General features: G+C 69.8%; 48 protein-coding genes, 1 pseudogene and 1 riboswitch (1 of these 50 running past the window's edge). Of the genes and pseudogenes, 24 read left to right on the forward strand and 25 right to left on the reverse strand.

Features of this window, described 5'->3' with window-relative positions; translation table 11 throughout:
- Positions 1-65 precede the first annotated feature (65 nt).
- Positions 66-1,448 carry an alpha-amylase gene (locus AN216_RS19170; RefSeq protein ID WP_070197940.1) on the reverse strand — a complete coding sequence of 461 codons (1,383 nt, stop codon included), beginning with the start codon at positions 1,446-1,448 and terminating at the stop codon, positions 66-68.
- A gap of 206 nt (positions 1,449-1,654) precedes the next feature.
- Entirely contained in the window at positions 1,655-2,362 is a 708-nt protein-coding gene (locus tag AN216_RS19175; RefSeq protein ID WP_338059265.1) for a L,D-transpeptidase family protein, read from the reverse strand.
- 350 nt (positions 2,363-2,712) lie between these two features.
- On the opposite strand from AN216_RS19175, the gene AN216_RS19180 reads away from it, so the two are divergent.
- On the forward strand, positions 2,713-4,728 hold the full coding sequence (locus AN216_RS19180; RefSeq protein WP_070197984.1) for an ABC transporter transmembrane domain-containing protein: 2,016 nt from the start codon (positions 2,713-2,715) through the stop codon (positions 4,726-4,728).
- The gene (locus AN216_RS19185) at positions 4,725-6,506 is read left to right on the forward strand and encodes an ABC transporter ATP-binding protein (RefSeq protein WP_070197941.1); all 1,782 of its coding nucleotides are present in this window, start codon (positions 4,725-4,727) and stop codon (positions 6,504-6,506) included. Before AN216_RS19180 ends, AN216_RS19185 begins: the two co-directional genes overlap by 4 nt.
- A gap of 141 nt (positions 6,507-6,647) precedes the next feature.
- Here the strand turns inward: AN216_RS19185 and AN216_RS19190 are convergent, their stop codons facing one another.
- On the reverse strand, positions 6,648-7,439 hold the full coding sequence (locus AN216_RS19190; protein WP_070197942.1) for a metal-dependent hydrolase: 792 nt from the start codon (positions 7,437-7,439) through the stop codon (positions 6,648-6,650).
- 140 nt (positions 7,440-7,579) lie between these two features.
- On the opposite strand from AN216_RS19190, the gene AN216_RS19195 reads away from it, so the two are divergent.
- Together AN216_RS19195 and tesB are read left to right on the forward strand one after the other, a co-directional pair.
- Entirely contained in the window at positions 7,580-10,117 is a 2,538-nt protein-coding gene (locus tag AN216_RS19195) for a DEAD/DEAH box helicase (RefSeq protein WP_070197943.1), read from the forward strand.
- Between the two features lie 54 nt (positions 10,118-10,171).
- Positions 10,172-11,056 (forward strand): acyl-CoA thioesterase II, encoded by an 885-nt coding sequence (gene tesB, locus AN216_RS19200; RefSeq protein WP_107402039.1) that lies wholly within the window; start codon positions 10,172-10,174, stop codon positions 11,054-11,056.
- On the opposite strand, the pseudogene AN216_RS31100 reads toward tesB, so the two are convergent.
- Together AN216_RS31100 and AN216_RS19205 are read right to left on the reverse strand one after the other, a co-directional pair.
- Positions 11,025-11,937: pseudogene (locus tag AN216_RS31100) on the reverse strand (DUF6397 family protein). The gene tesB and the pseudogene AN216_RS31100 overlap by 32 nt on opposite strands.
- A gap of 271 nt (positions 11,938-12,208) precedes the next feature.
- Positions 12,209-12,601: a roadblock/LC7 domain-containing protein gene (locus AN216_RS19205; RefSeq protein WP_070197945.1), complete on the reverse strand. Its 393-nt coding sequence runs from the start codon at positions 12,599-12,601 to the stop codon at positions 12,209-12,211.
- A gap of 294 nt (positions 12,602-12,895) precedes the next feature.
- Here AN216_RS19205 and AN216_RS19210 point away from each other — a divergent pair, with 294 nt between their 5' ends.
- Positions 12,896-13,759, forward strand: coding sequence for a hypothetical protein (locus AN216_RS19210; RefSeq protein WP_070197946.1), 864 nt, complete (start codon positions 12,896-12,898; stop codon positions 13,757-13,759).
- Positions 13,760-13,844: 85 nt separating this feature from the next.
- On the opposite strand, the gene AN216_RS19215 is transcribed toward AN216_RS19210, so the two are convergent.
- Positions 13,845-14,027: a hypothetical protein gene (locus AN216_RS19215; protein WP_070197947.1), complete on the reverse strand. Its 183-nt coding sequence runs from the start codon at positions 14,025-14,027 to the stop codon at positions 13,845-13,847.
- A gap of 371 nt (positions 14,028-14,398) precedes the next feature.
- Between AN216_RS19215 and AN216_RS19220 the strand changes: the two genes are divergently transcribed.
- A complete protein-coding gene (locus AN216_RS19220) occupies positions 14,399-17,239 on the forward strand; it encodes a DEAD/DEAH box helicase (protein WP_420855772.1) in 2,841 nt (946 codons plus the stop codon).
- Entirely contained in the window at positions 17,236-18,567 is a 1,332-nt protein-coding gene (locus tag AN216_RS19225) for an SWIM zinc finger family protein (protein ID WP_244502533.1), read from the forward strand. The genes AN216_RS19220 and AN216_RS19225 overlap by 4 nt, the downstream gene beginning before the upstream one ends.
- A gap of 158 nt (positions 18,568-18,725) precedes the next feature.
- On the opposite strand, the gene AN216_RS19230 is transcribed toward AN216_RS19225, so the two are convergent.
- Both AN216_RS19230 and AN216_RS19235 read right to left on the reverse strand, forming a co-directional pair.
- Positions 18,726-19,526, reverse strand: a complete 801-nt coding sequence (locus AN216_RS19230) for an SGNH/GDSL hydrolase family protein (RefSeq protein ID WP_070197949.1) — start codon at positions 19,524-19,526, stop codon at positions 18,726-18,728.
- 156 nt (positions 19,527-19,682) lie between these two features.
- Positions 19,683-20,261: a septum formation family protein gene (locus AN216_RS19235; protein ID WP_212732728.1), complete on the reverse strand. Its 579-nt coding sequence runs from the start codon at positions 20,259-20,261 to the stop codon at positions 19,683-19,685.
- Positions 20,262-21,002: 741 nt separating this feature from the next.
- Between AN216_RS19235 and AN216_RS19240 the strand changes: the two genes are divergently transcribed.
- The 4 genes from AN216_RS19240 (at position 21,003) to AN216_RS19255 (ending at position 24,200) form a co-directional block, all read left to right on the forward strand.
- A complete protein-coding gene (locus AN216_RS19240) occupies positions 21,003-21,473 on the forward strand; it encodes an ATP-binding protein (RefSeq protein WP_079166758.1) in 471 nt (156 codons plus the stop codon).
- A 336-nt stretch (positions 21,474-21,809) separates the two neighbouring features.
- On the forward strand, positions 21,810-22,610 hold the full coding sequence (locus tag AN216_RS19245) for a basic amino acid ABC transporter substrate-binding protein (protein ID WP_070197987.1): 801 nt from the start codon (positions 21,810-21,812) through the stop codon (positions 22,608-22,610).
- Positions 22,600-23,391 carry an amino acid ABC transporter permease gene (locus tag AN216_RS19250; RefSeq protein WP_070197951.1) on the forward strand — a complete coding sequence of 264 codons (792 nt, stop codon included), beginning with the start codon at positions 22,600-22,602 and terminating at the stop codon, positions 23,389-23,391. Before AN216_RS19245 ends, AN216_RS19250 begins: the two co-directional genes overlap by 11 nt.
- A gap of 5 nt (positions 23,392-23,396) precedes the next feature.
- A complete protein-coding gene (locus tag AN216_RS19255; RefSeq protein ID WP_107402040.1) occupies positions 23,397-24,200 on the forward strand; it encodes an amino acid ABC transporter ATP-binding protein in 804 nt (267 codons plus the stop codon).
- Between the two features lie 134 nt (positions 24,201-24,334).
- Here the strand turns inward: AN216_RS19255 and xylA are convergent, their stop codons facing one another.
- The gene (gene xylA, locus AN216_RS19260) at positions 24,335-25,507 is read right to left on the reverse strand and encodes a xylose isomerase (protein ID WP_070197952.1); all 1,173 of its coding nucleotides are present in this window, start codon (positions 25,505-25,507) and stop codon (positions 24,335-24,337) included.
- Positions 25,508-25,589: 82 nt separating this feature from the next.
- On the opposite strand from xylA, the gene xylB reads away from it, so the two are divergent.
- From xylB to AN216_RS19280, 3 genes are all read left to right on the forward strand, one after another.
- Positions 25,590-27,068, forward strand: coding sequence for a xylulokinase (gene xylB / locus AN216_RS19265; protein WP_070197953.1), 1,479 nt, complete (start codon positions 25,590-25,592; stop codon positions 27,066-27,068).
- A gap of 75 nt (positions 27,069-27,143) precedes the next feature.
- Positions 27,144-28,400: an ROK family protein gene (locus AN216_RS19270; protein ID WP_070197954.1), complete on the forward strand. Its 1,257-nt coding sequence runs from the start codon at positions 27,144-27,146 to the stop codon at positions 28,398-28,400.
- 312 nt (positions 28,401-28,712) lie between these two features.
- Positions 28,713-30,164 carry an acyl-CoA synthetase gene (locus AN216_RS19280; RefSeq protein WP_070197956.1) on the forward strand — a complete coding sequence of 484 codons (1,452 nt, stop codon included), beginning with the start codon at positions 28,713-28,715 and terminating at the stop codon, positions 30,162-30,164.
- A gap of 54 nt (positions 30,165-30,218) precedes the next feature.
- Here AN216_RS19280 and AN216_RS19285 read toward each other — a convergent pair whose 3' ends face one another.
- The 3 genes from AN216_RS19285 to AN216_RS19295 form a co-directional block, all read right to left on the reverse strand.
- Positions 30,219-31,034, reverse strand: a complete 816-nt coding sequence (locus AN216_RS19285) for a SigB/SigF/SigG family RNA polymerase sigma factor (RefSeq protein WP_070197957.1) — start codon at positions 31,032-31,034, stop codon at positions 30,219-30,221.
- A gap of 223 nt (positions 31,035-31,257) precedes the next feature.
- Entirely contained in the window at positions 31,258-31,992 is a 735-nt protein-coding gene (locus AN216_RS19290; protein ID WP_070197958.1) for an ANTAR domain-containing protein, read from the reverse strand.
- Between the two features lie 265 nt (positions 31,993-32,257).
- Positions 32,258-34,504, reverse strand: a complete 2,247-nt coding sequence (locus AN216_RS19295) for a phosphoinositide-specific phospholipase C-related protein (RefSeq protein WP_338059266.1) — start codon at positions 34,502-34,504, stop codon at positions 32,258-32,260.
- Positions 34,505-34,884: 380 nt separating this feature from the next.
- Between AN216_RS19295 and AN216_RS19300 the strand changes: the two genes are divergently transcribed.
- From AN216_RS19300 to AN216_RS19315, 4 genes are all read left to right on the forward strand, one after another.
- Positions 34,885-36,483 (forward strand): right-handed parallel beta-helix repeat-containing protein, encoded by a 1,599-nt coding sequence (locus tag AN216_RS19300; RefSeq protein WP_139140956.1) that lies wholly within the window; start codon positions 34,885-34,887, stop codon positions 36,481-36,483.
- Positions 36,484-36,750: 267 nt separating this feature from the next.
- A complete protein-coding gene (locus AN216_RS19305) occupies positions 36,751-38,580 on the forward strand; it encodes a glycoside hydrolase family 35 protein (protein ID WP_070197960.1) in 1,830 nt (609 codons plus the stop codon).
- Positions 38,581-38,664: 84 nt separating this feature from the next.
- The gene (locus AN216_RS19310; RefSeq protein ID WP_070197961.1) at positions 38,665-38,982 is read left to right on the forward strand and encodes a DUF2795 domain-containing protein; all 318 of its coding nucleotides are present in this window, start codon (positions 38,665-38,667) and stop codon (positions 38,980-38,982) included.
- Positions 38,983-39,320: 338 nt separating this feature from the next.
- Complete coding sequence (locus AN216_RS19315; protein ID WP_070197962.1) at positions 39,321-39,971, forward strand: class I SAM-dependent methyltransferase; 651 nt, start codon at positions 39,321-39,323, stop codon at positions 39,969-39,971.
- A 63-nt stretch (positions 39,972-40,034) separates the two neighbouring features.
- Here AN216_RS19315 and AN216_RS19320 read toward each other — a convergent pair whose 3' ends face one another.
- Together AN216_RS19320 and AN216_RS29355 are read right to left on the reverse strand one after the other, a co-directional pair.
- Entirely contained in the window at positions 40,035-40,826 is a 792-nt protein-coding gene (locus AN216_RS19320) for a class I SAM-dependent methyltransferase (RefSeq protein ID WP_070197963.1), read from the reverse strand.
- Between the two features lie 183 nt (positions 40,827-41,009).
- Positions 41,010-41,366 carry an iron chelate uptake ABC transporter family permease subunit gene (locus tag AN216_RS29355; protein WP_170843169.1) on the reverse strand — a complete coding sequence of 119 codons (357 nt, stop codon included), beginning with the start codon at positions 41,364-41,366 and terminating at the stop codon, positions 41,010-41,012.
- Positions 41,367-41,600: 234 nt separating this feature from the next.
- Here AN216_RS29355 and AN216_RS29360 point away from each other — a divergent pair, with 234 nt between their 5' ends.
- Both AN216_RS29360 and AN216_RS19335 read left to right on the forward strand, forming a co-directional pair.
- The gene (locus AN216_RS29360) at positions 41,601-41,786 is read left to right on the forward strand and encodes a hypothetical protein (RefSeq protein ID WP_070197965.1); all 186 of its coding nucleotides are present in this window, start codon (positions 41,601-41,603) and stop codon (positions 41,784-41,786) included.
- Positions 41,787-42,082: 296 nt separating this feature from the next.
- Positions 42,083-42,976 carry a GH25 family lysozyme gene (locus AN216_RS19335; RefSeq protein ID WP_070197966.1) on the forward strand — a complete coding sequence of 298 codons (894 nt, stop codon included), beginning with the start codon at positions 42,083-42,085 and terminating at the stop codon, positions 42,974-42,976.
- 193 nt (positions 42,977-43,169) lie between these two features.
- Here AN216_RS19335 and AN216_RS19340 read toward each other — a convergent pair whose 3' ends face one another.
- Positions 43,170-43,358 (reverse strand): transposase, encoded by a 189-nt coding sequence (locus tag AN216_RS19340; RefSeq protein WP_070197967.1) that lies wholly within the window; start codon positions 43,356-43,358, stop codon positions 43,170-43,172.
- Positions 43,359-43,427: 69 nt separating this feature from the next.
- Here AN216_RS19340 and AN216_RS28725 point away from each other — a divergent pair, with 69 nt between their 5' ends.
- Positions 43,428-44,051 carry a hypothetical protein gene (locus tag AN216_RS28725; protein ID WP_139140957.1) on the forward strand — a complete coding sequence of 208 codons (624 nt, stop codon included), beginning with the start codon at positions 43,428-43,430 and terminating at the stop codon, positions 44,049-44,051.
- Between the two features lie 1,527 nt (positions 44,052-45,578).
- On the opposite strand, the gene AN216_RS19345 is transcribed toward AN216_RS28725, so the two are convergent.
- The gene (locus AN216_RS19345) at positions 45,579-46,985 is read right to left on the reverse strand and encodes a peptidase C39 family protein (RefSeq protein ID WP_107402042.1); all 1,407 of its coding nucleotides are present in this window, start codon (positions 46,983-46,985) and stop codon (positions 45,579-45,581) included.
- A gap of 184 nt (positions 46,986-47,169) precedes the next feature.
- Between AN216_RS19345 and AN216_RS19350 the strand changes: the two genes are divergently transcribed.
- Positions 47,170-47,787, forward strand: coding sequence for a uridine kinase family protein (locus AN216_RS19350; protein ID WP_070197969.1), 618 nt, complete (start codon positions 47,170-47,172; stop codon positions 47,785-47,787).
- 428 nt (positions 47,788-48,215) lie between these two features.
- Entirely contained in the window at positions 48,216-50,177 is a 1,962-nt protein-coding gene (locus AN216_RS19355) for an AAA family ATPase (protein ID WP_070197990.1), read from the forward strand.
- Positions 50,178-50,206: 29 nt separating this feature from the next.
- Here AN216_RS19355 and AN216_RS19360 read toward each other — a convergent pair whose 3' ends face one another.
- The 8 genes from AN216_RS19360 to ribD all read right to left on the reverse strand — a co-directional run bounded on the left by AN216_RS19360 (position 50,207) and on the right by ribD (position 56,425).
- Entirely contained in the window at positions 50,207-50,674 is a 468-nt protein-coding gene (locus tag AN216_RS19360; protein ID WP_070197970.1) for a PH domain-containing protein, read from the reverse strand.
- Positions 50,662-51,510 (reverse strand): ATP phosphoribosyltransferase, encoded by an 849-nt coding sequence (hisG, locus tag AN216_RS19365; RefSeq protein WP_070197971.1) that lies wholly within the window; start codon positions 51,508-51,510, stop codon positions 50,662-50,664. Before hisG ends, AN216_RS19360 begins: the two co-directional genes overlap by 13 nt.
- A 149-nt stretch (positions 51,511-51,659) precedes the next feature.
- A complete protein-coding gene (locus AN216_RS19370; protein WP_070197972.1) occupies positions 51,660-51,932 on the reverse strand; it encodes a phosphoribosyl-ATP diphosphatase in 273 nt (90 codons plus the stop codon).
- 48 nt (positions 51,933-51,980) lie between these two features.
- The gene (gene ribH / locus AN216_RS19375) at positions 51,981-52,472 is read right to left on the reverse strand and encodes a 6,7-dimethyl-8-ribityllumazine synthase (RefSeq protein ID WP_070197973.1); all 492 of its coding nucleotides are present in this window, start codon (positions 52,470-52,472) and stop codon (positions 51,981-51,983) included.
- An 86-nt stretch (positions 52,473-52,558) separates the two neighbouring features.
- The gene (locus tag AN216_RS19380) at positions 52,559-53,935 is read right to left on the reverse strand and encodes a bifunctional 3,4-dihydroxy-2-butanone-4-phosphate synthase/GTP cyclohydrolase II (protein WP_079166761.1); all 1,377 of its coding nucleotides are present in this window, start codon (positions 53,933-53,935) and stop codon (positions 52,559-52,561) included.
- Positions 53,932-54,600: a nicotinamide mononucleotide transporter family protein gene (locus AN216_RS19385; protein WP_070197974.1), complete on the reverse strand. Its 669-nt coding sequence runs from the start codon at positions 54,598-54,600 to the stop codon at positions 53,932-53,934. Before AN216_RS19385 ends, AN216_RS19380 begins: the two co-directional genes overlap by 4 nt.
- On the reverse strand, positions 54,597-55,250 hold the full coding sequence (locus tag AN216_RS19390) for a riboflavin synthase (RefSeq protein WP_070197975.1): 654 nt from the start codon (positions 55,248-55,250) through the stop codon (positions 54,597-54,599). Before AN216_RS19390 ends, AN216_RS19385 begins: the two co-directional genes overlap by 4 nt.
- A gap of 53 nt (positions 55,251-55,303) precedes the next feature.
- Positions 55,304-56,425, reverse strand: coding sequence for a bifunctional diaminohydroxyphosphoribosylaminopyrimidine deaminase/5-amino-6-(5-phosphoribosylamino)uracil reductase RibD (gene ribD / locus AN216_RS19395; RefSeq protein ID WP_070197992.1), 1,122 nt, complete (start codon positions 56,423-56,425; stop codon positions 55,304-55,306).
- A 173-nt stretch (positions 56,426-56,598) separates the two neighbouring features.
- Positions 56,599-56,729: riboswitch (FMN riboswitch) on the reverse strand.
- Between the two features lie 300 nt (positions 56,730-57,029).
- Here ribD and AN216_RS19400 point away from each other — a divergent pair.
- Complete coding sequence (locus AN216_RS19400) at positions 57,030-57,428, forward strand: PGPGW domain-containing protein (RefSeq protein WP_070197976.1); 399 nt, start codon at positions 57,030-57,032, stop codon at positions 57,426-57,428.
- Positions 57,429-57,450: 22 nt separating this feature from the next.
- Here the strand turns inward: AN216_RS19400 and AN216_RS19405 are convergent, their stop codons facing one another.
- On the reverse strand, positions 57,451-57,671 hold the final stretch of the coding sequence (locus AN216_RS19405; RefSeq protein WP_070197977.1) for a carbon-nitrogen hydrolase family protein. The gene runs 571 nt beyond the window's last position; the window shows 221 of its 792 coding nt (coding positions 572-792); the start codon falls outside the window, past its right edge; it ends in the stop codon at positions 57,451-57,453.

Here is a 57,671-nt window from a genome sequence, read left to right on the forward strand (position 1 = left end):
GCGCGCTGCCCGCCCGGCGGCTCGGGCGGGCAGCGCTGGGGCGCGCCAGTGGCGCACCTCGGAGGTTACTGCGTGGCGCCGGTGTGCAGGGCGAGCGCGCCCTTCGCCGGGAGGGTGGCCTCAACCGACCCGTCCTCCGCCACGGTCACCGTGTTGTCCGCGCAGTCGTCCGGCGCTGCCTGGGCGACGTTGCAGTAGGTACCCGCCGGCAGGGAGCTGCTGAAGGACTTCTGCAGTTCTCCGTCGCCCGCGTTCAGGGCGACGAAACCCTTGTCCCCACGACTGAAGGAGAGCGCGCCGCCCTCCGCCCACCAGTCCGTCAGCTCGGCGTCGCCCACGGCGTTACGGAAGCCGACCATGCCGGTGATCTTGGGATTGGCGTACATCCTCGTGAATCCCTCGTCGCCACTCGGCGGCCCGGCGTCCTCCTCGGAGAACTCGTAGCCGGAGTAGACGTTCGGGGAGCCGTAGGGGTGGGCCAGCATGAAGGCGTTGGCCAGGGTGTAGAGGTCCCCGTCCTTGTAGGACAGCGTCGAGCCGTTGCGTTCGGTGTCCCAGTTGTCGACGAACGTACGGGCCTTGCCGCTCTCCAGCTTGCCCTCGGCGATGCTCTTCAGTTGTCCGAGGTCCCCGCTCTGGAAGGCGCTCTTCAGGTGGGTGCCGTAGCGGAACTCGTCGACGTCCCCCAAGCCGACGTACTGTTCCGGCGTGATGGGCTCACCAGCGCCGTGGATGACCTCCGAGACCCAGAACCCGGGGTCGGACATCTTGCTCTTGATTCCCTCGAGATCGCCGGGCGTCATGTGCTTCGCCGCGTCGATGCGGAACCCGTCGACACCCATGCCGCGCAGTGTGTCGAGGTACTCGGCGATGGTGGACTGCACCGCGTCACTGCCGGTGTCGAGGTCGGCGAGTCCGACCAGTTCGCAGTTCTGCACCTCCTCGGCGTTCTTGTAGTCCTTGATGTCCTCGCGGCACCCGTGGAAGTCGCCGTCCTGGTAGTAGCCCGGGTAGTTGTACTTGGTGTACTCGGTGCCGCCGGTTCCCGTGCCGGAGCCGGCGGACATGTGGTTGATGACCGCGTCCGCGATCACCTTCACGCCCGCCTCGTGGCAGGCGTTGACCATGGCCTCGAAGTCCTGGGCGTTCCCCAGTCGACCGGCGATCTCGTAGCTGACCGGCTGGTAGGTGGTCCACCACTGGTCACCGGCGATGTGCTCAGTCGCGGGCGAGACCTCGACGTACCCGTAGCCTGAGGGCCCCAGACTGTCCGTGCACGCCTGGCCGACCTTGGCGTACGGGGTCTGGAAGAGGGTTGCGGTGACGGTCTTCTCGCCGGGCGGTTCCGCCTGTGACTGCCAGGGGGCGACGACGTACAGACCGCCGGTGGCCAACACTCCGGCCATCGCTCCGCCCAGCAGACGCTTCCTGTTCCTACGGCTTCGCATACTGCGGCTCCTTCGTCCTGGGACACAGCAGTGCCCTGGGAGGCAGCCACGCGCCAGGCCACCGGGGGGATTTGGGAGTGAGCTTGCGTCAACAGCGGGAGCACGTCAAGACTCGGCGCAAGAGTTTCCGATACCTTGCAGAAAGGAGTTTCATACGCTCGACTCCCGCCCCTTTTGCTCCCTGACCCACGTCCAGGCCGCGGACTTCACTTCCGAAGCGTGTCCCGGTCACCCATCACGACCACCGGGCGCCGGTCCGGGTCGAGGGTGCGTAGCAGTCGCTTCATCCCGGCGCTGGAGATGCTCACACAGCCAGAGGTGCCGCTGCCGTGGTCCACGTGCAGCCAGATGCCACCGCCCTTGGACTGACCGCGCGGTCGAGTGGGATCGAGTGGCGAGGTCCCCCGCACCCGGTTGTAGTCGATGGCGATGACCCGGTCGAAGTCGTGCCTGGTCTTCTTCGGCCAGTACGTCGGCGGGGTGAAGGACTCGGACTGGGTGTACGGAAGTCCACTGCCCGGGTCGGGCAGTACGCCTCCCGCATCCGTGAGGGTGAACACGCCCGTCGGACTCCGCTTGTCGCCCTCTCGGTGATCGGGTGTCCAGCCGCGCCGGCCGTTGTGACCTCGCCATTCGAACTGGCGCCGGAAGCGGTCACCGTCCTTGGTGTACAGCGCGACCGTCGACCGGGCGGAGTCCCTCCCCTGGCCGTACACGGCCACCACCTGCCGGGCGGCCTGGGGAATCCTCGCGTGCATCCGGTCACCCACCCCCGGGACACGCGGGTACGACCTGGACGCTTCCGGACCCTTGTCGGAACTCCCGGGCGAGGAGGGCCCGTTCCCCACGGGGTCCGGGCTCGGGACCTCGCTCCCGCCGACACAGCCACCCAACAGCACTGACAGCGCGGTCACGGCCGCTCCCGAGACCACGATGCGGCGCGTACGACCGCCCGCACGACTCGCACCGGACCGGCCCCTGTTCACCGAGCCATCATCTCACTCGACGCTCGCCTACGCGGGGGCATGCCGGAAAACCTGTTGCGGTCCGGCGGGAATTGTCGAAAGGCTGCCTACCTAGTCCTTTTCGCTCCACATCCACCACATCCGAGGGTCCCGACGGGCCCGACCGCGGCGGCCGGTACACCGGCTCGTCGCCGCCCTCTGCTCGCCGCTCCCCAGATCTCCCGCCAGGGCCCGGAAGGCTGACCTCGCCCGTGCGGGTGCCACCGCTGTGTTTCGTTTCGATGCCGCCCAAGGACGTCATGCTGATTCGTGAACTGCCGTACGCCGACCCGGGGGTACCCGATGCCCGATCCGGCCGTCACTTCCTCTTGTGGTTGGGGAGGATGCAGTGGGCGGGACAGGCGAAGTCCCTGGCCTGGGGGCTGCTGCACATGGGTGGCATCGCGGCGGTCCCCCTGGTGATGGGCATGGCGATCCAGGCAGTGGTGACGGGTTCTGGGGCCCGACTCGCGGTGGCCGGTGGCCTGTTGGCCCTGGTCGGTGTGGCCTCGACGGTGGGTGACACGATGTTGCACCGCACCGCCGTAAGCAACTGGATCACCGCGGCGGCGCGCGTACAGCAGCTGCTGGCCCGTCGTACCGCCGAGTTGGGCGCCACCCTCACCCAACGGGTGGCCGCCGGCGAAGTGGTGGCGGTGTCCACCGGCGACATCGAGAAGATCGGCTGGTGCGTCGAATCGGTCTCCCGGTTCAGCGCGGGACTGCTCGTCGCTCTGGGCGTCGGTATCGGACTGGTCATCTATGAGCCGCAGCTCGGACTGTTGGTCGCGGCCGGGCTGCTGGTCCTGCTGCTCACCATCCTCCCGCTCCTGCCACGGGCTACCAGACGGGCCGACGTCCAACGGGAGGAGGCAGGCCGGGCGACCGAACTGGCCGCGGACACGGTGGCCGGGCTGCGCGTGCTGCGGGGCATCGGTGGCGAGGAACTGTTCCTCGAGCGCTACCGCCGGGCTTCCCAGAGGGTGCGCAGGGCAGCCGTGCGCACCGCCCGCATGTGGGCGGCGATCGAGGCCGTACAGGTGGCTCTGCCGGGGTTGTTGCTGCTCGGGGTCGTCTGGCACGGCACACGGCTGGCGTTGGACGGGCGGATCGCGGTCGGCGAGTTGGTCACCGTCTACGGTGCGGTCACCTTCCTGCTCGTCCCGCTGCGGATGTTCCAGGAGTTCGCGATGGCGTACTCCTTCTCCAGGCCCTCAGCCGCCCGTGCGGCTCGGGTGCTCGCCCTGCGACGTACGGAGGAGGCGCACCCCACCCGCCCGTCCGGCGGGCCACCGGACGGGGACGCTCTCCGCACGCGTGACGACGCGTGGTCCGAGGACCAGGACCAGGAGGACATCGTCGAACCGAACGCGGATCTCTTCGACCCGGAAACCGGACTGTGTGTTACCGCGGGTGGCCTCACGGCGGTGGTGTGCGGCGATCCGGATGTGGCGGGGCGGCTCGCCGCGCGGCTGGGCGGCCACGTCCCCGAACCAGCTTCGGAAGCGGAATCCGAGCCAGGCGGAGACCCGTACGATGCCGAGGCTGGTTCCGAGGACGGCTCTGCCGGGGACTCGAAGGATGGCAGTGCCGGCGCTGCCGTGCGCGACGCTGACGAGGGTAAGGCGCCCCATCCGGTGCTCCGTCAGCCGTCAGTGCGGCTCGGGGACACGCCGTTGGACGAACTGCCGCTGGACACCGCGCGCGGCACGGTACTCGTACAGGACAAGGACCCTGTGCTCCTCTCCGGCACGCTCCGGGAGCTGTTGGACGTCCCCCGCTCGGGTCGCGTCTCGGCTCGGGAGGCCCTGGAGGCGGCCCGGTGCGGCGATGTGCTGGAGGCGCTGGTGCGCAGTTCGCCGGAGAGCGGCGGTGATCCGATGGCCGCGAGTATCACGGAACGGGGCCGGTCGTTGTCCGGTGGCCAACGACAGCGGCTCGCGTTGGCGCGCTCCCTTGTCACCGATCCTCGGGTGCTCGTGCTCGATGATCCGACGAGCGCGGTGGACGCGCACACCGAGGCCCGTATCGCCGAGAGCCTGCGCCGGATCAGGACGGGGCGCACCACGGTGGTGTTCTGCTCCAGCCCGCTCATGCTCGACCGGGCCGACGAGGTTCGGCTGATCAGCGAGGGCAAAGCCGTCGCCTCCGGAAGCCACCAGGAGTTGCTGCGGGACAACCAGGCTTACCGCCGCATCGTCACCCGCGAGACACACGACGGATCCACCGAAGAGGCCGAAGCAGCAGCAGAGGCCGAAGGGACCGTGACGGCATGATCGGCGTACCACCTCCTGGGTACGACCCTTCCGGACCGCAGTCGACCACCACGCTTCCGGTCGGCGGTTCGATGACCGTGCGCGCCTACGTGCGTGAGCTGGTTCGGCGACACCGGCGCGCCTTCACGGTGCTGGTGGTGGTGAACACACTGGCCGTGACCGCGTCCATGGTCGGCCCGTATCTCCTCGGTGGGCTGGTGGAAGACCTCGCGGCGGGGCAGCGGGATCTTCCGCTGGGATGGACCGTGACCGTGTTCGCCTTCGCCCTGGTGGTGCAGACCTATTTCGTACGCCAGGTGCGTATCCGCGGTGCGGTGCTGGGCGAGCACATGCTGGCTGACCTACGCGAGGACTTCCTCGTACGCTCCGTCCAACTGCCGCCCGGCATCCTGGAGCGGGCGGGCACGGGCGACCTGCTGTCCCGTATCACGACCGACATCGACCGGCTCGCCGACGCCATGCGGGAAGCGGTCCCCCAACTCGCCATCGGGGTGGTGTGGGTCGGGCTGTTGCTCGGCGCGCTGACCATCACCGCGCCGCCGCTCGCGCTGGCCGCGCTCATCGCGCTGCCCGTGCTGATGGTCGGCTGCCGTTGGTACTTCCGCCGAGCGCCGGGGGCCTACCGCGCGGAGGCCGCCGGCTACGCCGCGGTGGCGGCGGCACTGGCTGAGACCGTGGACGCCGGACGCACGGTCGAGTCCCACCGCCTGGGTGCGCGGCGGGTCGCGCTGTCCGACCGACGGGTGGGGGAATGGACGGCCTGGGAGCGGTACACGCTCTGGCTCCGCACCATCCTGTTTCCGACGGTCAACCTCAGCAACGTCCTGATCCTCGGCGGGGTGCTCGTGCTCGGTGGCGTGTTCGTGCTGCAGGGATGGATCACGGTGGGGCAGTTGACGACGGGCGCCCTGCTGGCGCAGATGCTCTTCGAACCGGTCGGACTGATCCTGCGCTGGTACGACGAACTCCAGGTTGCTCAGGTGTCGTTGGCACGTCTTGTGGGTGTGCGCGAGATCGAGCCGGAGGACGGAGAGGATCATGTCGCTCCGGATGGTCGCGACATGCGGGCGGACACGGTGCGCTTCGGCTATCACGAGTCCGTGGACGTGCTGCACGGCGTATCGCTGGCGGTGCCCTCGGGGACCAGGATCGCGCTGGTCGGGCCGTCCGGAGCGGGCAAGTCCACCCTCGGCCGCCTGCTGGCCGGCATCTACGCTCCGCGTTCCGGCGACATCACGTTGGGCGGCGCGGAGTTGACCCGAATGCCGGCGGAACGCGTTCGGTCCCATGTCACCCTCGTCAATCAAGAGCACCACGTGTTCGTCGGTTCGCTCCGCGACAACCTGCTCCTGGCACGTACGGACGCGGATGACCACGAACTCTGGTCGGCTCTCCGGGCGGTGGGAGGCGAGGGCTGGGCCCGGGGGCTGAGTGACGGCCTGGACAGCGAGGTGGGCTCCGGCGGACAGGCCGTCACGCCCGCGCAGGCCCAACAGGTGGCGCTGGCCCGGCTCGTACTCGCTGATCCGCACACGCTCGTGCTGGACGAGGCGACATCACTGCTCGACCCACGGGCGGCACGTCATCTGGAACGCTCACTCGCCCAGGTGCTCGAGGGCAGGACGGTGATCGCGATCGCGCACCGGCTGCACACCGCCCACGACGCCGATGTCATCGCGGTCGTTGAGGAGGGCCGGATCAGCGAACTCGGGAGCCACGAGGCCCTGGTGCGCGAGGGCGGTCCGTATGCCGCGCTGTGGCGCTCATGGCACGGCTGAGCGGGCGGAACCCCGACCAGCCTCCGCTCACGCTACCGGCACATCGATCGATGAGCAGGCGGGCGCCAGCGCGTACTAGCCGCGCCATCATCCGAGGACGCGTAGGACCGCGCCCCGGCCTCACGACGGCGCCCGTGTGGCTCAAATGACCCCCAGAGCACTCACGCCGCCTATCCCGCCCAGCACCATGAACAGGGGCATCAGCACCTTGACCTCGACCCAGGACCCGGCCCGGAAGCGCATGAAGCGCGGGGTGCCCAAGGGATACCAACGCCTGCCGGCTATCCGTATCGGCCACAACACCGGACAGCCGGATATGGTCAACGCGTCACCGAGGTTGTGCACCATGGCCCCCAAGACGACCGGCAGGCCCAGCCACATGTACTCCTGCCCTGGGCCGGTGAACAGCCAATTCGCCCCGTTGCCCGAGCGGTCCAGCAGGTCGGCCAGCAGCCACGCGGAGACCGCGCCGAGCAGCCAGACCAGTATGTCGCTGGAAACCCGCGCCATGCGCCACAGCAGTCCCTCCACCGCGAGCACGGCGTGGATGAAAAGTATGACCAGCACTGCCCAACGGTCCCCCAGGACGGCGAGGGCGGAGAACCCGGTGCCGATCAGAACGGCCCAGATCCAGGTGTGAGTGAGAGTCCTGTGTCCGCCGGATCGGCGGCGCTCGCCGCGCCCCCGGGTCGCGTTGAAGACGGTCTCCGAGAGCTTGTCGATCACCCCGCACAGCGCTTTGGACAGCGGCCCGAAGGCCCTCGATATCGTGGCCGACTTCTGATCCAGGTCCGGAGCCAGAGCTGCCCCCGCACAGATCAGCGTGCCGACGAGAAGCACTGGCCATGGCATGCGGTGACCGAGCGCGTCAGCGACTGCGCCCGCCCCGAGCCAGGCAGCCGCCCCGGACAGGGAATGCGCCGGTCCCATCATCGTTGATCCCGCCCCTTTGTCCTTCTTCTACGTGTTGTCCTACCGGGCAAACGGTCCGCCGAACGGCCGGCGACTCAGGGTAGCGCTCCGATGATCACCTCGCGCCACCGGTTCCCGCATACAAGCGGAAGCGAGGCAAGATGGAGGGCGTGACAGCCACCTTGATCGATCAGATTCCATCGAACGCCGATCCGGACCCCCTCTTCGAGGCGTTCGCCGCCTGGACGCAGGATCGAGGCATCACCCTGTATCCGGCCCAGGAAGAGGCACTGATCGAGGTGGTGTCCGGCTCGAACGTGATCCTTTCGACGCCTACCGGCTCCGGAAAGAGCCTCGTCGCCGCGGGGGCTCACTTCGCCGCCCTCGCCCGCGACGAGGTCACCTTCTACACCGCTCCGATCAAGGCGCTGGTCTCGGAGAAGTTCTTCGACCTGTGCAAGCTCTTCGGTACGGAGAACGTCGGGATGCTGACCGGAGACGCCTCGGTCAACGCGGACGCCCCGGTCATCTGCTGCACTGCTGAGGTGTTGGCCTCCATCGCGCTGCGGGACGGCGCCGACGCGGACATCGGCCAAGTCGTGATGGACGAGTTCCACTTCTACGCGGAACCGGACCGCGGCTGGGCCTGGCAGATTCCCCTGCTGGAACTCCCGCGTGCTCAGTTCATTCTGATGTCGGCCACACTGGGCGACGTCAGCAGGTTCGAACGGGATCTGACCCGCCGGACGGGTCGGGACACGGCCGTGGTGCGGTCGGCGTCCCGACCGGTACCCCTGTCCTACGAATACCGCACCACGGGACTGACCGAGACACTGACCGAGCTCCTCGAGACCCACCAGGCTCCGGTGTACATCGTGCACTTCACCCAGGCGCAGGCGGTGGAGCGGGCACAGGCCCTGATGAGCATCAACATGTGCACCCGAACCGAGAAGGACGAGATCTCCGAACTCATCGGCGGCTTCCGGTTCAGCACGAAGTTCGGTCGGAACCTCTCGCGTTACGTGCGGCACGGCATCGGGGTGCACCACGCCGGGATGCTGCCCAAGTATCGGCGACTGGTGGAACGCCTGGCACAGGCCGGGCTGCTCAAGGTCATCTGTGGCACGGACACCCTGGGTGTCGGAGTCAACGTGCCCATTCGCACCGTGCTGTTCACGGCGTTGAGCAAGTACGACGGTAGTCGGGTGCGGATCCTGCGGGCCCGGGAGTTCCACCAGATCGCCGGCCGGGCGGGTCGAGCCGGTTACGACACGTCCGGACTGGTCGTCGCGCAGGCCCCGGAACACGTCGTGGAGAACGAGAAGGCCCTGGCGAAAGCTGGTGACGATCCGAAGAAGCGGCGCAAGATCGTTCGCAAGAAGGCGCCCGAGGGCTTCGTCAACTGGAGCCAGCAGACGTTCGAGAAGCTGATCGCCTCCGATCCCGAACCGCTCAACTCCCGCTTCCGTGTCACCCACGCCATGCTGCTCTCCGTCATCGCGCGGCCGGGTGACACCTTCACCGCCATGCGTCGTCTGCTGGAGGACAACCACGAGGATCGGCGTGCCCAACTGCGGCACATCCGCCGGGCCATCGCCATCTACCGTTCGTTGCTGGACGGCGGGGTGGTGGAGCAGCTGAGTCCCGGCTCCCCGGACTTCGACGGCGGGGATCGTATCCGTCTGACCGTGGACCTCCAGCAGGACTTCGCCCTCAACCAGCCGTTGTCCACCTTCGCGCTCGCGGCCTTCGAGCTGCTGGAACCGGAGTCGCCGTCCTACGCGCTCGACATGGTTTCCGTGGTCGAGTCCACGCTGGACGACCCTCGCCAGATCCTCGCGGCGCAGACCAACAAGGCCAAGGGTGAGGCGGTCGCCCAGATGAAAGCGGACGGGATGGAGTACGAGGAACGGATGGAGCGGCTGATGGACATCAGCTATCCACAGCCGTTGGAAGAGCTGCTCTCGCACGCCTACGACCTGTACCGCAAGTCCCACCCCTGGGTGGGTGATCACCCGCTCTCCCCCAAGTCCGTGATCCGGGACATGTACGAACGAGCGATGACCTTCTCCGAGTTCGTGTCCTTCTACGAACTCGCCCGCACCGAGGGCATCGTGTTGCGGTACCTGGCCAGCGCCTACAAAGCTCTGCAACACACGGTCCCGGATGACCTGAAGTCCGAGGACTTCCAGGACATCATCGAGTGGCTGGGCGAGATGGTACGGCAGGTCGACTCGAGCCTGCTCGATGAGTGGGAGCAGTTGGCGAACCCGGCGGACGAGACAGCTGAGGAGGCGCTGGAGCGAGCCGACGAGGTCAAACCCGTCACCGCCAACAACCGGGCGTTCCGCGTGCTGGTACGCAACGCGCTGTTCCGTCGGGTCGAGCTCGCCGCCCTGGACAAGGTCGAGGAGTTGGGCGAGCTCGACGGAGAGGACGGTTGGGACGCGGCAGCCTGGGCCGCCGCACTGGATGCGTACTGGGAGGAGTACGACGACCTGGGAACCGGGCCAGACGCTCGTGGTCCGGGCCTGCTGCGGATCGAGGAGGTGCCGGAGGAGAGGCTGTGGCGTGTCCGGCAGACTTTCGCCGACCCGAGCGGTGATCATGACTGGGGGATCTCCGCCGAGGTCGACCTCGTCGCCTCCGACTCCGAAGGTCGGGCCGTTCTGAAGGTGACAGATGTCGGTCAGCTCTGAGCGAGCCGCACCGCCATATCCCGTCTCTCCCGCGTCCTTGAAGGAGTACTGACTTTGAACGAGGCCACTCCCGCGGAACGACTCGTGGATCTGCTCGGGTTGGAACGCATCGAACTCGACATCTTCCGTGGCCAGAGCCCGGACGAGTCGCTGCAGCGGGTGTTCGGCGGGCAGGTGGCCGGGCAGGCCTTGGTCGCCGCCGGTCGCACCACCGAGGGGGACCGGCCGGTGCACTCGCTGCACGCCTACTTCCTGCGCCCGGGGAAGCCGGGAATCCCCATCGTCTACCAGGTGGAACGGGTACGCGACGGACGCTCCTTCACCACTCGGCGAGTCGTCGCCGTCCAACAGGGTCGGACGATCTTCCATCTCACTGCCTCCTTTCATCAACCGGAGACCGGCATTGAGCACCAACTGGCCATGCCCGCGGTGCCGGACCCGGAAGACCTGCCGAAGCTGGCCGACGAGATCCGAGCTCGGCTGGGTGTTCTCCCCGAGCCGCTGGAGCGGATGGCACGTCGCCAGGCATTCGACATTCGGTACGTGGATCGGCTGCGCTGGGACGTCCAGGAGCTCCAGGGCGCCGAGCCGCGCAGCGGGGTCTGGATGCGTGCGATCGGCTCGCTGGGCGACGACCCTCTCGTGCACACCTGTGCGCTGACCTACGCCAGTGACATGACTCTGCTCGACGCCGTACGCATCCCCGTGGAACCACTGTGGGGACAGCGTGGCTTCGACATGGCCTCCCTCGATCACGCCATGTGGTTCCATCGGCCGTTTCGTGCCGATGAGTGGTTTCTCTACGAACAGGAGTCGCCTATCGCCACCGGAGCCCGTGGTTTGGCCAGGGGTCAGATCTACGACCGGTCAGGGCAACTCATCGTGTCCGTCATGCAAGAGGGCCTCTTCAGACACCTCGGCCCACGTCGCAACGCATAACGGCGGCCCCTCTCCCCCGAGGCCGGCACCCCGGTCCGCCCACCATCCGCCCGGGGGTCGGGCCCGATCCCCCGGGCCTTCGGGCAGGGCGGGCATGAGGGGCATGGGGGGCATGAGGGGCATGAGGGGCATGGCGGGACCGCCCCACGCGGGCCGTGACCGCCTCGCGAGCGTCCTCCAAGTCCGCGGACAGCAGCAAGCGATGCCACAGCATCTCCTCCCCCGCGTGAGCCACGCTCAGCTCAGCGATGGCGTCACGCATCGCACGCGACGTCGAACGTCCATCGGCGAAGTCCGGTCGGAGCCAGATCAGACGGGCCCGCTCACGAGAATCCGGCACCGCCTGCAGGAGCGTGTCAGCGTCGAGCACCGCTGCTCGTGCCGCCGCACGTGCCCACGGCCCCGGGGCCAATCGACCGAGCTGCGCGATGCGCCTGCTCCGCCAGTGTCGTGGACGGAAATCCGCGCCCTCGCTCAGGACCGCGCGCAGGGGCGCCGGCAACGGACCGCTGAGCAGATCCGGTCGCCGCACGCGGAACAACTCCAGCTCATGCGCCAGGTAACTCCACGTCACCACGCGGTGGCGGTTGATCCGAAATCGCACGGGGCGGAAGCAGCCTCCACGCGCCAGCCGATGGAACCTGGCTGGCCCGGGCACCTCCGACCGCGCTGACCTCTCGCAACCGCCGTCGCAGGTCATCCGGGAATCCCGGGGAACTCTTGACGGCTTCCAGGGCCGCGACGGGCACCCTGCGCTGCTGTCCACCCCCGGCAATCGTGGGCACCTCCAAGAGCTGCACGGCCAGGGCGAACTCCTGAGGCCGCAGCCTCAACTCCTGGGCAGCCTGCCGAGCGGAGACGGTCTCCGGCACATCAATCATCCCCTCGAACTCACCGCATCACTGTGAGTAGTCAAGCTATGCCGGGTCGAGCCCCCCTCCAAGCCCCTGTGGATAACGGCGTCCGGCAGTAGGTGAGTGGGAGAGGGAGTGCGTCGGGGCCCTAGTCCGGCAAGGCGGAGGAGGGAGCGGCCCGAGGCTGGCGCCCGATGACCACGTAGTCGGACGCCGGGCATGAGCGTGCGCCCTGCACAGGGTGCCGCTCACCCACTGCCGGACGCTCCAACCTTTCCGGCAGCTGCCGAGCCCTTCCTCAGGGCGTGTTCCGCGAGCCCACACCCAGGTGTTCGCCGACCCGATTGACCAGCAGCGTCATCTCGTACGCCACCTGTCCGATGTCTGCTTCCGCGTTCGCGAGCACACACAGGCAGCTGCCTTCCCCAGCCGCCGTGACGAAGAGGACACCCTGGTCGAACTCGATCATCGTCTGCCGCACCCGACCCACTCGGAAGTGCTCACCGGAGCCCTTGGCCAGGCTGTGCAGGCCGGAGGAGACAGCCGCCAGGTGCTCGGCGTCCGGCCGGTCCAGCTCCTGGTTCTTCGCCGTCACCAGTCCGTCATTGGAAAGGACCAGCGCGTGCCGGACGGATGAGACCCGCTGTATGAGGTCGTCCAACAACCAGTCGAGCCCAGAGCTCAGTGCCATCTCCCCGTACCCCCTTCTCCGCAGCAGCTGCCGTGCCACCCTTACCCATGACAGTACGGTCGGCAACCTCTTCCCGGGGCCAAAGCGGAACTACGACCCTGGCACAGCCATTCCGCGCATGACAGGAGAGTAACGGACACTACGGGTGTGTCGGGCGGGGCAGTTGGGAAACCGAGCCAAGGCCAAGTCGCCCAGCCATCCACGAGGGCCGCGACCCGAGGGCACGCCCTACCCCGCCGGTGACCCCGGAGTTAGAGTGCTGCGAACCCTGTGCCCAGAAGGGATCGATCCCGCGTGACCACCAACGACGTCGAGACCAACGATGGCCAGCGCGCCGAAACGGAAGACGCGCTCTTCGTACTGACGGCCGTGCTCCTCACTCCCGCGCAGTTCCCGAGCGTGCTGGGGGACGACTATCCGGAAGCCTGCGACGCGCTGGGGCTTGCCCCCCGCCCCGACGGGTACGGCCTGGTGCTGGGGCAGGATCAGGACGGCGCCCGATGGACGGTGGTCACCGAGGACGTCACGCTCGTCGCCTGCGCCGTCGCCGCCTGGGACTGCGGGATGGAGTACGACCTCTCGCCGAACGAGCGCACCGTGACCGGGACTCTCCCCGGCTGGCCGCTCGCTGTGGCGGTCTCCACGCCTGGTGTCCCACCACCTCACGACCCGCCACCGGAAACCGACCCGTGGGGAGAGCCACTCCACGTCCTCACACCTCCGAACGCCGAGGTCTGGGGCCCTGAGCAGCGCCGATTGGGTGCGGACGAGATCGCTCTGCAATGGGCGAGCTGGCGGGCTCAGGTGGAAACCGACGACGTGACCCTCGTCCAGCCCGATCCCGAGCCAGCAGACCCCGAGGCGGCCGGCCCCGATGCCGCTCTCGTCGACAGCCCCGTACGCAAGGTGCTGCGGGAGCTGGCTGGCTACCTGGACGCCCCTCCGCCACCGGGCAGAATCCGCTCCGCCTTCGCCTCCGAGGACTCCCGCACGCTCCGCATCGACGGGCCTGGCTGGAGCGTCGTCGCACGCACCGATGACATAGCGTTCGTGCTCCTGGACGACGAGCCGGGTGAGGTGTTGCCGGTGGGCCGCGGCCCTCAGCTGCCCATGCTTCTACGCTCGCTCGACGACATCGCCGTACGCCCGGCCGCCTGAGTCACCACACGCTCCACCCACTCGTGCCAGGCCGGCCGCAGACCCAGCTGACCGGCACCCCGGCAGGTGACGGACAGCGCACAGGTCAGCGCCCCAACTCCTTGCGCCGGACTCTGCGCAACCGCGCGCGCTGGCTGGGGTCGAGAGTGAGGTACGCCGCCACGGGAACGCCGACGATCACCAGTAGAGCGATCCAGAACGTCGTCAGATACCACAGGAGCAGGCCAACGGCCACGCCTCCCAATGCGACCTTTCCGCTGTTCGTCATCTGGGCTCCTCCTCCGCGACGGCGGGTGTCACCGTTCTTCTTCATTCAACGCCTTCCGCGCTCGTCGCGTTCCTACCCGTTGTCCGGCATGTTTCTCCCGGCTGTTCCGGTCAGGTACTCTCGCCAGCCCACACCGTCTAATCAAATTTGAGGAGTGGAGGAGCGCCGTGCCCCGCCCGTCCGCACCCAGCACGCCACACACATGTCCTGAGCTGGTCCACTGTGCCGCGGTCTTCCTGCCCGGTGAGCAACCCAGCGCCAGTCGTGTCGCCTTCTGGCGTCCGGACGGGGCCCCGCCGGGCTCTGCCGAAAACCTCACGTCACTGCCACTCGCGCTCTCCGACCCGGACGGCACGGTCCGGGTCCGTTCCATGCCCGCCCAGCGCCTGACGGTCCCGGACGCGCTCCCCGTCCTCACCAGAGCTCGCGCCACACGTCCCGAAGGAGCGGCGGGCTTCTGGGGCTTCGCCACGGTGCTGGCACTGCGGTTCGTGGCCCGCGGGCTGTTGCTGCCCGGGCTCACTCCCGAGGGACGCGACTCCTGGCGGCTGGGTCCGCTGACCTCCACCGATCTGGCACAGGTGCGCGACCTGGCGGCGGCGATGCCGCCGCACGCCCACGCCGTACCCCTGCCCGACAGCGATCCCACACGGCTCCCCGAGCCGACGACTCTGCTACGCGGCTTCATGGACGCCGTGGCCGACGGACTGCCCCGCAGTCCCGCGGCGGTGCTGGCCACGGGCAGCTCCCCCTACGCGGGCGCGGCCGACCGACCGCTGCCCGAGCTGCGGGGCTGGGCAACCGAGGTGGCCGCTGGGCACGACACCGGCCTGCGACTCGCCCTACGCGTCGAGGTCGCCGGGCTCACCGGAGACCCGACCGGCAGCGCGACCCAAGCACCGCTCCGGGACGACGACCACGCGGACGGAACCGAAGACGAGCACCCAGCGCACACAGCTGGCCAGGAGAGCCAGGAGCACGAGCCGGCGCTCTTCCGGGCGGTGCTCCAACTGCACAGTCCGCATGACCCGACGCTCGTCGCCGACGCCGCCGAGGTGTGGTCGGGCGGCTCACTCCTGGCGGCGGACCTCGGCCCGCGAGCACGTGCGGACATCCTGCTCACCCTGCGAAGGGCGGCTGGCGTCTGGGAGCCGCTCACACCGCTGCTGTCCAGTCCGGTCCCGGACGCGGTCGAGCTCTCCGAGGAGGAGGCCGCCGAACTCCTGCGTCCCGCGACCCAACAGGCGCTGGAAGCCGCCGGCCTCGCCACGCACTGGCCCACGAAGCTCGTCCACACACTGACGACACGCGCCGTCGTCGGTCCGGAGAGCGACGACGTTTCCACGGCGGGCACGCCCGGGCCCGCCCGTCCCGGCACGCACGGTTCCGGTCACGGATTGCTGTCCGGCTCCTCCCTACTGGCCTTCAGCTGGCGGTTCGCCATCGGCGACCAGGACGTGACCCGGGCCGAGCTGGATCGGCTGGCGGCCGCCGGTCGTCCGCTGGTACGGCTGCGTGGCCAGTGGGTGCTGATCGATCCGGAGTCGCTACGACGTGCCCAGCGGCGTCGCGATCGGCAGCTCAACGTGGTGGAGGCACTCGCTCCGGTACTGACCGGAACGGCCGGGGAGCAGGACGAACAGCTTCCGGTGGAAACCACGGGCTGGCTCAGCGAGCTGCGGGACCAGCTGACGGCGGCACACGCGGGCGCAACGGACGTGGACCAACCGACACCGCAACCCGCCGCTCTCGCCGCCACCCTGCGCGACTACCAACTGCACGGTCTTGACTGGCTGCGCCGCATGACCTCGCTGGGGCTGGGCTGCTGTCTCGCCGACGACATGGGGCTGGGCAAGACGATCACCCTGATCGCGCTCCACCTGCACCGGCAGGGCGAGTGCGACACCGCCGGGCCCACCCTGGTGGTCTGTCCGGCCTCCATGCTCGGCAACTGGCAGCGGGAGATCGAGAGGTTCGCGCCCGGCGTTCCGGTGCGCCGCTACCACGGGCCGACGCGCTCTCCCCAGGACCTCGAGTCCGCCGTGGAGTCGGGAGGCGCGCCGTTCGTACTCACCACCTACGGCACCATGCGGCGCGACGCGGCCACCCTCGCACAACCCCCCGGTGATCGTTGGGGACTCGTCGTCGCGGACGAGGCTCAGCACGTCAAGAACCCGTTCTCCGGCACCGCGAGGCAGCTGCGTACCCTCCCCGCCGGCGCCCGCGTCGCGCTTACCGGCACTCCCGTGGAGAACAACCTCTCCGAACTGTGGGCCATTCTCGACTGGACGACCCCGGGGCTCCTCGGCCAACTCGGTACGTTCCGCCACCGCTACGCCGACGCCGCCGAGAGCGGAACCGACCAGGCCGCGGCGGAGCGGCTGGCACGGATCGTACGACCCTTCCTGCTGCGCCGCCGCAAGACCGACCCCGGCATCGCGCCCGAACTGCCCGCCAAGACAGAGACGGACCGCGCGGTGGCGCTCACCAGGGAACAGGTGGGGCTGTACGAGGCCGTCGTGCGTGACGGGCTCGCCGGGCTGGCCGGCACTGACGGACTCGCCCGACGCGGCCGGGTCGTCAAGCTGTTCACGGCGCTCAAGCAGATCTGCAACCACCCGGCGCAGTACCTCAAGGAGGAACAACCCGCCCTGGACGGTCGTTCCGGCAAGCTCGAGCTGCTGGACGAACTCCTGGACACGCTGCTGGCGGAGGACTCCCGAGTACTGGTCTTCACCCAGTACGTCGAGTTGGCCCGGCTGCTGGAGGAGCACCTGGCCGAGCGGGGAATCCGTACCAGGCTCCTGCACGGCGGTACGCCGGTCGCCAGGCGGGAAAAGTTCGTGAACGAGTTCCAGGACGGCACGGTGCCGGTGTTCCTGCTGTCGCTCAGGGCGGCCGGCACCGGCCTCAACCTGACCCGCGCCGACCATGTCGTGCACTACGACCGTTGGTGGAACCCGGCGGTCGAGGCGCAGGCCACCGATCGGGCGTACCGCATCGGGCAGACCCGCCCGGTACAGGTGCACCGACTGATCACGGAGGGGACCATCGAGGATCGCATCGCCACCATGCTGGAACGGAAGCAGGCGTTGGCCGACGCCGTGCTGGAGACGCCGGAGTCGGCCCTGACCGAACTCTCCGACGCCGCGCTGGCGGAACTCGTCAGCCTGCGCGAATCCCGGCCACTGTCGGAGGGGAGCGCGCGTTGACCGATGACGAGCGCACCTTCGAGGCACTACCGCCCGCCCGTGGCCAGGGCTTCGCGCGTACGTGGTGGGGCCAGGCCTGGCTGCGCGCGCTGGAGGACACCGCCCTGGAGGCGGAACAGCTTCGCCGGGGACGACGCCACGCCCGCCAGGGTGCGGTGGGTGCGGTGACCGTACGCCCGGGGCGGATCACCGCGGTCGTACGTGACCGGGACGGCACACCCCACCGCTCGGACGTGCTCGTCCGGCAACTCCCCGACTCGGACTGGGAGCTGCTGCTGGAAGTGATCACGGGAGAGGCCGGGCATCTGGCGGCGCTTCTCGACCAGGACCTGCCACCCCGATTGATCGAGGACGCCGCGAACGCCGGCGTGGAGCTGTTGCCCGGTATCGGCGAGCTGGAGCCCGAGTGTGCCTGCGATGCCTGGGACCACTGCCCGCACACCGCCGCGCTGAGCTACCAGGTGGCGCGGGTGCTGGACCAGAGTCCGCTGACGCTTCTGCTGCTACGGGGCCGGGGTGAACGGGCCCTGTTGGCCGAGCTGCAGACACGCGCGTCGGCCGAGCCCGGCAAGCGTCCCGACGACCTCGGCGCGGTCGCCGGAGGGGTGAGTGCGTACGCGACCGGCGCGGCTGACTCCTCCGGAAGGGAAACGCCGGCGGACCAACCGGGAGTTCCGGCCGAGGAGGCGTTCGTCCTCGGCGCCATCCTGCCGCCCCTCCCCTCCCTGCCACCGCCCGTGTCCGCACCCGGCAGGCCGCCCGTGCTGAGCGGCGGTTCGCCGCCCCCGTCGGAGGCCGGCGTGGACGTCACGGCGCTCGAGTTCCTGGCCTGGGCCGCCGCCGTACGGGCTCACCGGGCACTCGGTGACGCGCTCACGCCCGAGCATGCCCGGAACCCTCCGGAAGCGCCGCTGACGCCCGCGGAGGACGCCGTACGACTGGCCGCGCTGGACCCCGAGGAACGGATCGCCGCCCGGCTGGCCAGCGGCAGCGGGCGCAGCCGGGTCGGGCTCGACAGGGCCGTGCGTGCGTGGAAGTTCGGCGGGCGCCGAGCACTGGCCGTACTCGAGGGCGACTGGCGGCCGTCGGCGGAGGCCTCGGCTCGGGCCCGTGCCCAGGTGGCCACGGCGTGGCCGGAGGCGGAGGGCCGTCCCGCACTGCGCGTCGACGGCAGTCACTGGACGGTGGTGGGCGAGGAGGTGCAACTGCGCTACGGACCGCGGGGGCGCTGGTGGCCGTACCGCTGGGAGGGAGGCGCGTGGTGGCCGGCCGGGTCCTCCGAGGCGGACCCCGCCACCGCGCTGGCGCTGCTCCGCACGCCTCGCTGAGCGCGACGGGCGACACGTGACGGGGGTCGGGTGCGACACCGTCGGAGCGCGTCGCGCTACCGCGCCGCGACGCGCTCCGGGGTGCCGGCCGGAGTCGGCACTCCACCGACTCCCGGAGGAAACCGCCCGTGGGCGTTACCGGAACTCGCTCGTCCAGCTCAGGCCAGGCCCTCGAGGACCGGGTAGTAGCCGCCGGACTGACCGGCGGCGGTGGGGTGGTAGGAGTCACCGATCGGGAAGGTGACGCTGTGCAGCCACTCGTCCGCGGAACAGATCTCGTGGCCGGTGAAGTTGGTCCGGACGTCGCCGTAGTCGAAGCCATGGTCGGCGGCGCGCTTCGAGGTCACGTCGCTCAGTTGGTCCGCGACACCGTTGATGGCGGCGCGTGACTCCTCGCTGAGGCCCACCGAGCAACTGCCGTTCAGTTCGTACATCCTGGGGTATCCCAGCACGACGACCTGAGCGGAGGGAGCCTTCTCGGAGATGGCGGAGTAGACGGCGTCCAGCTTCCCCGGGAGGGTGTTGGACACGTAGTTGCTGGCTTCGTCCATGCGCGTCAGGCAGGCACTTTCGCCCTGGAGTACGCAGGTCTGCATGGCGTCGGCGAATCCGGCGTCGTTCCCCCCGATGCTGATGCTCACCAGACTGGTGGAACTGTCGAGGGGGCCGAGCTGATTGGCGATCACATCGTCGGTGACGGCGCCGGAGCAAGCGGTGAAGTCGAAGGAGCTGGGAGAGTTCTCGGCACTCCACAACTCCGGGTAGGCGTTGGGACTGCGTTTGCAATCTCCACTGTCGGGATCGTAGTCACCGGCCCCCACGCCGGAGGAGTACGAGTCGCCGAGTGCGACATACGAAGGGGCTGCCTCCGCCGCGTCGGCAGCGACAGCCCCGGTGGTGGTGAGTCCCAGGAAAACGGTCGCGGTGGTCGCTGTGGTAGCCCATCTTTGCAGCTTCACGTGCGCCTCTCATCGGTCACAGGAGAGAGCTTCTGACGTGACGAGTAATAGCAGCACGGCGGCAGTTGGAGAAGTACGCGGACAGCGCGCACACCTAATGTCGGGCTTCTTCCCCGACCGCAGACCGGACAATGCTCCGCAGCGGGTGACAAACCGTCAGAGCGCGTCGTACAGCTTCTGTCCCTCGCCGGCGGTGAGGCTGCACGTGACCGTGCGCATGCCCATCCGCACACCGGATGCCTTCGGGTACTGCACCAAGGTGCCGCCGACCGTGGATTCGCCCTGTGCCGCGTCCCGCATCGGTCCCTCGCACAGTGCGTCCGCCCTTTCCCGCACGGCGGAGTCGGTGTCGTACTCCTTGTCCAACTTCTCCTGGTGCACCACTTCCGCGTCGTGTGCGGCGGAGCACTCCACCGGTTCGCCCTGTCCCTGCCCCTCCGCGATGTCGAAGCAGTCCCCGACGTCCATCTGGAAGGCCGGCCTGGGGCCGTCCGAGGGAGTCGGCATGATGTCCTCGAAGTCCCGAGGACTCTCCTCCTCCGTCGGATAGTCGTCCGTCGGGTAGTCGTCCGGGGGGTAGTCCTCGGGCTCGCCGCTGTCGGTGGGCAGCGGCTCAGCGGAGCTCTCCGTCGTCGTCGGGGTGGGTGAGCCTCCCGCCTCCGTGCTTCCGCCGTCCCCCCGGAAGACCAGCACCGCGCTGGTTATCAGGGCGACGGCCACCACCGCGGAGATCACGATGGCGACCACCGCCCGCCGGCCGTTACCACCCGGCGGCGGAGGGGGTGGTGCGCTGCCCGGAGGCCCGAAACCTCCCGACCCGGGCGGACCGAAACCACCCATGGGACCGGGACCGCCGGGCGGCGGCGGGTAATTGTGGAACGGCGGTTGACCGGGCGGCGGTTGGATGGGTGGTTGACTCGGCGGAGGCGGCAACGACATGAACCCATTCTGTCATGCCTTCCTCACACACTGCGATCAAGGGTGACCCCGGGGCGGAGGGCGTAGCCGCCGGGGCAACCGAGTTCGCGGGCCGGTCGAAACGGGACGACCCCGGCAGGCTTCCGCGCCAACTCCGGCGACTCCTCACCGGGTGATGCCGACACATTCCGCGATCCGATCCACACACGGCGAGTCCGCAGGCGGGAGTAATTCCCACGGGAATTCGTCGGCACGCTGCCCCTTTCCGTCCACCGGGCGGGCCGTGCCACGCCTCGCATCCGGGACGTGCCCTGCACGTTCGTACAAGGGGTCGGATTTCTACCGTAATTTCAGTAATCACTGACCCAGCATCCCGTGTGCAATGAGGGGAGCGGTTCCGCCCGAACGGGTTCACGGTGCCCTCAACGGTCGTCAACTCCCCTCGCACAAAAGGAGTTTGACAGGGCCGCATATGACAACGACAGAGTGCCGGGTATGATTCCGTAATTTGCAACCTGTTCCTTGCCATTCGCCGGCCCCGGGCCGCATAGTGTCCTGGTGGCTTCCCCCCATGAGGCGCTCCCCGTCGAGTGCAGCGTCGCACCGAGCGTCGCGCGCCCGCTCAGGGACGCGTTCCACCTGCCGGCTCTCGACGCCTCGGTCTCCGAGGCGCGTCGCCTGGTGTTGGAGCGGCTGCGTGAGTGGGGCGTCGCCGCGGACTCCCGGGACAACGCGCAGCTGTTGGTTTCCGAGCTGTTCACCAACGCGGTGCGGCACACGGACAGCGAGAAGGTCAGCTGTGAGCTGTGGGTGATCGGGGTGCGGCTGCGCCTGGAGGTGACGGACGAGGGCGGCGGGGAACCACTCCAGCGGCCGTGCGGTGCGAACGCGGTGGACACCGAGGGCGAGAACGGCCGAGGGCTGCTGCTGGTCAGCGTACTGGCGGACGAATGGGGGATAAGGCCCGACGAGCACGCGCAGGGCCACGCCGTGTGGGCCGAGCTGCCGTGCGACCGTACGGTTGACTGACCGAGGGAGGTCTCGCACCGGTAGCACCTACGCACTGCCAGCATGACGGCGTGAGCGCCCGGTCAGCCTGCGACAGCGAGCGGGCGACGCTCAGCCGAAGCTGGCGGACACCTCGGCTCCGACCCGCCTCTTTGCCTGCCTCGCGCAGCCTGAGCTGCGATCTTCCGGCGCGAGCGTTATGCGGTCGCAACCTGCCCGCCCGGGACAGACAGCGGTGCCGATGGCAGTATGCAGCGCAACTTACCGATCTTGTCGGATCGACACCGGTCGGTCGGAAAGCCGAGGCATCCACCCTCTGGAGGAACTGTGTCATCCCCCCGTACGTCACGCAGGTCGCTGTCTCTCGTGGCCGCCGCCCTCTCCGTGGGACTGCTGGCCGCCACCACCGCGTGCACGAGCACCGAGAGCACGGGCGGCGACGGGTCCGAAGTCTCGCTGGTGGAACCCGGCAAGCTGACCACCTGCACGCACCTCCCGTACGAACCGTTCCAGGTCAAGAAGGACGACGAGATCGTCGGCTTCGACGTGGACATCGTCGACCTGGTCGCCAAGTCGCTCGACGTCGAGCAGAAGATCGTGGACACGCCGTTCGAGGGCATTCAGTCCGGTGAGGATCTGAACGCCAACAAGTGCGACCTCGCCGCCGCCGGCATGACGATCACGGACACCAGGAAGAAGAACCTCGACTTCAGCGATCCGTACTTCGACGCCACCCAGGCTCTCCTGGTCAAGAAGGGCAAGAAGTACGACTCCTTCGAGGACCTCAAGGGCAAGAAGCTCGGTGTCCAGCAGGCCACCACGGGAGCGACCTACGCCAAGGAGAACGCCAAGGGCGTCGAGTTGGTGCAGTTCGAGGACCTCGCGCTGCTGCTGACCGCGGTCAAGACGGGGCAGGTGGACGCGGCCATCAACGACAACGGGGTGCTTTTCGACTACGTCAAGCAGAACGACAAGACCGAGGTCACCACCGAGATGGACACCGGCGAGCACTACGGCATCGGCGTCCGCAAGGGCAACGACGCGCTGCGCAAGGAGATCAACTCGGTGCTCAAGAAGTCCAAGAAGGACGGCAGCTACGACAAGATCTACAAGAAGTGGTTCGGCAAGGCCCCCGAGGGAGCGAACAGTGACAAGTAAGCTCTCCCGGCGCCAGCGGGCGAAGCTCATACGCACGGTGCAGTACGGCGTGCTCGCGCTCGTGGTGCTCGTGTTCGCGTTCGCCGCGAACTGGGGCGAGATCCAGCGCGCGTTCTTCGACCTCGAAGTCGCCAAGGACCAGTTCCCGGACATCGTCACCACCGCGCTGCTCAACACCGTCATCTACACCGCGCTCGGCTTCGCCTTCGGGCTAGCCCTCGGCCTGGTGCTGGCACTGATGCGGCTGTCCAAGGTGCCGCCCTACCGGTGGCTGTCGATCGCCTACATCGAGTTCTTCCGTGGCGTCCCCGCGCTGCTCGTCTTCATCGCGCTGGGCTTCGGCGTGCCGCTGGCCTTCCAGGTCGCCATCAACCAGTACGCCACCGTCATGCTCGCCCTGGGTCTGGTCGGCGCGGCCTACATCGCCGAGACGATCCGGGCCGGAATCCAGGCGGTCCCCAAGGGCCAGCTCGAGGCGGCACGTTCGCTCGGGATGTCGCAGGGCCGGGCGATGATCTCCATCGTCATCCCGCAGGCGTTCCGGATCGTGCTCCCGCCGCTGACCAACGAGCTGATCCTGCTGACCAAGGACTCCTCGCTGGTCTACCTGCTGGGCCTGTCGCTGACCCAGTACGAACTCGCCAAGTTCGGCCGGGACGCGCTGAACGAGAATCGCAGCCTGACCCCGATCCTGATCGCCGGGCTGCTGTATCTGGTCATCACCCTCCCGCTGGGGCACCTGGTGCGCCGGCTGGAGGCCCGTACGGCGAAGGCCAGGTGAGGGACATGGCAGAGAACATCACGAAGCTGGACAAGGGCCCGGAGGCGCCGGCCGCCGAGGCCATCCGGCTGGAGGGACTGCACAAGTCCTTCGGCGAGCTGGAGGTGCTGAGCGGCATCGACCTGGACGTCCGGCGCGGCGAGGTCGTCTGTGTCATCGGACCGTCTGGTTCCGGGAAGTCGACCCTGCTGCGCTGCGTGAACCTGCTGGAGGAGCCGACCTCCGGCAAGGTGGTCGTCGCCGGTACCGAGGTCACCGACCCGGACGTGGACATCGACCGGGTACGCCGCCGCATCGGTATGGTCTTCCAGTCCTTCAACCTCTTCCCGCACCTGACCGCGCTGGACAACCTCACGATCGCCCAACGCCGGGTGCTGGGCCGGGACCAGGCGGTGGCGGAACGGACCGCGCGGCACAACCTGGAGCGCGTCGGACTGACCGACAAGGAGTCCGCCTACCCCTCGAAGCTCTCCGGCGGACAGCAGCAGCGGGTGGCGATCGCCCGGGCCCTGTCGATGGAGCCGGAGCTGATGCTCTTCGACGAACCGACCTCGGCGCTCGACCCGGAGCTGGTCGGGGACGTGCTGGCCGTCATGCGCACCCTCGCCCGGGAGGGCATGACCATGTTGGTGGTCACCCACGAGATGAGCTTCGCGCGCGAGGTCGCGGACCGTGTGGTGTTCATGGACGAGGGGGTCATCGTGGAGGAGGGGGCGCCGGCTCAGGTGGTCGGTGATCCGCAGCAGCCGCGTACCAGGGAGTTCCTCTCCCGGGTGCTGGACCCGGCGGCGGCACAGCTCTCCGAGTGATCGTGGCTTAGCGGGTGACCGGCCTCGCGTCACCCGCCCGGCCGGTCCGGTGCCGACGGTTGGCTGGCGGACCGCGGCGTGTCCGCCGGCCAACCGTGGTGGAGGCGTACGGGCGACCCGGGTGGCGTCGCCTGTCAGCCGCGCACACCCAACAGGTGGTCCATCGCCAGCTGATCCAGTCGTTCGAAGCCCATGCCGCGCTCCCCCGCACGTTCCGGGTCGAAGTCCTCGAAGGCCGCGCGATCCGCGCGCAGCGCCGTCGGTGTCTCGCCCACGTCCAGCGTGGGGCGGGCGAGTTCGTCCAGCCCGGACACCCGCAGTGCCTCCCGCACCTCCGGGTCGGCGCGGAAGGCCGCGGCCCGCTCCCGGAGGATCAAGTAGTTGCGCATGCACCCCGCCGCGGAGTCCCACACTCCCTCCGGGCCCTCGGTGCGCGGCGGCTTGAAGTCGAAGTGCCGCGGCCCGTCGTACCCCGCGCTCTCCAGCAGGTCCACCAGCCAGAAGGCTGCCCGCAGGTCACCGGCGCCGAAGCGCAGGTCCTGGTCGTACTTGACACCGGACTGCCCGTTCAGGTCGATGTGGTAGAGCTTGCCGGCCCACAGGGCTTGGGCGATGCCGTGCGGCACGTTCAGCCCCGCCATCTGCTCGTGCCCGACTTCCGGGTTCACCCCGAACAGCGCCGGCCGCTCCAGGCGTTCGATGAATGCCAGCGCGTGCCCGACGGTGGGCAACAGGATGTCACCACGCGGTTCGTTGGGCTTCGGCTCGAGGGCGAAACGCAGGTCGTACCCCCGCTCTGTGACGTACTCGCCGAGCAGGTCGAAGGCTTCCTTCAACCGCGCGAGTGCCGCCCGCACGTCCTTGGCGGCCCCGGACTCGCTGCCCTCGCGACCGCCCCAAGCGACGTACGTACGTGCCCCCAGCTCGGCGGCCAGGTCGATGTTGCGCATGGTCTTGCGCAGGGCGTAGCGCCGCACCGAGCGGTCGTTCGCGGTGAACGCGCCGTCCTTGAACACGGGATGCGTGAAGAGGTTGGTGGTGGCCATCGGCACGGTCATGCCGGCACTGTCCAGCGCCTGGCGGAACTGCCGGACCCGCGCGGTTCGTTCGGCCTCCGTGCTGGAATGCGGGATGAGGTCGTCGTCATGGAAGGTGACGCCGTACGCTCCCAGTTCGCCGAGCCGGCGGACGGCGTCCACCGGGTCGAGGGGCGCGCGGGTGGCGTCGCCGAAGGGGTCTCGGCCCTGCCAACCGACGGTCCACAGACCGAAGCTGAACTTGTCCGCCTGGACGGGTTGGTACGTCATAAGCCCCAACTCCATTAGTCATTAGCCTTTACAAACTAGTATGCGAGCACCACCACGAAGAGGAAAGAGGGGCGAGTAGGCCGTGGCCGTACCCGAGGGACCGTTCGTCGTCGGCGTCGACAGCTCCACCCAGTCCACCAAGGTCCTGATCGTCGATTCCACGACCGGCGAGATCGTCGCCCGGGGCCAGGCGCCGCACACGGTGACTCCCGGCCCCGGCCACGAGTCCGACCCCGAGCAGTGGTGGACGGCACTCCGGGACGCCCTGGACCAGTGCGGCGATCTCGTGCACCGTGTCTCCGCGATCTCCGTAGGAGGCCAGCAGCACGGCCTGGTCACCCTGGACGCCGACGGTCGCCCGGTGCGCCCCGCGCTCTTGTGGAACGACGTGCGCTCCGCGCCCCAACGGGACCGGCTGGTCGAGGAGCTGGGCGGACCCCGGGAATGGGCGGAGCGGATGGGCAGCGTGCCGGCGCCCGCCTTCACCGTCACCAAGTGGGCCTGGCTGCGCGAGCACGAGCCGGAGAGCGTGGCGGCCACCAGAGCCGTGCGTCTGCCGCACGACTACCTCACCGAGCGCCTCACCGGCGAGGCCACGACCGACCGCGGCGACGCCTCGGGCACCGGCTGGTGGGCTTCCCGCTCGCAGACGTACGACGAACGGGTGCTGGAGCATGTCGGGCTCCCCCCGGAGCTGCTGCCGCGGGTGCTGGGACACGGCGAGGCCGCGGGCACCGTACGTCCCCAACTCCCGCTCCCGGCGGGCACGCTGGTGGCGACCGGGACGGGCGACAACATGGCGGCGGCGGTGGGCCTGGGCCTGCGACCCGGACAGCCCGTGCTCAGCCTCGGCACCTCCGGCACGGTCTACTCCGTGTCCGACCATCGCCCAGCCGACCCGAGCGGCACGGTCTCCGGATTCGCCGACGCCGGCACCGGCTGGCTGCCGCTCGCCTGCACCCTCAACTGCACGCTGGCGGTGGACCGGGTCGCCGCCCTGCTGAACGTGCACCGCGAGGAGGTGTCGACCGGCGGCGAACTGACCATGTTCCCCTTCCTGGACGGCGAGCGCACGCCGAACCTGCCGTACGCCGCCGGGCTGTTGCACGGGCTGCGGCACGACACGGACAGCGGCCAGGTCCTGCAGGCGGCCTACGACGGCGCGGTCTTCGCCCTGCTGCGCGCGTTGGACCAGGTCCTCGGAGAGGACGGCGCCGAGGGCGGCACGTACGACGCCGCCCGCTCCGCGGACAGGAGCGGCGCGGAGACCCCGCTACTACTGATCGGCGGCGGCGCCAAGGGCACCGCCTGGCGACAGACCGTACTGCGGCTGTCCGGACGCCCGGTACAAGTGCCGCGCGCCGAGGAACTGGTCGCGCTGGGCGCCGCGGCACAGGCCGCCGGCCTGCTGCTTGGGGAGGACGCGGCGGCGGTGGCGCGACGCTGGGACACCGCCGCGGGCATGGCCTATCCGGCGGTGCCCCGGGACGAGCCTACTCTGGAGCGGTTGACCAGCGCTCTCGCCGGTGCCGACACACTCCTGCGCGGCGCGCGTCCCTGATGCCACGAACCCGGGTGCGGCAGCCCGCCCGTACGGCGACAGCCCCTGACCACCGCACCCCCACGGAGTGACGAGATGCCGGCCACCGTGCCCAGTTCCGCGCAACCCGGTCCCGCTCAGCCCCACACCCAGCCCAACTCGCAACAGCAGATCCGACGGCACAACCTCACCCGGGTCCTGAACGCCGTCGCCGTACACGAGGGCACGGCGTCCCGTGCGTCGGTCGCCACGCACATCGGCCTGACCCGTGCCGCCGTGTCGACCCTGGTGGACGAACTGCTGCGGGCCGAGCTGCTGGTGGAGCTCGGCCCGGGTCGCCCCGGCGGAGTGGGCCGGCCCGGCAGCGCGCTCGCCCTGACCGCACGCGGCCCGTGCGGCATCGGTGCCGAGATCGGAGTCGACCGACTCACGGTCTGCGCCGTGGACCTCAGCGGCCGGGTACGTGTACGCGCCGAACAGTGCTCCGACAACCGCGGCAGTGACCCGCGCGCGGTGCTACGCCGGCTCTCCGAACTGCTCTGGGAGGCCGCGGAACAGGCCGAGGAGGCGGGTCTGCGGGCCGCGGGGGTGGCGATCGCCGTGCCGGGACTGGTCGATCGGGGCTCCGGGACCGTGGTGCGCGCGCCCAACCTCGGCTGGCCCGCGGTCGCCCCCGCTACGGAGCTTACCGTGCCCCTCCCGGTGACCCTGGACAACGAGGCCAACTACGGCGCGCTCGCGGAGCTGTGGCTGGGCCACAGCCAGGTGCCGAGTGACTTCGTGCATGTCTCCGCCGAGATCGGCATCGGCGGTGCCGTGGTCCTGGACGGGCGACTGCTGCGGGGCGTACGCGGCTTCGCCGGCGAGTTGGGGCATGTCCCCGTACGCCCCAGCGGGCGAGAGTGCCCCTGCGGCGGTCGCGGCTGTCTGGAACAGTACGCCGGCGAGGGAGCGCTGCTACGCGGCGCGGGACTGCCGTACCCCTCGGACGACGACCCGATCGCCCTGCTCGCCGAGCGGGCCGCGGAGGGACACCGGACGACCCGCCGCGCGCTGCGTGAGGCGGGCACCGCGCTGGGTATCGCGCTGTCCGGGGCCGTGAACCTCCTGGACCCCGGGGCGGTGTCGCTGGGTGGCGCGCTGGCGCGGTTGGGCAGCTGGCTGCTGCCGCCCTTGGAGGCCGAACTCGCCGCTCGCTGCACCGCCCCCGAAGGGCCGCCGCAGGTGCTGCTCTCCAGCGCTGGCGACGACGGCCCGGTGCTGGGCGCGGCGCACTCCGTGGTGCGCGTCGTGCGGGCCGATCCGCTGGCCTACGCCCCCGCGACGCTGAGCTCCCTGCCCGCCCGCCGGTGACCTGCGGCCCCCATCCGCCCGCCCGCCACCGGGTGAGAGGCTGGTCCCCGTACGGTTTCCGTGCGGCCCCTACACGTCCCGCCGGGTGCGGGGCGGCCCGACCCGTGGGGCTGTGGGACGGTACGCCTCCGTGGAGTGCGCGGAGTCGTTCGTCTCCTCCCACGTCCCCGTGTCGGTCGTGCCCGGCCCCAGCCGGCGCGTTCGGACCGGAGCCGCGGCCCCACGGCCGGGAAGCACGACGTGACGGTGCCGGCCGGGCACCGTGTCCCCCATCGGCGCCGGCCCCGGCCGGCCGAGAGCGAAGGAGCACGGGTGATCCCGCTCTTCCCCGCACTACGCGAACCCGCACCACACGTCGCGCTCCGGTTCGGCGAGCGCGCCCTCAGCTACGCCGAACTCGCCGGAGCCGCACACGCGGTGGCGGAGCGCGTCGGGTCCGCGCGGCGGGTCGCGGTCTGGGCGACACCCAGCCTGGAGACCTCGGTAGCGGTGGTCGCAGCACTACTCACGGGCGTGCCGGCCGTGCCGATCAACCCCCGCATCGGCGGACGCGAGCTGGCGCACATCGTCTCGGACAGCACCCCGGACCTCGTCCTCGCCGAGGCCGAGGCCGAACTGCCGCCGGAACTCGACGGGTTGCCGCGTACGGACGTGTCGGCAGCGCCCCGTACGCTCAGCGAGCCACTGCCGGCGGAGCCGGCCGCGGACACCACCGCGCTGATCATCTACACCTCGGGCACCACCGGACCGCCCAAGGGTGTCGTGATCTCCCGGACGGCCATCGCGCACACGCTCGACGACCTCGCCGACGCCTGGCGGTGGACCGCTGGGGACGTTCTCGTGCACGCCCTGCCGCTGTTCCACGTGCATGGCCTGGTCCTGGGGATGCTGGGCCCGCTGCGCCGAGGTGGTCGGGTGCACCATGTCGGACGGTTCGACACCGGGACCGTGACCGCGGAACTCGCGGGCGAGGCCAGCATGTTGTTCGGCGTACCGACGATGTACCACCGGCTCGCCGAGGCCGTCGGGGACGATCCGCCGCTGCGTGCGGCGTTGGCCGGCGCCCGGCTGCTGGTCTCCGGCTCGGCCGCGCTGCCGGCGTACGACCACGAGCGGCTCACCCGGGCCACCGGGCAGCGGGTGATCGAGCGCTACGGGATGACCGAGACCCTGATGAACACCAGCGTGCGGCTGGACGACACGGCACCCGCGGGCACGGTGGGCGTGCCGTTGCCGAGCGTGCAGCTGCGGCTCGTGGACGAGGAGGGAGCGCCCGGGGTCCCGTCGGACGGTGCGAGTGTCGGCGAGATCCAGGTACGCGGTCCCGCGGTGTTCACCGAGTACCTGAATCGTCCGGACGCCACCCGGGCGGCCTTCGCGGAAGGCGGCTGGTTCCGTACGGGCGACGTGGCGACGCGGGACGCCGAGGGACGCGTACGGATCGTGGGGCGCAAGTCGACGGATCTGATCAAGAGCGGCGGCTACAAGATCGGCGCCGGCGAGATCGAGAACGTCCTGCTGGAGCTTCCCGAGGTCGGTGAGGCCGCGGTGACCGGCGAGGCGGACCCGGACCTCGGCGAACGCGTCATCGCCTGGATCGTGCCCGCGGACCCGGAACACCGCCCGGACGAGGAGGTGGTGGCCGAGCATGTCGCCAAGCAGCTCGCGCCGCACAAGCGACCGCGTGAGGTGCGGTTCCGGGACCGGCTGCCGCGGAACGACATGGGGAAGGTGCTGAAGCGGTCGCTGTCCGACCCGACGTAGCCGCCACTGTGCCGCCGGCGGACCACGGGCGTTCGCCGGCGGCACAGCAGCGGGTCAGGCGGCGACCGGCGTGTGCTCCTCGTCCTCGACCTCCGCGCGCAACCGGGCACACGTACGTGCCAGCAGCCTGGAGACGTGCATCTGGGAGACGTCGAGCTCCTCGGCGATCTGCGACTGCGTCTGGTCACGGAAGAAGCGCAGGTACAGCATGTGCGCTTCCCGTCGGGGTAGCCTGCGCAACCGCGGCTTGACCGACTCCCGATACACGACGGCGTCCATGCCGGTGTCCGTCGAGCCGAGGGTGTCGACCAGGCTGTAGCCGTCCTCCCCCGTCCCCAACTGAGCGTCCAGGGAAGCGGACTGGTAGCTCTCGAGCGCGCCGAGCCCGGTGCGTACGTCCTCCTCGGACAGGCCGCTGTGCTCGGCGAGCCTCGACACGCTCGGCGAGCCGCCGTCCCCGGCGTCGAGGCTGCGCAGGCTGCGGCGCACCTGGTTTCGGGCCTCCTGGACCCGACGGGGGACGTACACGTCCCAGGTGTTGTCGCGAAAGTGCCGCCGGATCTCGCCCATGATGGTGGGGATGGCGTACGGCTCGAAGGGCTTGCCCAGTTCCGGGTCGTACCGCTCGACCGCCTTGAACAGCCCCAGCGCGGCGACCTGCGCCAGGTCCTCTGGGTTCTCCCCGCGGCCACGGAACTTGCCGGCCAGACGGCGGGCCATGGGCAGCCACGCCTCGACGATCTGCTCGCGGAGCGCGTCCCGGTCCGGGCCCTCGGGCATGGTGGCGAGGCGTTGGAGGTCAGCGGCGGTGTCGGGGGCGTCGTGGTGCGAGTGCCGGGCGTGAGGTGCGCGGGATCGTATGGCGTCCATGGGGTGCTCCTCCCATCGTGCTTCCGTACGACGGGAGCGGCAGCGCAGACACCCGGAACGCGCGGCGCGCATGCGCGCCGACTCCCGTGTGGTGCCTGCTGATCGAAGCACTCACCCACAGCGTAGCCCGCCCGGCCGGGCTCGAAACCTGCCGCAGCGTAGCTCCTGCGGATCGTTCCGTCCGGGCGGCGGGCGACCCAGGGCGACGGGCGACCGGAGCGCCTCAGCCGCCGATCGGATCGTCGAACTCGTGCGCTCGCATGGCTCCCGGTGAGATGCCGGTCTTCGTCACCTGCCGGGCCACCACCCGCAGTTTCACGTTCATGGTCTGCGAGGCGTGCACCAACATGTCGAAGGCCTGTGGAGAGGTGACGCGGTACCGCTCCATGAGGATTCCGGTGGCCTCCCCTATGATCTGCCGACTGTCCATCGCCTTCGCCAGGTTGTCCACCACGGTGGCGTTGGACAGCGCGACCGTGGCGTGCGCGGCGTAGATGGCGGCGACGTTCTGGGCGGACGCGTCGAACGCGAGAGACTTCACGGAGTAGAGGTTCAGCGAACTGATCGTCCCGCTCGGACTGGGCAGGTGGCAGACGAGCATCGAGCCCACGCCCAGTGTCCTGGCCCGCTCGGTGAACCGCGGCCAGCGCAACTCGGCGGACATATCGGATATGTACCGAAGAGAGTCACCATCCGCCATCTCCTGCTGGCAGGGACCCTCACCCAACTTGTACTGCGCCTCGTCGAGCTGCATGACCAGGGTCGCGGTGTACGCCCGGCTGTCGAACCTGCCGTCCTGCCCAAGGAACGTCACACCCGCGAAGTCCGCGCCCTCGACGGTGGTGGCGGCGAGATCCACCACCTCCTGAAGCGTGCGCGCGACGGAGGTCTGGTTCTGCAATGTTTGCGCTCGAGACGCCAGCAGCGCCGCCAGCTCTGTCTCTGACGAGGACGGCATGGTCTCACCCGTTTCGTTTGTCAGCGGCCCCGCGCAGAGCCTACTGCCATCTCACGCGCGCGGGGTCAGGCCGTGCGTGTGGTATTCAGCAAGGGGGGTTGGCCGCAGCACGGGGCAGCCCCGGCACGCAAGCCCCTCTGCCTGAAGGGCGAGGGTGAAGGGCGAGGGCACGGCGTACGAGCCACCGTTCCCCGGGCGGCGGGTGACGCTCGTCGAGGCACGCGAGGGCCTGCCCGCGACCCGGCGAAACCGCCGACCCGGGCGGTCAGGGCGTACGCGCGGCGTTGAGCGCGTCGACAGCGGCCCGCGCGCTGCCGAGGTTGGCGAAGTCCACCGCGACGAAGTTCACCGGCTGTTGGCGCTCGGCTTCACAGCGGCGCGCCCGGTCCAGTACGAAGCCCCGGGAGTTGACCTCCCCGGCGTCGATACGGCTGCCGCCTCCGTGCGTGATGAAGTGGTTGAGCAGGAACAGCTTCTTGTTCCTGCCGCCGCGATGGGGGACACAGCTCATCTGGCCCGGCTCCTTGAAGGCGTACGGCGTCTCCATCCCGTACTGGTAGAAGTTGCGGTACCAGGGGGCGGGGCCGGAGCCGTTCTCGGCGAAGACGACCAGGCGAGAGTTGTCCTCCACCATCTGCCCCAAGGTGGGCCAGTTCGCCCCCGGATCCGAGGCGGGCGTGTACAGCAGGCGTTCGAGGTCGGCTTCGCGGAAGGCGGAAGCCGTCTGATCGCCGCTGATGCGGTCCTGGATGATCATGGTGACGACCTCGCCGGGATTGTCGTCGAGCCACTCGCCCACCTCACTCAGGGTCTCGACGAGCGGTACCGCTCCGGCACGGCAGATCGCGTGGCACAGCCAGAGACCGGGTCTGGCCGGGCTGGCCTCGTCGATGAGCCCGGTGATCCGCTTCCGCATGTCGGGGGCGTACTCGGAGAGCTTCAGGCGCTCGGCGATCTCGTCCTTCCGCTCCCAGGTGTGGGTGTCGACGAGCAACGCCCGCGCGCCGTTGTCGAGTTGGGTGGTGATGTCAGCGTCCTGCAGCGGACTGATGAACTTGTCGGTCGTCGAGGACATCGAGTTGTGCGTAGCGAGGTACGCGGCCTGGTCGTACCGCAGATCGCACAGTTCGGCCGAGCCGTTGCAGTACACCCGCGTCGAACCGGTCGCCGCGGTCGGCACCAGGACGGGTCCCAGGACGGTCGTGGTGGTGACGGCCGCCCCGACCCCACCCAGCAGGAGACGCCGAGTGCGCGGGGCCAGCCGGCGGCTCGCGGCACGCCGTTCCCACAGAGCCGAGACGGCGAGCAGCAGCAGCCCCGCACTCAGCGGAGTGAGCGCGGCGAAGAGGCCGGCCTCGGTGAAAGAGCGGGCGCCGGTCCGTTCCAGGTCCGAGACCAGGTGGGCCAGGGAGGGCGGCCACGAGCCCGGCGGCGTCCATACCCAGGAGTCGGCGCGCCATCGGGCCAGCAGGAAGAGGAGACCGGTCAGGGCACCACCGGTGGTGAGCAGCGTGCCGAGGTTGCGCAGACGGTGTACCCGACGCCGGGCACCGAACAACCACAGGAAGGCCACCGCCGTGGCTCCCGTGACCGCGGCGACGACCTGCACCTGCAGCGTGAGGTGGGTGAAACCGCGAGCGCGCTCCAGCGGTCCGGTTCCCACTCCCGAGTTCTGCAGATCCTCCGCGATGTTCCACCGCCCGCCGTCGGTGATCCTGATCAGGTCCAGGCTGGCCCTGCTGTCACCCTCGCCCGCCGTGGTGCCCGGCAGGTGCGGTCCGACCGCCGCGAGAGCGGTGGCCACGTCCCCGACGGCGAGCGCGCCCTCGACCTGTGGCCGCAGCGTGTCCCGTTCGCTCTTCGGCACGCTGGACAGCAGCAGTCGACTCGCGTCCTCCGCGTCCCGGTCGCTGAGTTCGACCCGCGGCAGGTCGGGCTTACGGCCGGCCGCGAGGTCGTCCAGGGCGTCGTCCAGGTCCTTCAGCGCCGCGTCGAGATCAGCCTCACTGCGCTCCCCTGCGCCGGACGCCAGTCCCCCCAGATGCACCTGCAGCAGGTCGTTCAGATTGGCCAGCACGGGAGTGAGGTCCACCGACAGACTCAGGGCTTCGGTGTCCCCCCGGAGATAGCTGAGCAGCGCGGCAACCTGGCTGTCGGTCAGCTCGCGTACGGTCGCCGGCGGCAGCACCGTCTTGAGGTTGGCCGTCACGACCGCCTCCGGCACCGGCAGCCGCGCCAGCAGGCTCCGTGCCACCGGTTGGGACTCGGGATCGACGAGCACCTCGTCGTACAGCCGGTCGTACGCCCGTTCCTCGTCCAGGACGCCCTGATAGAAGCCGCGGCTCAACACCGTGGCGCGCACCGTGCCCGCGCTCGCGAGGACGATCACGCACAGTACGACCAGCACGCCCGCCATTATGCGGGCGCCACGCAGCAATCGGGCCCGGCGCCAGTCGATAACCTGCGTCGCGGCCGGACTGCGCTCCGCCCGCGGTGTGGCGATGTCGCCCACCTTGCTCCCCTATGCCTGCTACGCCTCGTATCGCAGCGTAGGCGAGCCGCAGCCAGGAAGCCAAGACGGGCCGTCGAGCACCCGCCCCGTACGGAGCACCGGGCCTACCGGCGGTCTCGCCGCTCCCGTGGCTGCGTCAGACGGGCCCGGGAGCCAGCGCCCTAGGAGCCGGGCAGAGGCGGAAGGCCAGTTTCCGGGCGCCGGCGCGAATCCGCATCAAGTGGCCTAGCAGGCTGGGCACTTGACAGTCCTTTCACCCCTCTCTAGGTTCTCAAGAGCAGACATCTGACGTCTCCTGTCTCGCTACGCAACTGCCGGTGCGCCGCGCACGCACCGGCATCCGACCCGTCCAAGCCCGACGATCACGCTGGGAGTCCGTCGTGCGTGCAAGAAGACCCACTCTGCTTCTCTCCACCCTGTGCCTGCTCGGTGCCTCCGTATGGGCCATGGCCCCCGCGCAGGCACAGGAGCCCGCGCCCGAACAAGCCCAGCAGGCGCGGTCCTTCTACGTGGACTGCGGCGCCGACGCCGAGGGCGACGGCAGCGAGGACCAGCCCTGGAACAACCTGGCGCAGGTCAACGCGCACACGTTCCAGCCCGGCGAGTCGATCCTTCTCAAGCGCGGCTCGACCTGCGCCGGACAGCAGCTGTTCCCCAAGGGCTCGGGGACCGAGGGCCAGCCGATCACCGTCGGCACGTACGCCACCGGAGCCAAGCCGAAGCTGGCCGGCGAAGGCAAGGTGACCGACGTGGTCCGGCTCGCGAACCAGCAGTACTGGGAGATTCGCGACCTCGAGATCTCCAACAAGGGGGACACCGCCGACACCCGACGCGGCGTGCACATCACCCGCTCCGACTCCGGCACGGGCAAGCACTACCTGCTCAGCGGTCTGGACATCCACGATGTCAACGGCAACAAGGCCAAGAAGGATGACGACGCCAGCGCCGGCGTCTTCTTCGAGGTGCTCGGCAACACGACACCCACCAAGTTCGACGACGTGGCCATCGTGGACAACACCGTCCGGACCGTTGACCGCTACGGTATCCACTTCTGGACCCGCTGGATGGAACGCCCGGAGTTGGGTAACCCCAACTGCGGTTCGACCTGCGGGAAATGGACGCCACAGACGAACGTCGTGATCCGCGGCAACGATGTCTCCGACATCGGCGGCGACGCGATCGTGCCGCATCACACCGAGGGTGCGCTGGTCGAGTACAACACGGTCGACGGTTTCCGTGAGCGTGAGCCGGAGCACTGCGCCGCTGGCATCTGGGGCTGGAACACCAACGATGCCCTGTACCAGTACAACGAGGTCAGCGGCGGCAAGAGCACCTGCGACGGCCAGGGGATGGACGTCGACGAGTCCAACATCGGCACCATCTACCAGTACAACTACAGCCATGACAACGAGGGAGGTTTCATCCTCCTGTGCAACGGCTCCGGGTCCACGACCGACGGCAACATCGTCCGCTACAACGTCAGCCAGAACGACGGCGGGCAACTCTTCGACATGGTCTGCGGCAAGACCACCAACACGCAGATCCACAACAACACCTTCTACCTGTCGAAGCCGGTCGACATCATCAACAACGCGAACGGCTCGACCGGGGCGAACGCAGCCTTCAGCAACAACATCTTCCATGTGGCCACCTCGGAGGCGAGGTACGTCAACGCGGACACCCTGGACTTCGACTCGAACGTCTTCTACGGCGAGCACCCGCCCGGTGAGCCGGCCGACCCCCACAAGGTGACAAGCGATCCGAAGCTCGCCGCCCCCGGCACCGCGACCTCGCGCACCGATGCCGACGGCTACCACCTCGAGGCCGGTTCCTCCGCCCTGGCCAACGGCAAGGTCATGACGTCGCCCGGGAAACGCGACTACTTCGGCAATCCCGTCCAGGCGGAGTGCGTGCCGGACCGCGGTGCACACCAGTTCTCGACGTCCTGCACCGCTTCGGGTCGCGGCGACGCACGCTGACCGGAAGTCCGAGGCGGGTCCGGCGGCCTGGTTCGCACCGGTACCGCCGGACAGCGGCCCTGGCGCCACCGGCCCGGGCACCACCGGCGGGTCGCCGGGCGGTGGCCGGATCGTCTCGCGGACGGGACGAGAGGCCGCGCCGTGGCGTCCGCCGGACCGGCCGCTGCCCGCGGCGGTCCGGGTAGCCTGTGTCGCGTCCTTCCCAGTGCTCGCCTTCCTCGCGCTCCAGCGGTTCTGGCGCGCGGGCACGACCGTCGGAGCTGTCAGTTGAACTCCCCGGCCTCCCCGACTTCCGTCAGCCACAGCGGTCAAGCCACGGCCGCCCTCACCCACGCCGACGGGACGTTCGTACGCGACGGCCGCCCGCACCACGTGCTGTCCGGCTCGCTGCACTACTTTCGGGTGCACCCCGGGCAGTGGCGGGACCGACTGGAGCGGCTGCTGGCCCTCGGGCTCAACACGGTGGACACCTACATCCCCTGGAACTTCCACGAGCGTCACCCCGGCGACATCCGCTTCGACGGCTGGCGCGACCTACCGCGCTACGTCCGGCTGGCCCAACAGGCGGGGCTGGACGTCATCCTGCGGCCCGGCCCGTACATCTGCGCGGAGTGGGACAACGGCGGACTGCCGAGCTGGCTGACCGGGACGCCGGGCATGCGGCTGCGCACCAGCCATCCGCCGTTCCAGCGCGCGGTCGCCCGCTGGTTCGACGCGCTCGTCCCGGAGATGGCCACGTTGCAGGCCGGGCGGGGCGGTCCGGTCGTGGCCGTACAGATTGAGAACGAGTACGGCAGTTTCGGTGACGACCAGGACTACGTCCGCTGGATTCGCGACGCCCTCGTCGAGCGCGGCATCACCGAGCTTCGCTACACCGCTGACGGACCCACGTCCCTGATGCTCGACGGCGGCACGCTGCCCGACGAGTTGGCGGCGGCGACGTTCGGTTCCCGCCCCGCCGAGGCCGCGGACCTGCTGCGGTCCCGCAGGGCGGACGAGCCCTTCTTCTGCGCGGAGTTCTGGAACGGCTGGTTCGACCACTGGGGCGAGCGGCACCACGTACGGTCGCCCGCGAGCGCCGCGCGGGACGTCCGGGGGATCGTCGAGGCGGGCGGATCGGTCAGCCTCTACATGGCGCACGGCGGTACCAACTTCGGGCTGTGGTCCGGCGCGAACCACGACGGGGAACGTCTGCAGCCGACCGTCACCAGCTACGACTCGGACGCGCCGGTGGCCGAGGACGGCACCCTCACCCCGAAGTTCCACGCCCTGCGGGAGATCCTGGTCACCGCCCAGCAGGAGCGGACACCGTGCCCGCTGCCTCCCGATCCGCCGGTGCTGTCGCCGAGGACGCTGCCGGTGACCCGGCGGGCGGCGCTGCTGGAAGCGCTGCGTACGGTCGCCGAGCCGGTGCACGCGCCGACGCCCCTCAGCTTCGAGGAGCTGGGACAGTCCGCCGGACTGGTGCTCTACACCGCGCACCCGCTCCTTCCGCGGGGCGAGCAGGAGATCACCGTGACCGGCCTGCACGACCGCGCCCAGGTCTTCGTCGACGGCGTCCCGCACGCGGTGCTCGAACGCACCGCCTCCTCGTTCACCGTGCCCGGCAGCGGGCGGCGGGTCCGGCTCGAGCTGCTCGTGGAGAACCAGGGCCGGATCAACTACGGACCGCTGCTGGGCCAGGGCAAGGGCATCCTCGGTGGCGTACGGGTGGAGCGCCGACTCGTCCACGGGTGGACCATGTGCCGCCTCCCGCTGGACGAGTGGGAGCCGCGGGACACCGACCGCGCCGCTTCGGCCGCCCCGCCCGGCGGCCCGGCCGGTTTCGCCCGCGCGGAACTGCGGGTCGACGAACCAGCCGACACCTTCCTCGCGCTGCCCGGCTTCGCCAAGGGGTTCGTGTGGGTCAACGGCGACCTGCTCGGGCGCTACTGGGAGGTCGGCCCGCAACGCACCCTCTACCTTCCCGGGCCCTTCCTGCGCACGGGAGCCAACACGCTCACGATCCTCGAGCTGGAACGGTTCGGGGAGCGCGTGGACCTCCTTGGCCGACCCGAGCTCGGACCGACCGAGGAGTACGTCGAGACGTTCGACTGAGGACCGTCCGGGCGGCCGGCTCCGTCCGAGGCCCCGGTGCGAGTCCGCGTGCATAGCGCGGTCTCCGCTGGCAACCCGGGACCCATGACGGAGACCACTACCAAAGATGTCATTCGCGCTGTCACGGACGTCTCCTTCCCCGCGAACAAGGACGAACTCCTCCGCGTGGCCCGGTCGAACGACGCCTCTCCCGGTGTGCTGGCGGCACTCAGGGAGATGCCGCCGGAGGAGTACGCGAACAGAGACGAGGTGGCTCGGTCCGTCCGTACGGCGCCCGACGCGGACCGGCCGCACAGTGCCGCACAGCGAGCCGAGCAGGCACGCAAGGGCGGCAAGCCGGGACTCAGCGAGCGGCTTCGAGACGCCGAGAGGCCTCCCGTGGAGGAGGAACTCGAGAACTGAGCGACCACCCGGAGACCAGGGGCCACCCACCGGCGAGTGAGACGCGGACGACGCGGTCACTCGGCGACACGGTGGAGTTCCACATGCTGGAGTACGCGCACGCCACGGTGTACGGCTACGCCCACCGCCGTGAGCGCGGACCGCGTCCTGGTCGCCCCCCAGGACGGCGTACGACTCGCGTGACGGCGGCGAGACCTTCACCAAGCGGCTCCCCGTCTCCGAGAACGGCGGCCAGTGAGCCCTCCGCCACCGGGCGGAGGGCCGTAGGACCGCGCGCCCGTCATCAACTACCGTGCGTACGCAGGAGAACGGGCGTCGCCGGACGAGGAGCCGCAGCCATGGCCGCAGCCACTACGAAGACCCGCGTGAGGCATCCGGTGTTCGCACGGATCTACCCACGCGTCAACCGCTTCGCCGAGGCGCACGGCGCCACCGAACACCGACGCGAGCTGCTGGCGGACGCCACCGGATGTGTCGTGGAGGTCGGCGCGGGTGGCGGAGCGACCTTTCGCCACTACCCGCCACAGGTCAGCCGGGTGATCGCGGTAGAACCAGAGCCCAGACTGCGGCGGCTGGCACGGCTGGTGTCCGCCGAGGCGCCCGTTCCGGTGGAGGTGCGCGCCGGCCAGGCCGAGGAACTGCCGCTCGCCGACGGTTCGGCGGACGGGGTGGTGGTCTCCCTCGTCCTGTGTAGCCTCGCGGACGTGCCGCGGGCACTGGCCGAAGCCCGCCGGGTCCTACGGCCGGGCGGCAGTCTGTACTTCTACGAGCATGTCCGGTCCACCCACGCACGCCTCGCCCGTAAGCAACGTCTGCTCGACAGGGTATGGCCGCTGTTCGCCGGGGGCTGCCGCCTCACACGCGACAGCGAGCAGGCAGTCATCGACGCCGGCTTCTCCATCCAGCGGGTGCGCCGCTTCGACTTCGTGATCAACGGCCGCACCACGCCCAGTTCCCCGTGCGTCATCGGCGTCGGCCGTAAACCGTGAACAACCCCGCGCGTCAACGCGCCTGGTCGGTGCGGGCAGGGAGTCGAAGCACCGACCGGCCGACTAACTCCTCCGGCCCACGAGCACGGAGACCGCGACGTCTTCGGTGAAGCACTGGTCCGGTGGCAGCGACCGGCGGACCTCCTCCGCGAACGACGGTCGAGCCTCCGGTTTTGGCAGCTCAGCAGCGGGGATCGCGGAATAGACTCCGCCGATGAGCTGGTCGAAGCTCAGCTGGTCGCTGTACTCGATCAGGGTCTCACGCACCCCTTCGAACCCGGCCGCCCGCAGCGCCTCCGCGTAGCGAAGCCGGTCGGCCGCGCCGGTGCCGCAGGACGCCTCGAGCTTCGTGCCGAAACGGTCTTCCAGGCAGGCTCGCAGGGCACGGGACCACTCGGTGTCCCGCAGCCACAGGGGCGCCCCGTTGGCAACCACCGCGATGCCTCCCGCAGGGCGGAGCAGTGGCGACAGCGCACGGAAGAGTTCTTCGTGCTCCATCCAGTGCAGCGCCTGTCCGATCACCACCATCGCCAACGACCGTTGCCCCAGCAGCTCACCGAGGGCCGGGACGTCGGTGTCGGCACCGAGGACCCATGTCGCGTTGCGCACGTCGTGTCTCGCGGCCGTGTCCCCGGCGAGCCGAAGCATGTCCGGCTCGGGGTCCATGCCGATGACCGAACCGACCCGGGACGCGAGCGGGACGGCCAACTGACCAGTGCCGCACCCGAGATCGAGCACGGTGTCGTCCGTGGTCAGCGCGAAGGTCTCCCGCAGTACGTCGAGGAGCTGAGGGGGATAGCCCCGACGGAACTTCGCGTAATACTCGGCGACATCACCGCTGAACCCCACAGTCATGGCGTTCATCCTGCCCGAATCGCCACGGGGAAGCCGGTTGCGGGCGCACGGATCGCTACCGGCTGAAACCGGATCCGGGGACCTGCCCGCTGGCGCGGTCGTGCGGCTGAATCCAGCCGATCACCGACGTGGCGCTGAGTCGGTCTCCACTATCGTGTCCCAGGTTGACGATGAGCGGGTACGTCAGGCCATTGACGGTGGGCCGGAGCGCGATCCGGGGGCCACCAGGGTGCGCAGGTCGTGGACGTTCTCCAGGTGCCGGTAGCGGCGCGCGCCCGCACGATCAAGAACGGGGCCGACCAGCAGCCGCACCATGTGCGGGACGACCAGGCCGACGAAACCGATCGAGCCGGCCAACGCGACCGCCGCGCCGACCACGAGGGCGGTGGCGAAGATGAGCAGGACGCGGGTGCGCTTGACGTGCAGGCCGACGTGATGTGCCTGACGTTCGCCGAGGGCGAGGACGTCCAGGACCTGGCCGGACCCAGCACCGTGACCACGCCGGTGACGTAGAGCGGCGGTCCGGCCACGAGAGTTCACCAGGAGGCCCGGTTGAGCGAGCCCATCGACCAGTACGTGAGGGACTCCAGCTCGGTGGTGTTGGCGCGTAGGTGAAGAATCCGTTGGCCGATCCGGCGATAGCGGTGATCGCGATGCCCACCAGCGGGGCCTTTGGGGCAAGACGCAGTCTTCGGCACCGACGCCACACGCGAGCCGGCCTACGCCGGTGACCCGGTCACCATAGTGGCGTGACCGGAGTACTACGGCCCGGATGTGCTGGGTGACCCGAATTTCTCGGTCAGTGCTTTCGTCGGGGCGGCGGCGTCCACGGGCGCGGACTTCCCCATCCGCGCCAGGACCCACAGCACCGCGCTCAAGCTGCCGATACTGCGCCGCCTGCCCGACAGCACGTTCCTCTCCCGGATCGGCGGGGTGGTCAGGCTTTACCAGGTGCACTGAGAGCTCGATACAACCTACTGAGCGTTGCCCACCCTGATTCCTGCTGGTCAGTGGTTGTGGCGTGAGCGCTGGAAACAACGCGCCTGATTCGGCCCGTAACCATCCGCCGCGTACGTCGGGCTGTCCCATCGCTCACCGTGAAGACGTTGAAAACCTGCACCGGAGAGGAGCGGTTTTCGCAGTTCAGACCAGTGACCAGTGGACTAGACCATGGGCGTTCGCACCTACTCCTATGCGTCGCCTCCGCGGTCTTGTATTTATGCCATGTATGCATCAAGTCCAACCAAGGAGCACGCATGCGCAGACACCCCCCACGTAGCGTCTATGCGCGTAGGAGCACCATCGCCGCGGGCGTCGTCGGGACGGCGATGGCTCTCACTCTCACTACCGTCGGAGCCTCCCACGCCGCCCCGGACGGCGAGGAGCGGGACGGTTACCGCCTCGGCGAGGGATACATGGGTATCAGTGCCGAGAAGGAGGCGACGGGTCAGGAACGTCGTCAGGTCACCCCGCGGGACACCAGCGGTGTGCAGGGCATCGACGTCTCGCACTACCAGGGCAACATCAACTGGGGCTCGGTCAAGAGCGACGGTGTTCAGTTCGCCTGGATCAAGGCCACCGAGGGCACCACGTACAAGGACCCGAAGTTCAGCGCCAACTACAGCGGTGCCCACAAGAACAAGGTCATCCGTGGCGCGTACCACTTCGCCCGTCCCGGTTCCTCGAGCGGCTCAGCGCAGGCCAACTTCTTCGCCGATAACGGCGGAGCCTGGTCAGCGGACAACCTCACGCTTCCCGGCGTACTGGACATCGAGAACGGTTCCAGCTCACAGTGCCACGGCCTGAGTCAGTCCGCGATGCGCGACTGGATCGCCGACTTCCACAGCACCTACAAGAAGCGGACCTCCCGTGACGTGGTCATCTACACCACGGCCGACTGGTGGAACAACTGCACGGGTGGCTGGAGCGGGATGAGCGACAAGGCGCCGCTGTGGGTCGCGCACTGGACCACCGGCAGCCCGACCATCCCGTCCGGCTTCCCGTTTTGGACGGTCTGGCAGTACACCGACAGCGGGAACATCGGCGGGATCAGTCCGGTGGACCGCAACAAGTTCAACGGTTCACGAGACAGGCTGCTGGCGCTGGCGAACAACACCTCCGCGGCCAAGCCCACGGTCGACGTGCGCTGACCGTATCGCACCACTTCTCTAGCCTCGATGTTTCGTGAGGGTCCTCGTCAGCTGTGCTGACGAGGACTTCTCGCTATCGGGGTCGGTTGCGGTGTCCGGACAGGCTGGTGACCCGACTGTCGTGCCGGGTGGACGCGGGGTTCCACTGCTCCGCTGGGTGCGGCTGCTCGTCGGGGCGGATCGTTTTGGCTGGTCAGCCGGGGTTGGGGAGGAGTTCGAGTCGGTCGTGGGCGGTGAGGAGGGTGTCCGTCCATGGCCAGTGATCGGCGAACCGCAGGAGGCGTTGCCGCCCGCTGTGGGTGAGCCGTGCGGCTGCGGAGAACAGCCGCAGCCGGAGCTTTTTGAACTCCCAGCGGCGACTCTCGCCGGCCAGGGCGAGCATGGCTTCTAGGAAATTCCGGCACTCCCCAGCCGGGATGTCGGCACGGCCGGAGGCGGATCGCCTGACGTGATGAATGCGAGTCGGCAACTGCCGGTCCCCAACACGCTGCTGCGCTGGGTAGACCGCGTCGACCTCGCCTCATACCGCGCGGACGACCACTCGTGCCCACTGGTCCACATACCCGACGCGGCCACCACCCTCGTGTGGCGGACTATCACCGACGGCTCCAACGCCCTGCTCGTCGTAGGCCCACGCACCCGCGCCGCCTACTACGACAGCAAGGACATCCCTGCGTGCGCCCGGTTCCCGCTCGCACCAGGCGCCGCCCGCGCGCTCCTCGGCACGCCCATCGACGAGTTGACTGATCACGTCGTGCCACTCAGCGAACTCTGGGGACCGCCCGGCGTCCGGCTCGCCGACCAGCTCACCGGGCTCGCCTCCAGGCCGATGACCGCCGTCAAACACATGGAAGCGGCTCTGTCGGCCCGCGCCGCGCGACCCAGGACAGCACAACAGCGAACCTGGTCCGCCAAGCGTCAATCAAGCTGTCGCCGACGGACGGCCACCCACATCGACGAATCAGCGAGGCGGCACGACACCTGGGCGTCAGCGAACGGCACCTACGCAATGACTTCACCACAACCGTTGGCATCCCGCCGAAACAATTCGCCCGGCTCATCCGGATCCGAATGATCCTCCCCAGGCTGCGCCGCGACCCATAGGCACGTCTCGCCAACAACGTCGGCTACTACGACCAGTCACACATGACTGCCTAGTTCCGAGCGGTCATGCACGAGACGCCAACCGCATTCGCCGCCGGGCGACTGCCCACTGTTCCGTGCTGAGCCACCCAACCCGCGCCGTCTGCCACACCCTCAACTGCGAAGAGCCGGCATGGACACCTTCGACAAGAAGTGCGACTGCAACAAGCGCCCCCTCTTCGCGCCCCCACTCACGTTCACAAATCATTACCTGACCCTGAGTCAAGGATGCAGTACAAGGGGTCGAGCTGGACGCTTTTTGGCCTGCCTTTCAGCCGAGCCGCCTGGGGGGAGTCGAACCCCCGACCTACGCATCACGAGATCGACAAGGACCGTGCTGGACGGTGTTACACGGTGATCCGTGGTGACCCTTTCGCAGGTCAGAGCACACGCTTCAGTCCACTGTGTACGCCCCGTCTTACACCATCCAAAGGCATCCGCGCTCCCCTTGCGCTCCCCTGCTTTCCGCCGGCAATACCCCGACCCTGCCCAGCAATCCGGAAGCGGGGCTTGTCAGATTCGAACAATCCAGCCGGAACATCAGCGAGGTGCTGACCGAACGCATGAAGGTGAAATACAAGGAGACAAGGAGACCGCCCGTGGCGGCCTCGCGGTGAACGTCATCGAGTGCTGAGAGTGTCCCCTCACCGGGTGACTCGCCTCTTTCAGCCCTGTCACGGACTTACCCTTCTGTACGGGCGAAAGTCCTTGAAAAATCCTTGAGATGTCCCCGCAGACCCAGCCGGTCACGTGCGCGGTTGGTCGCCGCTCTGGGGATTCACCTCCCGACCGCGCGTTTGGCGGGTCTGTAAAACGAACGGGTCTGTTCTGTAGTCGATAGTGACGGGGTGTGTGGTCAGTCGGCCTCGACACGGCCCTGGTTGATGTATCGGACGCGCCCTGGCCCAGGCCATGGGCCCTCGGATAGAACCGGCGATCTGGCTCATGGCATGCGACGGACTCCGCATCGGGAAGCTCTCGGAGTGTTCCCCGAGGACTACGGAGACGGCACGTCGCGAATGCGCCGGCAGGTAGTTCGCTACAAGGGTGACGACGGAACATACCTAGCGCGATAGGCACCCTTGAGAAACCGCCAGGAAGGCGAATGGCGCGACATTCCCGTCCCGGAATCCATTGCGATGCTGCGCCAGCACCGCCCGGTACTCAATCAGAACGGCGAGAGACGTACCCCGGCCTCGTTCGTAGATCACGGGATCGGGGCCATCAAGCGGCTCGGATTGCGGGAACACGCACCGCATGACCTACCAGACCAATGGACGACGGTGACCTGACGAGGGGTGCCTCCGCACGAGGCTTTCCGACAACTCGGACACCACTCCTTCAAGATCACCGTCGACCGATTCGGGCATCTGACGACCCAGGAGGGTCAGTACCACCGTGCCGTCGATGGAGGGACAGGCATTCGACGGATTCCTGCCAACCACCTCTGACGCTTTCGCTACATGATCCCCATCTCCTGGAGAACCCTGCGCTGAGTTGGTGCTGGCTCGGCCGGGAAGAAGACGTAACAGACGCCTCCCGTCGCTCCCTTGACCTCGCCCTTCTCGTCCTTCCGCTTGGTGCGGAGCCAGATGTTCTCGAACTGCCGGCGCTTGTAGACGTGTCGGACCGACGGGTTGTCCGGCGACGCCGGGTCGTTGGCGACGACGTCGCCGTCCTCGGTGAAGCCGATCACGGTCATCAGGTGGCCCGCCGTGCCGTATCCGGCGCCGTCCAGTTCGGACTCGATGAACGACTGGGAGGTGATCACCGGAATGCCGGCGGCCACCAGTCGCTCCGCGTCCAGAAGCGATCCGCAGCGGGTCACCACCGCCTGCATGTCCTCGTACGTGGCGGCGTACGCCGTGTTGAAGGGCCAGTTGCCGCAGCCCTCGTACTGGTAGTCGTAGGTGAACCGTGCGGCGTGGCAGACCTGTGGGTCCTGGTAGTCCGGGTTCACCCACTCGAGGTCCTCCGGCGTGGGCTTGCGACCCCAGTACTCGATGATCATCTGCGCGGAGGTGGGGCTGCACCACGCCTCTCCCCCGCCGTCGTACTCCGGGTACTCGCCCTCGTGGATGTTCTGCGAGTAGCGCGGGACCTTCAGCTCCTTCCCGGCGCCCTCTCCCGGTTCGGAGGCGGGGACCTCGAAGCGGTCCTCCACGTCCGAGGACATCGCGCCGACCCGCCGGACGGTGGGTGTGGCGGAGCCGCCCGGCGCGCGATACAGCGTCACGCGCAACTCGTACGAGGACAGCCGCAGTCCGCTGTCCAGGTCGTCGATCACGAAGGTGTCCACGGAGACGCTGCTCTTGCCGTCCGACTGGTCCGCGACCGAGGTGCGGCGCGGCACGTCCTTCCCGTCTCCCGCGGTCCAGATGCCGAGGGTGTACCAGGGGCTGTCGGTGCCATCGGAGTAGCGGCCGCGCAGCTCGACGCGGATCCAGGTGCCCGCCGGGGTGTGCGCGTTCCAGGAGGCGATCGCCTCGCCCGCCGGCGTACGCACGTCGTGCCGCGGGCTGGTCCAGCGCGCGTACTCCCAGGTGGCGGTCTTGCCCGTGTGCGGGTCGGCGTACTCGAACTCGCCGACGGGCTTGCCGATGACGATGCCGGCGCGGGCGTCGTCGGCGGCGCCGGTCCCCTCGTGGCTGCCCCCGCGCCAGTCCTTCCGGGTGCTCCACCCCTGGTACTCGATGGTGTCGTCCTTCCTCGGCTGGTTCGGCCCACGTCGAGGGCTGTTCGGGTCGCTGGAAGCGCCCGCGGGGGCGGTGGTGCCGGCGGCCGCGGTGGCGGTGGTGCCGGCGGCGGCTGCGGCGGCGAGCGCGGCGGCCAGCACGCTGCGGCGGCTGGCTGGTCTGTTGGTCATTCTGGTGGAGCCCCCAGTCGGTCGCTGGTCGAATCGGTACGGGACAACTGCGCTCAACTATTGCCCGTGAGGGGGTGTTCAGACCAGAGACCCGCGTCCCTGGCGTGGCCCCACGGCCCACCGATATTGGCCGCACCATTGGCGGCCGCGGGAGGCCGGCCGCGGCGGACCGTAGGCTGCCCGTATGTGTGGGGTGCTTGACCTGGTGGAACTCGCCTCCCGGCTGGGTCGGCTGGAGGCTCGCTGCGGACCGGTGCGTCTGGTGGCCGTGGACGGTCACGCCGGGTCCGGAAAGTCGACATTCGCTGCTCGGCTGGCGGAGGAGCTGGACGCCGCGCCCGTGCTGCATCTGGACGACCTCGCCAGCCATGACGCCCTCTTCGAGTGGACGGCACGCTTCCGGACGGTCGTCGCCGAGCCACTGTCCGAGGGGAGGACGGCGCACTTCCGCGGCTACGACTGGCGGCACCGCGCGTTCCTCCGGGCGAGTGCGCTGCCACCGCGCCCCGTGGTCCTCGTCGAGGGAGTGGGCGCCGGACGCCGGGCGCTGCGGCCCTGGCTGTCGGCGGTGTTGTGGATGGACCTTCCACGCGGTACGTCCTGGGAGCGCGGCATGCGGCGGGACGGTCCGGAGCAGGCGGCGTTCTGGACAAGGTGGCGGCGTGCGGAGACCCGCCACTTCACGGTCGATCCCTCTCGGCCGTACGCGCACTTCCTCGTACGGGAGCACGGTGTCGGATGGGTGATTCGGGACGGCCCGGCGGGAGGATTCTGGGGCCCCGGACATCCTCACTCTGGGTGAAGTTCGGGTGTCCGCCATATGATCGGGCAGCTCGCTCCAAGGACGGCCTTGACCGGGGCCCGCTCAGCAATTACTTTCTCAATACACGGCCTGTACAGGTCGCCTCTGATCGCGAAGCCCCTGGTTGTTCCCCCGTGACCGGGGGCTTCGTTCTGCCCCCGGGAGCGGGACGCGCGCGGTACGTCATTACCGTCGGTGATTGTAGCTCCTGTCCGACTCGCCCCCACCACTGTCGGTGCCCTCTGCCGCACTCTTCGATTACGCCAGTGTGCGCAGGTACGATGCTTGAGGGCGCGGCAGGACCGGTCGCTCGGCAGTGTGAGCGCCAACTCCCGCCCGTGGTATGGCTTTTCGTTCGAGGCGCGCCGTCGGCGTGCTGGACGGCCGGCCGAAGGGAGCAGCCGGGGAGGATCGCCGTGGGGGACATGATGGACGTCGGTGGGCGGGACGCTCGTGACCTGCCCGCCCCGGCCGACCTCGCCTGGCTACGGGGCGTGGACGCGTACACGGTGGGGGCGTACGGCCGGGCCGAGGAGGAGTTCCGTACGGCCGTGCGCTTCGACCCGGGAATGGCCGACGGTTGGTTGGGGCTGCACGCCCTGCGGGCGGACACGAACACAGCACTGCTGCGCATGTACGAACACCGCGGCCGGTTCACCGAACAGCGGAGGCGGCACGGCCGCCACCTCAACTCCTGGTACTGGCTGGGCTGGTGGGTGCAGCCGGTGCTGGAGACCCGGCGCGACCTGCTGCTCGCGCACGCCTCGCACTGGCTGGACGGCCAGCATGTCGCCCAGCTGGATCAGGCGCTGGCTGAGTGCGCGCCGGTGGAGACCGATCCGCAGGCCCGCTTCCTGCACGCCTGCCGGGCGTATCTGGCGAAGGACTGGGACCGGCTGGTGCGGCACACCGAGGCCCTGGTCGACGATCCGCTGCTGGGCATCGAGGCGGGCCTGTTCGCCGGCATGGCCCGCGTACGGCTGGAGATGTACGCACAGGCCGAGCCGCTGCTGACCACCTCGCTGATGCGCTGCCGCAGCGAGCAGCCGCAACGTAAGGAGTTGCGGTACTGGCTCGCCCGGTCCCGGGAGGGCACCGGGCGCAGCGCGGCGGCGTTGCCGTTGTACCGGGCCGTGCACCACGTCGACCCGGCCTTCATGGATACCGCGGCCCGGCTGGCCGCGATCGCGGACACCGACGGGCCGGGGGACGTGTGGAGTGTCACGGCGGCGATGAGCACCGGGGCGGGCGGCGGCCAGGAGCCGCTGGACAACGGGATCGACCTCGGTACGGACCCGGCCGGACCTCCGGAGGCCACCGGGACGGCCGACCCGGTGGGGCCGGACCCGGAGCCCTGCCTGGGCGGGGACCCGCTGCGGCTGGATGACCCCGGCGACCCGACGCAGCCGTCGCGGATGGGGACCGGGCCGACGCGGGACCGTTCCGTGCTCTTCCCGTACGGCCAGGGGGAGTCGGGCCGGCTGCCCGAGGGCCCGTCTGATCCGCTGCTGTTGGCTCAGGCGCTGGACGAGCTGGAACGAATGGTGGGCCTGGAGCCCGTGAAGCGTCAGGTGCGGGCGGTGTCGGCGCAGTTGCACATGGCGCGGCTGCGTGCCGGCCAGGGGCTGCCGGTCCAGCCGCCCAAGCGGCACTTCGTCTTCTCCGGGCCGTCTGGGACGGGGAAGACGACGGTGGCCCGCATCCTGGGCCGAGCCTTCTACGCGCTCGGCCTGCTGGGTGGCGATCACCTCGTGGAGGCCCAACGGGCCGACCTGGTTGGGGAGTTCCTCGGACAGACCGCGGTCAAGGCGAACGAGCTGATCGACTCCGCGCTGGGCGGGGTGCTGTTCGTGGACGAGGCGTACGCGCTGTCCAACTCCGGCTACAGCAAGGGCGACGCGTACGGCGACGAGGCGCTGCAGGTGCTGCTCAAACGGGCGGAGGACAACCGCGACCGGTTGGTGGTGATCCTTGCGGGCTACCCGGCGGGCATGGACCGCCTGCTCGCCGCCAATCCGGGGCTGGGCTCGCGGTTCACCACCAGGGTGGACTTCCCCAGCTACCGCCCAGCGGAACTGACCGCCATCGGCGAGGTGCTGGCGGCGGAGAACGGCGATGTGTGGGACGAGGAGTCGCTGGAGGAGCTGCACAGCGTCGGCGAGCACGTCGTCGAGCAGGAGTGGATCGACGAGCTGGGCAACGGCCGGTTCCTGCGCACGCTCTACGAGAAGACCTGTGCCTACCGCGATCTGCGCCTGTCCGGTTCCTCCGGGCAGCCCACCCGGGACGACCTGGCGACGCTACGACTGCCCGACCTCATGCAGGCGTACGGCGAGGTGCTGTCCGGGCACGGTCCGCGGCACCGGCCACCGGAGCCGCCGCTGCTGTGAGCGCCAGCGGCCAAGCGGCCCCGCTGTCGCTACGCCCGCTCGGTGCCGCGCTCCTCGACCAGCCCGCGCAACGCCCGGGCGTCGGCGATCGCGCGCTGCCTGGCCATGCCGGGCTGGATGCCCATCGCCGGCAGGCTGGTGCCGTCGGAGAGGTCGAGGTAGACCCACGGGTCTCCGGGACGCAGGTTCACGCGGATGATCTCGGCCCACTCGAGGCGGCGTCGGCTGGTCAGGTTAACGACCGTGACCCCGCTGGCGTCGGCGCTGACCCGCGGTCGGCTGAGCAGCACCAGCACCCCCAGGAACAGCGCGGCGGTGAAGACGAAACTGGTCCGCTCCCCCGGGTTCAGGCTGTCCAGGGTCACCGCGATCCAGGTGATCACGGCGAACGCCAGCGCCCCGACGCTGAGGAGTACGACGCGGGTGGCGGTGGGTCGGAAGGTGACGGGGAGTGCGGGCGGCTGGGGCACGGGTGGTCCGCTTCTCAGAGGCGGCATGCGTGGATGCCGGTGGTCAGGATGGCGCGCGCGCCCAGCTCGTAGAGGTCGTCCATGATCCGCTGGGCCTCGTCCGTGCGCACCATGGAGCGTACGGCTACCCAGCCCTTGTCGTGCAGCGGGGAGATCGTGGGCGACTCCAGCCCGGGGGTGAGGGCGACCGCTGCCTCGAGCCGTTCGGCGCGGATGTCGTAGTCCATCATGACGTACTGTCTGGCCACCAGGACGCCCTGCATGCGCCGGAGGAACTGACCGATCTTGGGGCCCTCGGCGCTGGCCCCGGTGCTGCGGATCACCACGGCCTCGGAGTGCAGCACGGGCGCGCTGATGATCTCCAGACCGGCGTTGCGGAGAGTGGTGCCGGTCTCCACCACGTCCGCGATGATCTCCGCCACGCCCAGTTGGATGGCGGTCTCGACGGCGCCGTCCAGCTCCACCACGGAGGCGTCGACCTGCTGGTCGGACAGGTGCGTGCGGACCAGCCCGGGGAAGGAGGTCGCCACCGTCATGCCCCCGAACTCGCTGACGTCCTTCGCGGTGCCGGGGCGGGTGGCGTAGCGCAGGGTGGAGCCGGCGAAGCCCAACTGCATGATCTCCTCGGCCCCTGCGCCCGAGTCCAGCAGCAGGTCCCGCCCGGTGATGCCGAGGTCCAGCTTGCCGGAGCCGACGTACACGGCGATGTCGCGCGGGCGGAGGAAGAAGAACTCGACGTCGTTCTCGCTGTCCGCGAGCACCAGTTCGCGACGGTCCTTGCGCTGGCGGTAACCGGCCTCATGGAGCATGGCCGACGCAGGCTCGGACAGTGAACCCTTGTTAGGGACGGCGATGCGCAGCATGAACGGTTCCTTCGGGTACGGGGCGCGCGGCGCGCGCGGGAGGTGCTGGACGGGGCGGCGACGCTGCCGCTCGCGGGGGCGGTCCGTTCGCCCGGTCCGGCCGTCGGTACGGCCGGGAGTGCGGACCGGCAGGCGGATCGGGGGACGGCTCAGAGATGAGCGTATACGTCGTCCGGGGAGATGCCGCGGGCGACCATCATGACCTGCAGGTGGTAGAGGAGCTGGGAGATCTCTTCGGCGGTACGGTCCGCGTCCTCGTGCTCAGCGGCCATCCACACCTCGGCCGCCTCCTCGACGACCTTCTTGCCGATCGTGTGCACGCCCTGGGCGACCAGCTCAGCGGTTCGGGAGCTGCCCGGGTCGCCCGTGGCCGCCTTCCGCCGTAGTTCCTCGTAGAGCTCGTCGAATGTCTTGTTCGCCATGGTTCTGCCACTCTACGTGCTGGGGCGGGCGGGTCGACGACCGGCCGGTCACTGGCCCCGTCCGGGGACGCCGGCGGTCAGCAGCGCGCTCGCGGTGGCGAGCGCGGCGGTCGCGACCTCGTGACCCTTGTCCTCCCGGGAATGCGGCAGTCCGGCTCGGTCGAGGGCCTGTTCCTCCGTGTCACAGGTGAGCACGCCGAAGCCCACGGGTACGCCGCTGTCCGTGGCGACCCGGGTCAATCCCTGGGTGACCCCCTGGCAGACGTAGTCGAAGTGTGGGGTGCCGCCCCGGATCACCACGCCCAGCGCGATCACCGCCGCACAGTCCCGGTCGACCAGCGTCCTGGCGGCCACGGGCAGTTCGAAGCTGCCGGGCACCCGGAGCACCGTGGGGTGCGCCACCCCGTGTTGTCCGAGTGCGCGCAGCGCACCCTCGAGGAGCGCGTCCATCACCTGTCGGTGCCACTGGGCGGCGACCACCCCCACCCGCATGCCGGCGCAGTTCGGCACGGTCACCTCGGGGGCTCCCTGACCACTCATGTCCTGTCCCTCTTCCGCTGGTTCGGTGCTGCGGTTCTGCGGTGTTGCGGTTGCGTACGGGGCCGGTGCCCGCCACGGGGTCGGCCCTACTCCCCGTGCGCGGCGACGTCACTGTCCAACCAGGGCAGGTCGTGGCCCATCCGGTCCCGTTTGGTGCGCAGGTAGCGGATGTTGTGTTCGCCGACCCGGGTGGGCAGCGGCTCCCGTCCGGTGACCCGCAGCCCGTGCTCGCGCAGGGCGGCGGTCTTCGCCGGATTGTTCGTCAGCAGCCGGAGGGAGCGCACGCCCAGGTCGCCGAGCATCTGCGCCGCGGCGCGGTAGTCGCGTGCGTCCGCCGGCAGGCCGAGTGCGAGATTGGCGTCCAGGGTGTCGTGCCCGTCCTCCTGGAGTTCGTACGCCCGCAGCTTGGAGAGCAGGCCGATGCCGCGCCCCTCGTGCCCCCGCAGGTACAGCACCACCCCACGGCCCTCGGCCTGGACCCGCTCCAGGGACGCCTGGAGCTGCGGGCCGCAGTCGCAGCGGCGGGACTCGAGGATGTCACCCGTGAGGCACTCGGAGTGGACCCGTACGAGGACGTCCTCGCCGCTCGTCCCGGCGTCCCCGGCGTACGTCCCGTCACCGGCCCCCGGATCGCCGACGACCAGGGCGATGTGCTCCACCCCGTCCGTGCTGGAGCGGTATCCGTAGGCGCGGAAGTCGCCGTACCGGGTGGGCAGTCGGGTGGCGGCCTCACGTCGGACGGCGGGCTCCTTCGCTTCCCGGTACGCCACCAGGTCCGCGATGGAGATGACCGCCAGGCCGTGTTTCCGGGCGAACGGGAGGAGTTGCGGCAGTCGCATCATGCTGCCCCGCTCGTCCGCGATCTCCACGATGGCCGCGGCCGGCCGCAGCCCCGCCAGCCGGGCCAGGTCCACGCCCGCCTCGGTGTGTCCGCGCCGCGCCAGGACGCCGCCGGCGTCGGCCCGCAACGGGAAGACGTGTCCCGGACGTACGAAGTCCGCCGGCTCCGACGTCGGGTCCGCGAGCAACCGGATGGTGGTGGCCCGGTCGCCCGCGGAGATGCCGGTGCCCACGCCGTGCGCCGGGGTCGCGTCCACGGACACCGTGAACGCCGTACGCTGCGACTCGGCGTTGTGCTCGACCATCTGGGGCAGCGCGAGCCGTTCGGTCTCGGTGCCCTCGAGCGGCACGCAGACCAGTCCACGGCACTCGCTCATCATGAAGCCGACGAGCTCCGGTGTGACCTTCTGCGCCGCGACGACGAGGTCACCCTCGTTCTCGCGGTCCGCGTCGTCGACGACCACCACCGGCCGCCCCGCGGCGATGTCGGACACCGCGCGTTCCACCGGGTCCAGGGCGAGGGCGTCCGCGGCCTCGGGACCCTCAGGACCCTCGGACGCCGACGCGCCGAGGGCGCTGAGCGGCGCTTGTCCGTCCTCCCGTGAACTGCGCAGCGCGGTCATACGGCGGCTCCTTCCGATACGGCGTGCGGCTGCCGCTGGGCCGGCCGGCCGCGGGAACGCAGCCACCAGTCCCGCAGTCCCCACAGAACGAGGGCGAGGTAGACGACGTAGACCAGGCCGGAGAACGCCAGGCCGCTGCCGAACGCCAGCGGGACGCCGACGAGGTCGACCAGCAGCCAGGCGAACCAGAACTCCACCAGGCCACGGGCCTGCGCGACCATCGCGGCGAGCGTGCCCACGAAGATGTACGCGTCCGGCCACGGGTTCCAGGAGAGCGTGGGCAGCAGCGTGAACAACGTCCCGGTGGCGAGGGTGCCCACGGCCGTGCCGGCCACCAGCGCGCCACGCTCGCGCCCGGTGGCGAAGCGTACGGCGACGGTGCCGTCGCTGGTCTGCCGCCGACCGCGGTGCCACTGCTGCCAGCCCCACGCGGCCACCAGGATCACCAGCAGTTGCTTCCCGACGCCGCCGGCCAGTTGGGCGGAGGCGTAGGCGCTGATCAGGACCAGCCCGGACAGCAACTGCACGGGCCAGGTGAGCAGCGAGCGGCGCCAGCCCAGTGCGAGGGCGATCAGGCCGAGGACGTTGCCGAGCATGTCGGACCACAGGACGTGCTGACCGAGGACCGCGAACGCCTCTTCGCCGAGCCAGTCGAGACCGGTCACCGGGGGGCCTCCTCGGTGGTCGTGCGCGTCGCTTCCGCGATGCCCACCCGGTCTCCGCCCAGCAGCCGTTCGACGTACTTGGCCAGGATGTCGACCTCGAGGTTCAGCGGGCGCCCCGGCTCGGTGGTGCCGAGGGTGGTGTGCGCGAGCGTGGTGGGGATGAGGCTGACCGTGAAGTGGTCATCGCCGGCGTCGACCACCGTCAACGAGACGCCGTCGACGGTGACGGAGCCCTTCTCCACCACGTAGCGGGCCAGCGACGGGCTCAGGGTGATCCGTACGAGGTCCCAGTGCGCACCGGGGGTACGTTCGGCCAGCGTACCGACGCCGTCGACATGACCCTGCACGAGGTGTCCGCCCAGGCGCCCGCCGAGCGCCATGGGGCGTTCGAGGTTCACCCGGGAGCCCGCGTCCAACCCGCCCAGTGCCGTACGCCGCAGGGTCTCGGCCATCACGTCTGCGGTGAACTCGCCCGTGGCGAGGCCCTCCTGAGAGTCCGCGACGGTGAGGCAGACGCCGTTGACGGCGATCGAGTCACCCGGTCGTACGTCCGAGGTGACCAGTGGTCCGCGTACCCGCAGGCGCGCGGAGTCGCCCTGCTGTCGTACGTCGAGGACCTCCCCGAGCTCCTCGACGATTCCGGTGAACATGGCCTCGGCTCTCCTTGGTGGTGTCGGGTCGGCGTGCTGGACGGACGGGCGGGTCAGGTGGTGCGGGTTCCGACGGGACGACGCACGGCGGTGTGGCTTCCGGCGGTCCGGCTCGCGGCGGCGGGGCTTTCGGGTACGCCCGTCACCCGTAGATCCGCCCCCAGACGTGCGGTCTCGGTCACCGACAGCCTCAACGCCTGCGTGAGGGTGCCGATTCCGGCGTCGGCCAGCGCTGCCGGGCCGGCGCCCAGCAGCACCGGCGCCAGATAGGCGACCACCCGATCCACCAGGCCCGCCGCCAGGAAGGCGCCGGCGAGCCGGGGGCCGCCCTCCAGCAGCACGGCGCGTACGTCGCGCGCGTACAACTCCTCGAGCAGCGGGGCGAGTCGCAGCCCGGTCGCGGCACGCGGCAGTCGGACGACCTGGGTGGTTTCCGGGAGTTGACGGGTGTCGGCGTCCTCGGACACGGCGAGCAGCGTCGGGGCCGTGTCGTCCAGCACCCGGGCGTCCGGCGGGGTACGCGCCCAGGTGTCGCACACCACCCGCAGCGGCTGGACGGCGCCCTCGACCCCGCGGACCGCGAGGTGCGGGTCGTCGGCCCGCCGGGTGCCGGAGCCCACCACCACCGCGTCCGCCTCGACACGCAACCGGTGCACGTCGGCGCGGGACTCGGCGGAGGTGATCCAGCGGCTGGAGCCGTCGGCGGCGGCGCTGCGACCGTCCAGCGTGGCCGCGTACTTCCAGGTGACGTGGGGCCGGCCACGGTTGACCGCGGTCAGCCAGGCGGTGTTGCCGGCGGTGGCCTCCTCGGCGAGGAGACCGACCTCGGTGTCCACACCGGCGGCCCGCAGGACCGCCGCTCCGCCCCGGGCGAGGGGATCGGGGTCACCGACCGCGTACACCACACGGCGGACGCCGGCCTCGACGAGAGCGGTGGCGCAGGGGGCGGTACGGCCGGTGTGGGCGCACGGTTCCAGGGTGACGAGGGCGGTGCCGCCCCGGGCGTGCTCCCCCGCCTCGGACAGCGCGTGGGCCTCCGCGTGCGGCCCGCCGGCGCGCTGGTGCCAGCCCTCGCCGACGACTGCGCCGTCCCGGTCCAGCAGGACACATCCGACGACGGGATTGGGACTGGTGGCACCCAGGCCGCGGGCGGCCAGGTCGATGGCTCGGCGCATCGCGGCCCGTTCGACGGGCGCCGCTGCTGGTGCGACCACCGGGTCCTCCTGCCTCTTCGGGCACGGACTCCGGGGCGTGTGAACGATCGACGGGCACGGGACCGGGGTACGTACGACAGGGAGCCCTCCCTGAGGGAGACCCGCTCCGCGCGGTGCGTATCCGATCTCGGCCGCCGCGCACTGCCTCCCATCCGGACTTTCACCGTCGGTCCAGGAATCTCACCTGGTCAACCGGCCGCTGGCTGCGGTCGGGTCGCGGACTGTAACCGCCGGTTCGGACTTTCACCGACCCCGGAGTGCGCTGACGTCACTGATACGCCCACCAGTCTGCCACGGAAACCGGGGCCCGCACTCGCGGCTCTCTGTGGATCAGGTCACAACGCTCCGCGAGCTTCCCGACCTCCTCTCCGCACGTTCGGACCGTACCTCCGGGGCGGCGAACGGGCGCGCGACGACGCTGAGCCGCTGAGTCGCACGACCGACTACCGTGGACCCGAACACCCGAACACCCGAACACCCGAACACACCGGAAGCCAGGTGATCCGGAACCGGACGCCCGGAGCACCGGAGACCCGAGAAGCCAGCGACACGGACAGGGGCCCAGGTGGCAGCGGAACATCCGGTCAAGCGGATCGCCCTCATCGTGGTGGGCGGCGCGCTCGTCGCGGTGGGCGCCGCCCTGCTCGTCCTCCCCGGCCCCGGGCTGTTGCTCGTCTTCGCCGGGGTGGTGCTGCTCGCCCGCGCGGTGCCGGCGCTGTCCCGCCATGTGGAACCGGTACGGGCTCGGGCCATGCGGGCCGCCGAGGAGAGCGTGTCCTCTGGCTGGCGGATCGCCGGTTCGGTGCTCGTCGGTCTCACGCTGGTCAGCGCGGGTGTCGTGTGGGGCCTCTGTCCCGGGCTGCCGTTCGCCGGCTGGGCCACCGGGACCAGCCTGGTGCTCTCCGGGGTGGTGCTGTTCGCCCTGCTCGGGTGGAGCCATCGGCGTCTTCGCGCCACCCGTTGATCGGCCGTTGTTCGGCCGTTGATCAGCCGTACAACTCGGGCCGCCGGTCGGCGAGGTAGGGGTTCCGCCGCCGGGACGCCGCGAGCGATTCTGGGTCGACGTCCGCGATCAGCAGGTCCTCGCCGGTGCCCGCGCGAGCGCGTACGGTCCCGTCTGGCGCGGCGAGGCAGCTGAGTCCGGCGAAGACGGTGTCCCCTTCCGTTCCGCAGCGGTTGGCGTAGCCGATGTAGAGCTGGCTCTCCC

Source organism: Streptomyces oceani (assembly GCF_001751245.1).
GTDB lineage: Bacteria > Actinomycetota > Actinomycetes > Streptomycetales > Streptomycetaceae > Streptomyces > Streptomyces oceani.

Bases quoted from the DNA above. Each gene is read 5' to 3' on its own strand.
- AN216_RS19190 (WP_070197942.1), bottom strand. From the start codon at position 7,439: ATGATGGGACCGGCGCATTCCCTGTCCGGGGCGGCTGCCTGGCTCGGG.
- AN216_RS28725 (WP_139140957.1), top strand. From the start codon at position 43,428: ATGAATGCGAGTCGGCAACTGCCGGTCCCCAACACGCTGCTGCGCTGG.
- AN216_RS19310 (WP_070197961.1), top strand. From the start codon at position 38,665: ATGACGGAGACCACTACCAAAGATGTCATTCGCGCTGTCACGGACGTC.
- AN216_RS19345 (WP_107402042.1), bottom strand. From the start codon at position 46,985: ATGACCAACAGACCAGCCAGCCGCCGCAGCGTGCTGGCCGCCGCGCTC.
- AN216_RS19270 (WP_070197954.1), top strand. From the start codon at position 27,144: ATGCCGGCCACCGTGCCCAGTTCCGCGCAACCCGGTCCCGCTCAGCCC.
- xylA (WP_070197952.1), bottom strand. From the start codon at position 25,507: ATGACGTACCAACCCGTCCAGGCGGACAAGTTCAGCTTCGGTCTGTGG.
- AN216_RS19215 (WP_070197947.1), bottom strand. From the start codon at position 14,027: ATGACGAACAGCGGAAAGGTCGCATTGGGAGGCGTGGCCGTTGGCCTG.
- AN216_RS19290 (WP_070197958.1), bottom strand. From the start codon at position 31,992: ATGCCGTCCTCGTCAGAGACAGAGCTGGCGGCGCTGCTGGCGTCTCGA.
- AN216_RS19320 (WP_070197963.1), bottom strand. From the start codon at position 40,826: ATGACTGTGGGGTTCAGCGGTGATGTCGCCGAGTATTACGCGAAGTTC.
- AN216_RS19380 (WP_079166761.1), bottom strand. From the start codon at position 53,935: ATGACCGCGCTGCGCAGTTCACGGGAGGACGGACAAGCGCCGCTCAGC.
- AN216_RS19220 (WP_420855772.1), top strand. From the start codon at position 14,399: ATGCCCGCCCAGCGCCTGACGGTCCCGGACGCGCTCCCCGTCCTCACC.
- AN216_RS19390 (WP_070197975.1), bottom strand. From the start codon at position 55,250: ATGTTCACCGGAATCGTCGAGGAGCTCGGGGAGGTCCTCGACGTACGA.
- AN216_RS19185 (WP_070197941.1), top strand. From the start codon at position 4,725: ATGATCGGCGTACCACCTCCTGGGTACGACCCTTCCGGACCGCAGTCG.
- AN216_RS19360 (WP_070197970.1), bottom strand. From the start codon at position 50,674: ATGCCGCCTCTGAGAAGCGGACCACCCGTGCCCCAGCCGCCCGCACTC.
- AN216_RS19370 (WP_070197972.1), bottom strand. From the start codon at position 51,932: ATGGCGAACAAGACATTCGACGAGCTCTACGAGGAACTACGGCGGAAG.
- AN216_RS19335 (WP_070197966.1), top strand. From the start codon at position 42,083: ATGCGCAGACACCCCCCACGTAGCGTCTATGCGCGTAGGAGCACCATC.
- AN216_RS19205 (WP_070197945.1), bottom strand. From the start codon at position 12,601: ATGGCACTGAGCTCTGGGCTCGACTGGTTGTTGGACGACCTCATACAG.
- AN216_RS19170 (WP_070197940.1), bottom strand. From the start codon at position 1,448: ATGCGAAGCCGTAGGAACAGGAAGCGTCTGCTGGGCGGAGCGATGGCC.
- hisG (WP_070197971.1), bottom strand. From the start codon at position 51,510: ATGCTGCGCATCGCCGTCCCTAACAAGGGTTCACTGTCCGAGCCTGCG.
- AN216_RS19180 (WP_070197984.1), top strand. From the start codon at position 2,713: ATGCTGATTCGTGAACTGCCGTACGCCGACCCGGGGGTACCCGATGCC.
- AN216_RS19195 (WP_070197943.1), top strand. From the start codon at position 7,580: ATGGAGGGCGTGACAGCCACCTTGATCGATCAGATTCCATCGAACGCC.
- AN216_RS19355 (WP_070197990.1), top strand. From the start codon at position 48,216: ATGGACGTCGGTGGGCGGGACGCTCGTGACCTGCCCGCCCCGGCCGAC.
- AN216_RS19255 (WP_107402040.1), top strand. From the start codon at position 23,397: ATGGCAGAGAACATCACGAAGCTGGACAAGGGCCCGGAGGCGCCGGCC.
- AN216_RS19285 (WP_070197957.1), bottom strand. From the start codon at position 31,034: ATGGACGCCATACGATCCCGCGCACCTCACGCCCGGCACTCGCACCAC.
- AN216_RS19340 (WP_070197967.1), bottom strand. From the start codon at position 43,358: ATGCTCGCCCTGGCCGGCGAGAGTCGCCGCTGGGAGTTCAAAAAGCTC.
- ribD (WP_070197992.1), bottom strand. From the start codon at position 56,425: ATGCGCCGAGCCATCGACCTGGCCGCCCGCGGCCTGGGTGCCACCAGT.
- AN216_RS19350 (WP_070197969.1), top strand. From the start codon at position 47,170: ATGTGTGGGGTGCTTGACCTGGTGGAACTCGCCTCCCGGCTGGGTCGG.
- ribH (WP_070197973.1), bottom strand. From the start codon at position 52,472: ATGAGTGGTCAGGGAGCCCCCGAGGTGACCGTGCCGAACTGCGCCGGC.
- AN216_RS19315 (WP_070197962.1), top strand. From the start codon at position 39,321: ATGGCCGCAGCCACTACGAAGACCCGCGTGAGGCATCCGGTGTTCGCA.